Annotated in this window: 42 protein-coding genes and 1 pseudogene; 21 read left to right on the forward strand and 22 right to left on the reverse strand. The window is 31.5% G+C overall.

The window, feature by feature from the left end; all coding sequences use genetic code 11:
- Window positions 1–306 precede the first annotated feature (306 nt).
- The 7 genes from ACIQ66_RS08120 (at window position 307) to ACIQ66_RS08150 (ending at window position 10,137) form a co-directional block, all read left to right on the forward strand.
- Complete coding sequence (locus ACIQ66_RS08120) at window positions 307–2,478, forward strand: S9 family peptidase (RefSeq protein ID WP_396212302.1); 2,172 nt, start codon at window positions 307–309, stop codon at window positions 2,476–2,478.
- Window position 2,479: 1 nt separating this feature from the next.
- Entirely contained in the window at window positions 2,480–3,610 is a 1,131-nt protein-coding gene (locus ACIQ66_RS08125; RefSeq protein ID WP_396212303.1) for a hypothetical protein, read from the forward strand.
- Between the two features lie 162 nt (window positions 3,611–3,772).
- Window positions 3,773–4,585, forward strand: a complete 813-nt coding sequence (locus ACIQ66_RS08130; protein WP_396212304.1) for an alpha/beta hydrolase — start codon at window positions 3,773–3,775, stop codon at window positions 4,583–4,585.
- Window positions 4,586–4,734: 149 nt separating this feature from the next.
- Window positions 4,735–6,249, forward strand: a complete 1,515-nt coding sequence (locus ACIQ66_RS08135) for a peptide MFS transporter (RefSeq protein WP_396212305.1) — start codon at window positions 4,735–4,737, stop codon at window positions 6,247–6,249.
- A gap of 73 nt (window positions 6,250–6,322) precedes the next feature.
- Window positions 6,323–7,981, forward strand: coding sequence for a peptide MFS transporter (locus tag ACIQ66_RS08140; protein ID WP_396212306.1), 1,659 nt, complete (start codon window positions 6,323–6,325; stop codon window positions 7,979–7,981).
- Window positions 7,982–8,035: 54 nt separating this feature from the next.
- Window positions 8,036–9,535, forward strand: coding sequence for a peptide MFS transporter (locus ACIQ66_RS08145; protein ID WP_396212307.1), 1,500 nt, complete (start codon window positions 8,036–8,038; stop codon window positions 9,533–9,535).
- A gap of 50 nt (window positions 9,536–9,585) precedes the next feature.
- Window positions 9,586–10,137, forward strand: a complete 552-nt coding sequence (locus ACIQ66_RS08150; RefSeq protein ID WP_396212308.1) for a thioredoxin family protein — start codon at window positions 9,586–9,588, stop codon at window positions 10,135–10,137.
- 2 nt (window positions 10,138–10,139) lie between these two features.
- On the opposite strand, the gene ACIQ66_RS08155 is transcribed toward ACIQ66_RS08150, so the two are convergent.
- From ACIQ66_RS08155 to surE, 7 genes are all read right to left on the reverse strand, one after another.
- Complete coding sequence (locus ACIQ66_RS08155; RefSeq protein ID WP_396212309.1) at window positions 10,140–12,173, reverse strand: ComEC/Rec2 family competence protein; 2,034 nt, start codon at window positions 12,171–12,173, stop codon at window positions 10,140–10,142.
- 36 nt (window positions 12,174–12,209) lie between these two features.
- The gene (locus tag ACIQ66_RS08160; protein WP_396212310.1) at window positions 12,210–12,845 is read right to left on the reverse strand and encodes a C40 family peptidase; all 636 of its coding nucleotides are present in this window, start codon (window positions 12,843–12,845) and stop codon (window positions 12,210–12,212) included.
- Window positions 12,846–12,892: 47 nt separating this feature from the next.
- Entirely contained in the window at window positions 12,893–14,005 is a 1,113-nt protein-coding gene (gene lpxB, locus ACIQ66_RS08165; protein ID WP_396212311.1) for a lipid-A-disaccharide synthase, read from the reverse strand.
- Window positions 14,006–14,008: 3 nt separating this feature from the next.
- Complete coding sequence (locus ACIQ66_RS08170; protein ID WP_396212312.1) at window positions 14,009–14,281, reverse strand: hypothetical protein; 273 nt, start codon at window positions 14,279–14,281, stop codon at window positions 14,009–14,011.
- 3 nt (window positions 14,282–14,284) lie between these two features.
- Window positions 14,285–14,584, reverse strand: coding sequence for a type II toxin-antitoxin system RelE/ParE family toxin (locus ACIQ66_RS08175; protein ID WP_396212313.1), 300 nt, complete (start codon window positions 14,582–14,584; stop codon window positions 14,285–14,287).
- Window positions 14,581–14,823, reverse strand: a complete 243-nt coding sequence (locus ACIQ66_RS08180) for a hypothetical protein (protein ID WP_396212314.1) — start codon at window positions 14,821–14,823, stop codon at window positions 14,581–14,583. The genes ACIQ66_RS08175 and ACIQ66_RS08180 overlap by 4 nt, the downstream gene beginning before the upstream one ends.
- 118 nt (window positions 14,824–14,941) lie before the next feature.
- Window positions 14,942–15,709 carry a 5'/3'-nucleotidase SurE gene (surE, locus tag ACIQ66_RS08185; protein ID WP_396212316.1) on the reverse strand — a complete coding sequence of 256 codons (768 nt, stop codon included), beginning with the start codon at window positions 15,707–15,709 and terminating at the stop codon, window positions 14,942–14,944.
- Window positions 15,710–15,906: 197 nt separating this feature from the next.
- On the opposite strand from surE, the gene ACIQ66_RS08190 reads away from it, so the two are divergent.
- From ACIQ66_RS08190 to ACIQ66_RS08205, 4 genes are all read left to right on the forward strand, one after another.
- On the forward strand, window positions 15,907–17,883 hold the full coding sequence (locus tag ACIQ66_RS08190) for a tetratricopeptide repeat protein (RefSeq protein ID WP_396212317.1): 1,977 nt from the start codon (window positions 15,907–15,909) through the stop codon (window positions 17,881–17,883).
- A gap of 54 nt (window positions 17,884–17,937) precedes the next feature.
- Window positions 17,938–18,699, forward strand: a complete 762-nt coding sequence (locus ACIQ66_RS08195) for a LytR/AlgR family response regulator transcription factor (RefSeq protein ID WP_396212318.1) — start codon at window positions 17,938–17,940, stop codon at window positions 18,697–18,699.
- A gap of 85 nt (window positions 18,700–18,784) precedes the next feature.
- Complete coding sequence (locus tag ACIQ66_RS08200) at window positions 18,785–21,076, forward strand: leucine-rich repeat domain-containing protein (RefSeq protein WP_396212319.1); 2,292 nt, start codon at window positions 18,785–18,787, stop codon at window positions 21,074–21,076.
- Window positions 21,077–21,259: 183 nt separating this feature from the next.
- On the forward strand, window positions 21,260–23,497 hold the full coding sequence (locus tag ACIQ66_RS08205; RefSeq protein WP_396212320.1) for a carboxy terminal-processing peptidase: 2,238 nt from the start codon (window positions 21,260–21,262) through the stop codon (window positions 23,495–23,497).
- Window positions 23,498–23,834: 337 nt separating this feature from the next.
- Here ACIQ66_RS08205 and accD read toward each other — a convergent pair whose 3' ends face one another.
- From accD to ACIQ66_RS08220, 3 genes are all read right to left on the reverse strand, one after another.
- Complete coding sequence (gene accD, locus ACIQ66_RS08210; RefSeq protein ID WP_396212321.1) at window positions 23,835–24,689, reverse strand: acetyl-CoA carboxylase, carboxyltransferase subunit beta; 855 nt, start codon at window positions 24,687–24,689, stop codon at window positions 23,835–23,837.
- Between the two features lie 81 nt (window positions 24,690–24,770).
- Window positions 24,771–25,838: a class II fructose-bisphosphate aldolase gene (fbaA, locus tag ACIQ66_RS08215; protein WP_396212322.1), complete on the reverse strand. Its 1,068-nt coding sequence runs from the start codon at window positions 25,836–25,838 to the stop codon at window positions 24,771–24,773.
- 48 nt (window positions 25,839–25,886) lie between these two features.
- Entirely contained in the window at window positions 25,887–28,442 is a 2,556-nt protein-coding gene (locus ACIQ66_RS08220) for a BamA/TamA family outer membrane protein (protein WP_396212323.1), read from the reverse strand.
- A 38-nt stretch (window positions 28,443–28,480) separates the two neighbouring features.
- Here ACIQ66_RS08220 and ACIQ66_RS08225 point away from each other — a divergent pair, with 38 nt between their 5' ends.
- Window positions 28,481–29,203, forward strand: a complete 723-nt coding sequence (locus ACIQ66_RS08225; RefSeq protein WP_396212324.1) for an RNA methyltransferase — start codon at window positions 28,481–28,483, stop codon at window positions 29,201–29,203.
- Here ACIQ66_RS08225 and ACIQ66_RS08230 read toward each other — a convergent pair whose 3' ends face one another.
- The 9 genes from ACIQ66_RS08230 to ACIQ66_RS08270 form a co-directional block, all read right to left on the reverse strand.
- The gene (locus tag ACIQ66_RS08230) at window positions 29,204–29,914 is read right to left on the reverse strand and encodes a porin family protein (protein WP_396212325.1); all 711 of its coding nucleotides are present in this window, start codon (window positions 29,912–29,914) and stop codon (window positions 29,204–29,206) included.
- Between the two features lies 1 nt (window position 29,915).
- The gene (gene ubiE / locus ACIQ66_RS08235; RefSeq protein WP_396212326.1) at window positions 29,916–30,647 is read right to left on the reverse strand and encodes a bifunctional demethylmenaquinone methyltransferase/2-methoxy-6-polyprenyl-1,4-benzoquinol methylase UbiE; all 732 of its coding nucleotides are present in this window, start codon (window positions 30,645–30,647) and stop codon (window positions 29,916–29,918) included.
- Window positions 30,648–30,710: 63 nt separating this feature from the next.
- Complete coding sequence (locus tag ACIQ66_RS08240; RefSeq protein WP_396212327.1) at window positions 30,711–31,208, reverse strand: dihydrofolate reductase; 498 nt, start codon at window positions 31,206–31,208, stop codon at window positions 30,711–30,713.
- On the reverse strand, window positions 31,209–31,550 hold the full coding sequence (locus ACIQ66_RS08245; protein ID WP_396212328.1) for a 2TM domain-containing protein: 342 nt from the start codon (window positions 31,548–31,550) through the stop codon (window positions 31,209–31,211). It abuts the gene before it with no gap.
- A 567-nt stretch (window positions 31,551–32,117) separates the two neighbouring features.
- On the reverse strand, window positions 32,118–32,594 hold the full coding sequence (locus ACIQ66_RS08250) for a hypothetical protein (RefSeq protein WP_396212329.1): 477 nt from the start codon (window positions 32,592–32,594) through the stop codon (window positions 32,118–32,120).
- A 51-nt stretch (window positions 32,595–32,645) separates the two neighbouring features.
- Window positions 32,646–33,470: a thymidylate synthase gene (locus ACIQ66_RS08255; protein ID WP_396212330.1), complete on the reverse strand. Its 825-nt coding sequence runs from the start codon at window positions 33,468–33,470 to the stop codon at window positions 32,646–32,648.
- Window positions 33,471–33,540: 70 nt separating this feature from the next.
- The gene (locus ACIQ66_RS08260; RefSeq protein WP_396212331.1) at window positions 33,541–34,170 is read right to left on the reverse strand and encodes a bifunctional nuclease domain-containing protein; all 630 of its coding nucleotides are present in this window, start codon (window positions 34,168–34,170) and stop codon (window positions 33,541–33,543) included.
- A 313-nt stretch (window positions 34,171–34,483) separates the two neighbouring features.
- Window positions 34,484–35,449 carry an electron transfer flavoprotein subunit alpha/FixB family protein gene (locus tag ACIQ66_RS08265; RefSeq protein WP_396212332.1) on the reverse strand — a complete coding sequence of 322 codons (966 nt, stop codon included), beginning with the start codon at window positions 35,447–35,449 and terminating at the stop codon, window positions 34,484–34,486.
- A gap of 69 nt (window positions 35,450–35,518) precedes the next feature.
- On the reverse strand, window positions 35,519–36,265 hold the full coding sequence (locus tag ACIQ66_RS08270) for an electron transfer flavoprotein subunit beta/FixA family protein (RefSeq protein WP_396212333.1): 747 nt from the start codon (window positions 36,263–36,265) through the stop codon (window positions 35,519–35,521).
- Window positions 36,266–36,832: 567 nt separating this feature from the next.
- Between ACIQ66_RS08270 and ACIQ66_RS08275 the strand changes: the two genes are divergently transcribed.
- The 5 genes from ACIQ66_RS08275 (at window position 36,833) to ACIQ66_RS08295 (ending at window position 43,865) form a co-directional block, all read left to right on the forward strand.
- Window positions 36,833–37,810: a pyruvate dehydrogenase complex E1 component subunit beta gene (locus ACIQ66_RS08275; RefSeq protein WP_396212334.1), complete on the forward strand. Its 978-nt coding sequence runs from the start codon at window positions 36,833–36,835 to the stop codon at window positions 37,808–37,810.
- A 65-nt stretch (window positions 37,811–37,875) separates the two neighbouring features.
- Complete coding sequence (locus tag ACIQ66_RS08280; RefSeq protein ID WP_396212335.1) at window positions 37,876–40,362, forward strand: DUF5686 family protein; 2,487 nt, start codon at window positions 37,876–37,878, stop codon at window positions 40,360–40,362.
- A gap of 157 nt (window positions 40,363–40,519) precedes the next feature.
- Entirely contained in the window at window positions 40,520–40,711 is a 192-nt protein-coding gene (locus ACIQ66_RS08285; RefSeq protein WP_396212336.1) for a hypothetical protein, read from the forward strand.
- The gene (locus tag ACIQ66_RS08290) at window positions 40,674–41,114 is read left to right on the forward strand and encodes a DNA-3-methyladenine glycosylase family protein (RefSeq protein ID WP_396212337.1); all 441 of its coding nucleotides are present in this window, start codon (window positions 40,674–40,676) and stop codon (window positions 41,112–41,114) included. Before ACIQ66_RS08285 ends, ACIQ66_RS08290 begins: the two co-directional genes overlap by 38 nt.
- Window positions 41,115–41,327: 213 nt before the next feature.
- Window positions 41,328–43,865, forward strand: coding sequence for a sodium-translocating pyrophosphatase (locus ACIQ66_RS08295; RefSeq protein WP_396212338.1), 2,538 nt, complete (start codon window positions 41,328–41,330; stop codon window positions 43,863–43,865).
- Between the two features lie 307 nt (window positions 43,866–44,172).
- On the opposite strand, the gene ACIQ66_RS08300 is transcribed toward ACIQ66_RS08295, so the two are convergent.
- Window positions 44,173–44,787, reverse strand: coding sequence for a deoxynucleoside kinase (locus ACIQ66_RS08300; protein WP_396212339.1), 615 nt, complete (start codon window positions 44,785–44,787; stop codon window positions 44,173–44,175).
- Complete coding sequence (locus tag ACIQ66_RS08305; protein WP_396212340.1) at window positions 44,787–45,590, reverse strand: hypothetical protein; 804 nt, start codon at window positions 45,588–45,590, stop codon at window positions 44,787–44,789. The genes ACIQ66_RS08300 and ACIQ66_RS08305 overlap by 1 nt, the downstream gene beginning before the upstream one ends.
- 202 nt (window positions 45,591–45,792) lie before the next feature.
- On the opposite strand from ACIQ66_RS08305, the pseudogene ACIQ66_RS08310 reads away from it, so the two are divergent.
- Window positions 45,793–46,096: pseudogene (locus ACIQ66_RS08310) on the forward strand (IS982 family transposase); the annotation flags it as partial.
- A 208-nt stretch (window positions 46,097–46,304) separates the two neighbouring features.
- On the opposite strand, the gene metK reads toward ACIQ66_RS08310, so the two are convergent.
- Window positions 46,305–47,555 carry a methionine adenosyltransferase gene (gene metK, locus ACIQ66_RS08315; protein WP_396212341.1) on the reverse strand — a complete coding sequence of 417 codons (1,251 nt, stop codon included), beginning with the start codon at window positions 47,553–47,555 and terminating at the stop codon, window positions 46,305–46,307.
- A gap of 389 nt (window positions 47,556–47,944) precedes the next feature.
- Here metK and ACIQ66_RS08320 point away from each other — a divergent pair, with 389 nt between their 5' ends.
- The 3 genes from ACIQ66_RS08320 to ACIQ66_RS08330 all read left to right on the forward strand — a co-directional run.
- Entirely contained in the window at window positions 47,945–48,868 is a 924-nt protein-coding gene (locus tag ACIQ66_RS08320) for a choice-of-anchor J domain-containing protein (RefSeq protein WP_396212342.1), read from the forward strand.
- A gap of 152 nt (window positions 48,869–49,020) precedes the next feature.
- Window positions 49,021–49,941, forward strand: coding sequence for a T9SS type A sorting domain-containing protein (locus tag ACIQ66_RS08325; RefSeq protein WP_396212343.1), 921 nt, complete (start codon window positions 49,021–49,023; stop codon window positions 49,939–49,941).
- Between the two features lie 125 nt (window positions 49,942–50,066).
- Window positions 50,067–50,772: choice-of-anchor J domain-containing protein (locus tag ACIQ66_RS08330; protein WP_396212344.1), on the forward strand; the 706-nt coding region annotated here is incomplete at its 3' end.

A 50,772-nucleotide genomic window follows, 5' to 3' on the forward strand; every position in this document is an offset into this window, starting at 1 on the left:
TCAACGAAGCTAGATTAACAGCCAAAGGTTATGGTGAATCTCAATTAGTTAACAATTGTGGTTGTGAACCAACAAACGAATCAACATGCTCAGAAGAGCTTCATCAACAAAACAGAAGATCAGAGTTTATTATTACTAAAATTTAATACTCAAAGAAATCAAAATAGTAAAAGTCACTTAGAAATGAGTGGCTTTTTTTTGATGTTAAAAAATATAAAAACTACTTTAAATAGTATTTAACATAATAACATGTCTTTTTTTGCAAAATTTTCACTAAAATTGAACTCGTTTAAAATTAATCAAGAAATGAAGATTACTAAAATTATTACGCTTTTTCTTTTAACTACATTTTCTGTAGTTGCCCAACAAAAAATTACTGTTGAAGAAATATACACTGGTGCCTTTAGAGCCAAAGGAATGGATGAATTACAATCCATGAAAAACACTAATCAATATACCGTCCTTAACGCTGATAGAGCTACAAAAAGCCAGCAAATCGATCTTTATGATTTTGCTACACTTAAAAAAGTTTCAACATTAATAGATACGAAAAACTTTAAAGAATTATCAGATGAAGGAATTGATAGTTATGTTTTCAGTTCTGACGAAAAGAAAATTTTATTAGCGAATAATACTAATCAAATTTTCCGTCATTCATTTACCGCAGATTACTTTTTGTATGACACAGTTGATAAAAAACTGAGTGGATTTCTTGGGCAAGTTCAAGAGCCAACATTTTCTCCTGACGGAACTAAAATTGCTTATGCAAAAGCAAATGATTTGTATATTTATGACATAACATCAAGAAATACGACTCGTGTTACTAATGATGGTGTGAAAAATGCTGTTATTAACGGAATTACTGATTGGGTTTACGAAGAAGAATTTGCTTTTGTTCGTGCATTCGATTGGAGTACAGATAGTAAAAAGTTAGCTTATATAAAATTCGACGAAAGCGAAGTGCCACAATTTTCGATGGATATGTATAAAAAAGATTTGTATCCAACTTCTGAAACGTTTAAATATCCAAAAGCTGGTGAGAAAAACGCCATAGTTTCATTGCATATTTATAATTTAAGTGGCAATATTTCGCAACCAATTAATTTAGGAAATTACTCTGATTTCTATATTGCAAGAATGAAATGGACAAATGATGCTAATTTAGTTTCAGTTCAAGTTTTAAACCGTCATCAAGACAATTTAGATTTGATTTTTGTTGATGCAACAACAGCTAGTCCAAAAGTAGTTTTGAATGAAAAAGATAAAGCTTACGTTGATGTAACAGACAATTTAACGTTCTTGAAAGACAACAGTTTTATTTGGACATCAGAAAAAGACGGTTACAATCACATTTATTTATACGATAAAAACGGAAAACTAAAAAACCAAGTTACTAAAGGAAATTGGGAAGTAACTTCTTTTTATGGTTTTGACGAAAAAACTAAAACTGTTTTCTATCAATCTGTAGAGAAAGGTTCTATTTTGAGAGACGTTTATAAAATTTCACTTGATGGTAAAAAGAAAGTAAAATTGTCTTCACAAGTTGGAACAAATGCGGCAACTTTCAGTCCAGATTTCACTTATTTTATTAATACTTATTCTAGCGCTACTGTTCCGCCAACTTATACTTTGAACAGTTCTAAAGACGGAAAAAAAGCTCAAGAAATTGTAAATAACACAGCTTTGGTTGATAAATTAAAAAAATATGATTTGCCAACAAAAGAGTTTTTCGAACTTACAACTGAAAAAGGTCATAAACTAAATGCTTGGATGATCAAACCAAAAGATTTTGATGCTACTAAAAAATATCCAGTTTTTATGTATCAATATTCTGGACCAGGTTCGCAAGAAGTGGCTAATAACTGGTTAGATACAAACGATATGTGGTTCATGATGTTGTCACAACAAGGTTATATTATTGCTTGTGTTGATGGTCGTGGAACAGGTTACAAAGGTGCGGCTTTCAAAAAGTGTACTCAAAAAGAGTTAGGTAAATTTGAAGTTGAAGACCAAATTGACGCTGCAAAAGTTATAGGAAACTATGCTTATGTTGACAAAGCCAGAATCGGTATTTTCGGATGGTCTTATGGTGGATTTATGTCAAGCAACTGTTTATTCAAAGGTGCTGATGTTTTCAAAATGGCAATTGCCGTTGCTCCAGTTACTAATTGGAGATTTTATGATAGTATTTACACCGAAAGATACATGACAACACCACAAGAAAATGCTAGTGGCTATGATGATAATTCGCCAATTAATCATGTGAGTAAACTTAAAGGAAACTTTTTACTAATTCACGGAACGGCCGATGATAATGTTCATGTTCAAAATTCAATGCAAATGATTGAAGCACTAGTTCAAGCTAATAAACAATTTGATTGGGCAATTTATCCAGACAAAAACCACGGAATATATGGTGGAAAAACTAGAATTCAGTTGTTTAACAAAATGACGAATTACATTAAAGAGAAGTTGTAAAATGAACCAACATCAATTTTATTTAATAACAGAATTATTAATTTCTTTAATTGGTGGATTTTTATTGCTTTCTATTTGGTTAGTGGTTCAGAATAAATTTAAACAAAAATTAACTTCCGAGATTGCTATAAAACGATTTGACAAAGGATTGCTATTTATTGGTTATTCAGTATTTGTTTGGTCGTTTTCATCTTTGTTGATTCTTGTTTTTAATAATTTCAATACCAATAATTGGATTATTCTTATCAGTCAAAACATGTTTTCTATTCTGAATTCAATGTTTTTGATATTGGCATTGTACTATTTTGATAATTCACCTGAATATCTTTATAACAACAAAAAAAGCACCAAAAGAATACTATTTTTCTTTGTTGGACTTTCCATAATTTCATTGCTGATTGCGTTATTCTTTGGAGAAACAATAAATACTTACGGCATTCGATTCAATACCATTCCAGATTTATTATTATCGGCAATTTTGACTTGGTTTTTAATTCTGTCACTTTATCGAACTTTCTATAATCGAAAGATGAAAAGTGTTGCAATCATTGCGGTTTCAAGCATCATTATTTTGTTTATCACGCAAGTTCCGTATGTTTTCAATTTCGAAAATTATTCGTTTGCTATTGATCTAGCTAAGTTGATTGCCAAAACAACTCTCATATTTATATTCCTAGTTCTAGGAACTAGTTGGGTTTTGGAATTATCACAATTACCCGAAGCTACAACCATGAAAATTAATTTTGTAAATTGGAATGTTATTGAACTATCTATTCCATCAAAAAACATTGTAAACCAAACCATCAATTTCGGAAGTAAAACTACGCAATTCAATAACTTGTTGAAGTTTGGCATAAGAAGAAAATTTGCATCCGAAGAAAACATGTGTATTGAGGTTTTTAATGGTGGAGAAATTCTAAGTCAAACCTATTTGAGCCGAATTATTGACAACATAAATGCCATTTTAGAGCTTGAAGATGATAGGAGAATTACCCGAAACGACTTTTTTACCTTTATCGGTCAAGCCAAATACAGACTTCGATTTTTACCCGAATATATTGAGATAAATAATGCGCTATTACTTGAATTTACTCATAATATTGACAATGGGCAGTATAAGGAATTTGTTTAAACTGCCTACTTCATTCCAATCACAATTACTCACAAACGCTTATTTTTAGTAAATTCATACTTTTCGATTATTATTTATTTATACTTTGCACAAGAAATAGTAAGCAGTTCATAAATAAAAAAACTATTTTATTTGTGAACAGTATTAAATAAAATTAGAATTATGAAGTTTTTATTTTACAGTTTAAGTATTTGTGTTTTATTATTTGGTTGCAAAAATACTCCACAAATTGTCGATCCAATTCCAGTTCACACAAGTTTTACAATTGAATCAAGTGAAGTTGGTGAAACTAGAATAATAAATGTTTGGACACCAATTGGATATGAAACTACAAAAGATTCATTGCCCGTTATGTATATGGCAGATGGAGGAATAAAAGAAGATTTTCCACATATTGCAAATACATTGGATAAATTAATAAAATCAAAAAGGATTGCTCCAATAATACTTGTTGGAATAGAAAACACTGAAAGAAGAAGAGATTTAACAGGTCCAACAGAAGTAGAAACAGATAAAGAAATTGCACCAGTGGTTGGTGGTTCAGAAAAATTTAGAAATTTTATTAGCATTGAGCTTTTTCAAGAAATAAACAAACGTTACAGAACTTCTAATAAAAAAGGAATTCTTGGTGAATCATTATCTGGACTTTTTGTTGTTGAAACTTTTTTTCTAAAGCCTGAAATGTTTGATTATTACATTGCTTTTGACCCATCATTATGGTGGAATAATCAATTTTTAGTGAGAAATTCAAATAAAAATTTAAACGATTCATTATATATTGAAAAAACCTTTTGGTTTGCTGGTTCTGGCGTAGAAGATATTTCAGTTAGCACTAATCAATTTAATAAAATATTATTGGATAAAAACCTAAAGAATTTAAAATGGAAATATTCTGATGAACCAAAAGAGAAACATTCAACAATTTTTAGAGCAACTAAAGAAAAAGCATTAATTTGGACTTTAAATATGAAGTGATTACTCTTTTTTTAATAAAATTAAATAAAATAAAAGTGCGAATGATAATTTAATTAAATTCTAATGAAGAGCTTTTTTTGTTACAAATTGTTTTGTACTTTGCACCAACAATAAAACTAAAATTAAACTAAATAACTAAAACAATAATTATGAGTGAACAAGTAAAAACAGGACATCCAAAAGGACTTTACTTCCTATTTTTCACAGAAATGTGGGAACGATTCAGTTATTATGGAATGAGAGCAATCTTCATTCTATTTATGACTAAAGTATTATTAATGAAAGATGCTGATGCGTCAGAAATTTATGGAAGTTATACGGGTTTGGTATATCTAACTCCGCTTTTAGGGGGTTATTTATGCGATAAATTTTTAGGAAACAGGAGAAGTATTGTAATTGGTGGTTTGCTTATGGCAATTGGTCAATTTTTTATGTTTTTTAGTGCCTCTGCTGGCGCAAATGGCGGTGTTTCATTAATGTGGATGGGATTAACAGCAATTATTATTGGAAACGGTTTCTTTAAACCAAATATTTCTACAATGGTTGGACAATTATATCCAGCAAATGATAGAAGAATTGATAGCGCATTTACCATTTTCTATATGGGAATCAACCTTGGAGCTTTCTTTTCACCATTAGTTTGTGGTTCTATGGATTTCAAATGGGGATTTCTTGCAGCCGGAATCGGAATGTTAATTGGTCTTGTTGCTTTTATTCTGGGTCAAAAAAAATACCTTATTTCTGAAGATGGAAAACATATTGGTTTGCCTGTTAAAAAATTAGATGCAAAAAGCATCGGAATGATAATTGGTTCAATCGCAATTATTTTCTTTATGTTGAACTTCAAACAAATGTTCAAAAGCGATTTAGATATTATTAGTTATTTCATTTATGGAGCAATGGTAGCAATGCCGGTATTAATTTTTAGTGATAAAAGTTTGTCTAAAATTGAGATACAAAGAATAACAGTGATTTTTATTCTTGCATTTTTCGTGATTTTCTTTTGGGGTGCATTTGAACAAGCTGGAGCTTCTTTAACATTATTTGCCGATAGACAAACAGAAAGAACATTATTTGGTTGGGAAATGCCAGCTTCCTATTTTCAATCTGTAAATCCATTGGCAGTTATTGCGCTTGCACCAATTATGACAATGGTTTGGGGATTTTTATATGCAAGAAAATTAGAGCCATCTTCGCCAAAGAAAATGGCAATTGGGTTAGGATTAGTTGCAATGGGTTACGTTATTATTGCAATTGCAGTTAAAGGATTAGGATTGGGAGAAAAAGTTTCAATGTGGTGGTTAATTGGTTTATATGTAATTCACACTATTGGAGAATTATGTTTATCACCAATTGGTTTATCAATGGTTTCTAAATTAGCACCGTTAAGATTATCATCTTTAATGATGGGAACTTGGTTTTTAGCAAATGCTGCAGCTAACAAATTTGCAGGAACATTAAGCGCATTAATTCCAGGTGGAGAAGATGGAACTGGTGGTGCAACTTCATTTTTAGGATTTCAAATAACAAACTTGTATGAGTTTTTTGTTTTATTCATAATTATGTCTGGAGTTGCAGCTGCAATTTTATTTGTGTTGAGTTCTTGGTTAGAAAAAAGAATGCACAACGACCATGTTGAAGCACAACCTGAATTAGATAGATAATTTTAAAAATATTTTTATATCTTTCAAACCTACAAGAAATCCTTGTAGGTTTGTTTTTTTAAATTGAATTATTATGTGGAAAAGTCATCCTAAAGCATTGCCTTACTTGTTTTTATCTGAAATGTGGGAACGTTTTGGTTATTATTTAATGATTGGAATTTTTACTTTGTATCTTAAAGATGTCGAAGCAGGATTTGCCATGACAGAAAAAGAAGCTTCTGATTTATACGGAACTTTCATTGCGTTAGTATTTTTAACACCTTTCATTGGCGGTTTAGTTGCCGACAGATATCTTGGTTATAAAAAGTCAATTGTTATTGGTGGAATTATGATGGGCGCAGGTTATTTTTTGATGGGAATTCATAGTTTGCCAATGCTCTACGTAGCCATGACTTTAGTAATTGTAGGAAATGGTTTTTTCAAACCCAATATTTCAACGTTATTAGGAAATTTCTACAACGAAGACCAATACAAAGAGAAGAAAGACGAAGGCTACAATATTTTCTACATGGGAATAAATGTTGGTGCTTTCATTTGTAACTTTTTTGGTGCTGCTTTGCAAATTTTATTAGGCTGGCAGTATGCCTTTATGGCTGCTGGTTTAGGAATGTTTATTGGTGTAATCGTATTTCTTTTAGGAACAAAACACTACGGAGACAAAACGGATAAAAAAGGAATTCAAGAAGGCGACATGCCATTTTCTAAAATTGTATTGTACATTTTAGTTCCGTCAGTGGTTTTTGGAGTTATTGGTTGGTTGATTAAAGGAGTGCAATCAGATGTAAATCTTGATAGTGCCATTTTTGGTTCTGATAGTACTGATGCCTTTATTTTTGCATGTCTTCCAGTAGTTTACTTTTATGGAAGTTTATATTTCAAAGCAAAACCAGAAGAAAAACGATCAATAGGAGCGTTGCTTTCAATTTTTGCAGTAGTAATTTTATTTTGGGCAGTTTTCAAATTAAACGGTTCGGCATTAACAACATGGGCAGATAGATATACCGATAGAGAAATTAATGGAACAACGCAAGCTGTTTTTAGTAATTTAAAATTAGCAAAAGATATCGAATACAAAAAAGATTCAACTGAGTTATACGATGCAAGTTTCCGACTTCAAAAAGAAAATGGAAAAGTAGTTAAGGAAGTAAACTATCCTGTTTATTTTAGAAATGTTGAAAAAAATAAGTTACCTCAAGAAGGTTCCAAAGTTTCTATTTGGGCAACCAATTTAAGTCAGTCTATAAATCCAGGTTGGGTTATTATATTAACGCCGCTTGTTGTTGCCTTTTTTACCTTTTTAAGAAGCAGAAAAAAAGAGCCGTCAACTCCAACAAAAATCGCTTTCGGATTATTAATTTCTGCATTATCTGTTCTAGTAATGGTCGCTGCAGTTCATATTGGAAACAACGGAATGGAAAAAGTTTCCGTTTGGTGGTTGGTTGCTAATTACGGAATTATAACTATTGGTGAGTTATTCCTAAGTCCAATGGGATTATCGATTGTTTCTAAATTATCTCCAAAAAATATTACGGCATTAATGATGGGCGGATGGTTTTTATCAACCTCCATCGGAAACAAATTATCTGGAGTTTTAGCTAGTATGTGGGATACTTACGACGATAAAGCCAATTTCTTTTGGGTAAATTTTGGTTTATTAATGTTTGCAACTGTATTGATGTTTGCTTTAGTGAAAAACTTAAATAAAGTAATGAAAGACCACGGAATTAATTAATACAGAACAAAACCTATAAGGTTTTTAAACCTTATAGGATATAATTTCAAAAACATGACAATAGAACAAATACAAGACTTTAAAGGAAAATACCCAAAACAATTGTGGTATTTGTTTTTCTCAGAAATGTGGGAACGCTTTAGTTTCTATGGAATGAGAGGAATGTTAGCGGTATTTATGGTTAGTCAACTAAATATGGACGAAACCACTGCTAATCTTCAGTATGGAGCAACTCAAGCATGGGTTTATGCTTTTACTTTTATTGGTGGATTGTTTGCCGATAAAATTCTTGGATTGAGAAAATCGCTTTTTTGGGGTGGAATTTTGATGATTGTTGGAAGCGTAATATTAGCATTTAGCCCAAAAGATTTATTTTTTACTGGAATTGGTTTTACAATTGTTGGAACAGGTTTTTTTAAACCAAATATTTCTTCAATGGTTGGTCAACTATATAAAGATAATGATATAAGACGTGATGCAGGTTTTTCTCTTTTCTATGCCGGAATTAATCTAGGAGCATTACTTGGCGGATATGTTTGCATCGCTGTTGCTAACGGTACGCTTTGGCAAGGGTTTGTGCCCGAAAATCTGCGTTGGAATTATGCTTTTGGTTTTGCTGCTGTAGTCATGGTTATTAGTTTGCTAACTTTTACACAAACACAAAAAAGTCTAGGCGAAATAGGATTGTCTCCAATTAAAAATATTGAGAATTCTAAAAGAAAAATATATGAAATTGCAACTTATATTGGGTCGTTAATTTTAATCCCAATTATTATATTAATGGTTGCCAATACCGTTTACACCGATTATTTCATGATGATAATTGGACCGGTTTCTATTCTGTATTTATTTTATGAAATGCGAAATTTTTCGGTAGCTGAAAACAAAAAACTTATTGCAGCCTTAGTATTTATTATTTTTTCCATTTTCTTTTGGGCGTTTTACGAGCAAAGTGGAGGTTCTTTAAGTTTATTTGCCGCAAATAATTTGAATACTAATTTGATGGGAGTAGAGCTCGATCCAAACGGTGTTAACAATTCATCGGGAGCATTTTTTGTAATAGTTTTTGCTGCTTTACTAGGTTTTTTATGGATTTGGATGGCAAAAAGAAAAATTGAACCCAACACTGTTGTTAAGTTTGGATTAGGGTTTTTATTCCTAGCAGGTGGTTTTTGGGTATTTTATTACACAAAGTTTTTTGCTGGTGCTGATGGAAAAACATCTCTAAATTTGTTCACTTTTGGTTGGTTTGTCATCACTTTTGGCGAATTATGTTTATCACCAATCGGAATGAGTGCTATGACTAAATTATCACCACAAAAACTCCAAGCAGTAATTATGGGCATGTGGTTTTTAGCAAGTGCTTATGGACAATATTTCGCAGGTTTACTCGGAGCAAATATTGCTGAAGCTTCTAAAGATGCAACCAATTTAGAAAAGTTAAATACCTATGCCGATGGCTATCAACAATTAGCCATTTACGCTTTAATCGCAGGAATACTTTTAATAGCCATTTCACCATTAATTAAAAAACTAATGCAAGAAGTAAAATAAATTTCTTATTTTCGGCATTATTTTTGAATCAATATTAAAAAAAAATAAACATGAGAAAAATATTTATCACATTACTTTTAGTTGTAGCATCTACAACTATCCAAGCGCAAGATGATTTGACTTGGCATACCGATATGAACAAAGCATCGGCAATTTCTATTAAAGAGCAAAAGCCATTATTCTTATTTTTTACAGGTAGCGATTGGTGTGGTTGGTGTATTCGTTTGCAAAAAGAAGTTTTCAAAACGCCAGAATTTGCTACTTGGGCAAAGGATAATGTTGTTTTGGTAGAACTAGATTTTCCAAGAAGAACTCCAATGGCAGATGAATTAAAAAAACAAAATAACGAATTACAACAAGTTTTTGGAGTTAGAGGCTATCCAACAGTTTGGTTTGCAAAACCAACAGTAAAAGATGGTAAAACCAATCTAGAACAATTGGGGAACACAGGTTACGTTGCTGGCGGACCAAGTGCATGGTTAGTTGGCGCAAATCAAATTATTGCTAAATATGTAAAATATGTTCCAGTAAACGCTGAAAAAGAACCTGTAAAAAAGTCAACTAAAAAAGCTGCAAAAAAATCAATAACAAATAAAGCATAAGCTTATCTTACTCTATAAAATCCCTTTTCTACTGTATTGTGAAAAGGGATTTTTTCTTTTTCACAAGTTGCTTTCCAAGCTACAGAATAAGTTTTATAATTAGAAGCATCTACCACAACTTCTTTAGGTTTCCATGTTTTAAAAACTCGTTCCAAATTTATTTTTGGAGAATGGGTTAATACCAAAATATCTGCATTGCAATCTGGAACAATTCCTAAACTATCTACAATCAATATTTTTTTGTTTTCAAAATAAAGCACATTTGGGAGTTTATTTGAATTCTTAATTTCACTAAAATTCGCTACCAAATACGGCTTGATTGTTTTATTGTTTTTCAAATCTTTTAAAGTAGAAATATCACTATAAATTGTTAATTGACTATTTTTTTTCTCTGAAATCAAAGTGCTTCTTTTGTTGTTAAAAACAAGTAATTCATTTGTTTTCTGATGTTTCCAAAAAGATAAAAAGTAGCTTAATTGAAAACATAGTATTCCAATTAAAACTATTGTTAGTTTTGAAAAAGTTGGTTTTTTGAACCAAATAATCACTCCAAATATGAGTAGAAAAGAACTAAACAACATATAACTATTGAATGAAATATCTTGAATTATAAATTGCTCAACCGACGCAACCCATTTTATAATTTGATTCATAAAATAAATTAAGTATTCCAATGCTTTAGTGAAAAATTGCGGAATGTCAGTAAACGAAGCAATGATTAATACAAAAATTCCCCAATACATAATAATTGAAACTAATGGAAGAACTGCCAAATTGGTTACAAAAAATAATCCTGGAAATTGATGAAAATAATAAATACTCAACGGAAAAGCACCAATTTGTGCCGCAAATGAAACGGTTAAAATTTCCCAAACATAATTTCCAACTTTTGTTTTAGGTTTCCATAAACTTGCCAGCAAAGGTTGTAACCAAAGTATAAAAAACAAAGCCAAATAACTCAGTTGAAAGCCGATATCAACAATAAAAGCTGGTTGGAATAAAAGAATCAAGAAAATCGAAACGAGTAACGTATGAAAAATGTTTGTTTTTCTATTCAAATGCATTCCGATGGCTACAAATGTGAACATGGTTACCGAACGAACTACCGATGGTGAAAGTCCGGCAATAAAGGCAAAAAACCAAAGAGTTGAGATAATTACTGCTAATTTCAAGTAAGAATTAAATCGATTTTTGCGTAACGGTTTCAATAAAAAATTAATAAAAAGCATCAATAAACCAACATGCAATCCCGAAACCGAAAGAATATGAACAGCACCAGATAATTGATAATCTTGAATAATTTCACTTGAAATTTCTTGTTGTTGCCCCAATAATAAAGCCATCGCAACCGCCAATTCTTCTTTGCCAAAATGATTTTTTTCTAACCGATTCTTAATCTTATTTCTAAGCAAATCTGAATAATACCAAATGTCTTTCTGAACGATTGTTCCAATTTTTAATTCATTTGGAGCAACATAAACTTGTGCTAAAATTGACTTACTTGTCAAATACTTTCCATAATCAAATTGATTTGGGTTGTTTGGTTTTTTATGTGATATTACTTTAGTTGAAAATTGTAATTGTTGGCCTATTCCATATTCATGATTTAGGCTGTCTTTATATAGGTTTACCAGAATTTTACCCGAACTTTCTTTAGTATCAACTTGTTTAACCAAGGCAATAAATCGCTCACTATAAGCAGAACTTTTTAAACGTTCTCTCAATACAATTTCAATTATATGCTTTTGATCGAAATCTGTAATTTGATTATTGTAATTAGCAGGATTAAATTTCTGATTGTGAATTGAGACAGTTGAGATTCCAATAAAAAAAGAAAGTATAAAAACTGCAATTCCAAAATAGTTTTTCGGAATTTTATCTTTATTAGAAAGAAAATAAACAGTTAAAAAAACAAGAAATGAAGCAGTCAGAAGGAGCCATGATAATATTGGTTTTATTTCTACAAATTGAGAAAATAAAACACCAAAAACAAATGAAAATGTTATCCGTGAAAGTGGGAATTCAAGTATTTTCATGCATCTAAAATACTCAAATATTTTATAAATTGAAAATTATTCTAAAATTCTATTTACATGAGAAAAAGCTTTTCCATAATAATCTTCTTTGGTAGAAGAAATAATAACACCTTTTTTTATAGAAGCATGAACAAATTTAATCTCGTCATCATTAATCTCGACGACCATTCCAACGTGGTTGATGACTTTACTGCCAAGGGTTCGAAAGAAAATTAAATCCCCTTTTTGTATTTCCTCTGGTTCCAATGTTCTGCCATAACGTGACATTTCGTTGGAAGTTCTAGGTAAAGTAATGTCAAATCGTTTGAAAGTGCTACACATTAATCCGGAACAGTCAAAACCCAATTTATTTTCGCCGCCAGATCTATACGCACATCCAATGTTATCTGTCGCGGTTTCCACCAATTGTTTTGATAATTCTTCAAAAGTCAATCCGTTATAACTGCCGTCTTCTCTTCTTTTGACAACTTTAAATTCGTCGGAATTTTTCTTTTCTACAACTTTAGCATCAATTTTTTTATCTAAAACCGATTTTTGTGTACCAATTTTGGCTCCAGGTTTTTTGTATAGCCCTTTTTTTTCAGCTTCAGCTTTAGAAGTCACAATTACAGAAGTTGGTTTACAACTCACAAAAAATAACGAAATGAATAGTATGTATAGTAATTTTTTCAAATGATTTTGGTTTTTGTAAAAGTACTTAAAATGTACCAAAACCAAAATTATCTTAGATTTTTTATAATAAATTTAGCAGTTTTTTCGCTTGCACCAATTCCGCCAAGTTTAGATTCGAGTAAATCATAATTTTCTAAAATAGCTTTTCTAGTTAATGGATTTAACAGTTTTTGTAATTCTATTTTAATGCTTTTAGTAGTGCAATTTTCTTGAATCAATTCGGTTACTACCATTTTATCCATAATCAAATTCACTAGCGAAATATATTTCAAAGTAATAATGCGTTTTGCAATTTGATACGAAGCCCAACTTCCTTTGTAACAAACTACTTCTGGAACTTTAAATAAAGCCGTTTCTAATGTTGCAGTTCCTGAAGTTACCAATGCAGCGTGAGAATGACTCAATAAATCATAGGTTTTATTGGCAACAAAATGAATATTTTTATTTTTCAAAAACTGCTCATAAAATGAAAATTCTTGACTTGGTGCACCAGCAATAACAAATTGATAATCAGTAAAATCATCAACAACGCTCAACATAACCGAAAGCATTTTTGTAATTTCTTGCTTGCGACTTCCTGGTAAAATTGCAATAATTGGTTTTTCGTCAAGATCATTCTCTTTTTTAAAAGTGCTTTCGTCGGTAACTTTTCGTGTTTGAATGGCGTCAATCAATGGATGACCAACAAATTCAACAGGAAAGTGATGCTTCTTTTCATAAAAATCTTTCTCAAAAGGTAGAATCACATACAACTTGTCAAAATCTCTTTTGATTGCCTTAATTCTACTTTCTTTCCAAGCCCAAATTTGTGGCGAAATATAATAATGCGTTTGAATTCCTTTTTCCTTCGCCCATTTGGCAATTCGCATATTAAAACCCGGATAATCAATAAAAATAATAGCATCTGGATTGAAATTTTCTATGTCTTTTTTGCAAAAATTGATATTATTCAAAATCGTTTTTAAGTTAAAAACAACTTCAATAAATCCCATAAAAGCCAATTCGCGGTAATGCTTTACCAAAGTTCCGCCAACATTTTGCATCAAATCGCCACCCCAAAATCTGATTTCGGCATTTGCATCTTCTTTGTACAAAGCCTTCATCAAATTGGAACCGTGCAAGTCACCCGAAGCTTCACCAGCGATAATATAATATTTCATAAGTTATACAAAAACAGTGATTATTGCTAGTATGATTGTGGCAAGAATTACACCACGAGCCATTAATTCTTTCTTTTTTTGTAGCAAAATATAAAAAGAGGCGATATTTAAAACAGCACCAAGAGCCATTACTTTTCCTAAAATGCCACTCTCATTTATAATTTTCAAATCGCTCAACGAACTAAATTCGGTGAACATAAATAAAAACAAAAATGTACCAGCGATTATACAACAAACGCCAATTAAAAAACCAATTGCTAAATCTTTCTTTTCCATAATTTATTTTTTTGAATAATCTCTAGGATTTCTGTAGGCATGAATTACTGCAAGTACAATAATTTGCTTTGAATCATCATCTATAAAGTAATGTATTTGATAAGGAAATTGTTCTAAAAGAACCATTCTAACATTTTTATATTTAATTTGAAATGCTAGTGGAAAGTCTGAAATATATTTTTTTGCAATTTCAATTTTATCTAAAAAATCAATTGCTAATTCAGGATTACTATTTTTGTAATAGGTAACAATATCTAAAATATCGTCTGTTACAGAAGGATTAATTACAAAACCATATATCATAAACCTTTTCTAATTTTTGCAATTGTCGTATCAAAATCTAGAACATCTTTGGGGTTTTTATAATAATTTTCTAAACGCTCATCAATGATTTCTTTTTGCCAAGAATTCAGTTCAACACTAGTGTTTATTTCTTCATTTTGCAAATCTGAATATTTAGTTTTTAAACTTTGCCATTCTTCAATTGGAATAAAAACACCAGTTGTATTGCCTTTAATATCTTTAATAAATTGTAAATTCATGATTTGAAAATTTAGAATTAAAATCATTTTTTATACTACAAATGTAAAAAACTAATCACCAATTAATTTAATTTTTAAATTATTTATAATACTGTTTTCTAAAATCTGTCAACGCTATTTATAAACTCCAAGAATTTAATGTTTGAATAGCATAATGTGCAGTCAAGTCAAACTGAACTGGAACAACTGAAACATATCCGTTTTGCAAAGCCCATTCATCAGTATCTTCACCTTTATCTTGATTTACAAATTCACCTGTTAACCAATAATATTCTCTTCCAAAAGGTGTTTTTCTTTTATCAAATTTTTCCATCCACAAGGCTTTTGCTTGTCGGCAAATTTTTATTCCTTTAATTTCGTTTGCAACCAATTTTGGAAAATTCACATTTAGGACAACACCTTCAGGTAGTTTTTTCTCTACTACTTCTAACGCAATTTTCTTGATAAAAGTCTTTGTAGGTTCAAAATCTGCATTCCATTCATAATCCAATAATGAGAAGCCAATAGCCGGAATTCCTTCAATGCCAGCTTCAACAGCAGCACTCATAGTGCCAGAATAAATAACATTTATCGAAGAATTCGAACCATGATTAATTCCTGAAACACACAAATCAGGTTTTCTATCTAGCAGCTCATTTACAGCCAGTTTCACACAATCTACAGGTGTTCCCGAACAAGTATATTCGGTAATTTTAGCATTTTCTTTTGAAATTTTATTCAAATACAAAACATTGTTTATTGTAATAGCGTGACCCATGGCACTTTGTGGTTTGTCTGGAGCAACCACAACAACTTCGCCAATTTCAGACATAACTTCTATTAATGAGCGTATTCCTGGAGCCGATATTCCATCGTCGTTTGTTACTAGAATAAGTGGTTTTTTCATGGAGTTGAATTATTTTTACAAAAATAAGCAATTTTACTTGGATAGGTTTAATTATCATTTTTCAATTTAAAAAACAGTTTCCTAAAAAATATTCTTAACTGAATTACCATTTTTCTCATTCAATCTTTCACTTTACTCATCTGCTGGTATTTTAGAACAACTAACTAGTATATTTGCTTAACTAATTTCTATTAAAAATGAAAAAGCTAGTTTTGATATATCTCTTTTTGCTTTGCAGTACAATTTTGTTCGGGCAGACTAAAAATAGTGAAAGCCTGAAAGTTGAGCTAAAAAATGCAAAAAACGATATTGAAAAAGCTGAAATTCTAAATGAATTAGCCGATTCTTATAAAGCTAGTAATCCAGATTTGCTTCTTGATTATGCTACAAAAGCATTACAATTATCTCAAAAAATTGGATACAAAATTGAAGAAGGCTATGCTTATTTGAATCTTGGAAATAGCAATATTATTTTAGGAAATTATTCTGAAGCCTTAAAGAATTTAACATCTGCACAAACTATTTTCGAAAATGAAACGCAAATAGATTTTGAAAAGAATTTGAAAATAAAAAAAGGATTGGCAAAAGCTTATGGCAGCATTGGAATTGTTTTCTCAGAACAAAGTAATTATTCCAAAGCATTGCAATTTCATCTGAAAGCTGTCAAAATTTATGAATTAATAAAAGATGATAAAAAATGTGCGCAAGTTTACAACAACATTGGCGTAGAATACAAATCGCAAAATAATGATTTTAAAGCTTTAGAATATTTTTTTAAAGCGCAAAATATTCAAAAGAAACTAAATGATCCAACTATCGGAATTACGCTTACCAATATCGCAAATTGTTATTTGAAACAAAAAAACAACGAAAAAGCAATTGAGTATTATTCCAAAGCGAAAAATAGAATTGATAAAAACCCTGATTCTCGAGCTTTAAGCGAATGGTATAACAATATGGGTTTGTATTATCAAGCCATTAAAAACCCAACAAAAGCTATTGAAAATTGGAATTTAGCAATTCAAACTTCTAAAACTATTAATGACAAATTTAGTGTTGCCAATACCTATTTGTTTTTAGGTCAATTATATTCAGATCAAAAAAATATGCCTTTAGCTTTTACAAATACAAACCAAGCATTGAATTTGGCAAAAGAAACAGGTTCTTTGGAACAAATTGTATTTACCGAAAAATTGTTAAGCAGTATTTACAAAGCACAAAATAATCCAAGTTTAGCTTTGCAACATTTTGAATTATACAGCCGTGCTAAAGATAGTTTGAATAACGAAGAAAATATTCGAAAAGGAGTAGAGGTAGCCATGAATTTTGAATTTGACAAACGAGAAGTCATTCAAAAAGAAGAAATTGAAAAAAAGAATTTATTGCTCAAAGAACAATTAAAACAAAATAAATTGCAATTACTTTTTGCTGGATTATTCACTTTGATGTTAGGCGGAATTGGGTTTTTGGTTTACAATCGCATTCAACTCAAAAAAACACTAACACTTCAAAAAGAATTAGCAGAATATGAACAAAAAGCATTGCATTTGCAAATGAATCCACATTTTGTTTTTAATTGTTTGGGTTCAATTTCTAGTTTTATTGTTCAAAATGGAGCACATTCAGCCGTTCGATATTTGGCTAAGTTTTCAAAATTAATGCGATTGACACTCGAATATTCTAAGCAATCTCTAATTCCGATTGACAAAGAAATTCAAGGACTTCAAAACTATTTGGAGTTGGAACAATTACGATTTAATCACAAATTTGATTTTTCGATAACCAAAGACGAAGCAATTGAAGACGACTTGGCTTTGCCACCACTTTTGTTGCAGCCTTTTGTAGAAAATGCCATTATTCACGGTATAATTCCAGGAAAAGAACATGGAACAATTGGAATAGATTTTAAATTAGATACGCAAAATTTAATTTGTACCATAACCGATAACGGAATTGGATTTGAAAAATCGAAAGAAATAAAAAGCGACACTGTTGTGGTTCACAAATCGATGGCATTGGATATTACCAAAAAAAGATTGGAAATGATTGCCGCATCCACATCAAAGAAAGCGGAAGTAGAAATTTCAGAGTTATATCCCGAAAGTAAAGGATTGAAAGGAACAAAAGTAGTTTTGTATTTACCAATACAATTTATAGAAAAAGAAAAGAAGTAAAACTTTAGGTAGAAGTTTTATAACTAAAACCTACTACCAAATACCCATAACCTAATGATAACAGCAGTATTAATAGACGACGATAGCAACTTACGTAATGGTTTGCGAGAATTATTAGCCCATTATGCACCAGATTTTACCATTGTTGGTGAAGCCGAAGATGTGGCAACTGGAGTAGAAGTAATGGATAAACTAAAGCCGCAAGTGGTTTTTTTAGATATTCAATTGAATGACGGAACAGGTTTTGACGTTTTGGAAAAAAGTGCTGCCAAAAACGGAAAAACAACGTCGCATATTGTTTTTATTACGGCTCATGAAGAATATGCTATCAAAGCATTTCGATTTTCGGCACTTGATTTTTTATTGAAACCTGTTGATATTGATGAATTGGAAATTGTAATAGCCAAAATAAGAGAAACTGTTGACAAAAAAGACAATTATGCTCATATCGATTTGCTACTAGAAAACATTCGTAAAAAAGTGGATACTTATAAAAGAATTGCATTAACCACAGCCGAAGGAATTCATTTGTTTGAAGTTAGCGACATCATTCGTTGCGAATCGGAAGATAATTACACTACTTTTTATATCAAAAACAACAAACCAGTAGTGATTTCCAAAACGCTCAAAGAATATGAAGAAATGCTGGCAGAATATGGTTTTGAGCGAATACATCAGAAACATTTAATCAACTTGGCTTATCTCAAATCGTATGTCAAACGCGATGGTGGCTTTGTAGTAATGACCGACAATACCGAATTACCCATTTCGCCAAGAAAGAAAGAACGTTTGCAAGAATTAATTAAGGCTTTTTAGTTAACCGACTTTGTCATTCCGAAGGACACGAGAGCCTGCTCGAACTGGCGAAGCAATCTCTAAAATATTAAAAAAAAACAATATTATGAAAACACACATAAAACACACACAAATGAGAAAACTAATACTACTATTATTGTTATTTACTGGAATAGCTAATGCCCAAATTGTGAATATTCCTGATGCGAATTTTAAGGCGAAGTTGTTGGCTGCTGATGTGACGAATCAGATTGCTTATGGGAACGGAGGATATATTAAAATTGATTCAAATAATAATGGAGATATTGAAGTTTCTGAAGCAGTAGTTTTGGACTCATTGAATGTAGATAGTTCCAATATTAATAATTTGACAGGAGTTTCAAGTTTTGTTAATTTAAAAAAAATAGATTGCAGTTTCAATATTTTGACATCATTGGATGTGTCAAATTTATCAAATTTAAAAATCCTTTATTGCAATACTAATAATTTATCTTCCTTAAACGTAACAAGTTTAACAAATCTGGATTTTCTTTCTTGTTCATTTAATTTGTTGACTTCTTTGAATTTAGATGGTTTAGTAAATATTGACTATTTGGATTGTTACAATAATCAATTAACAAATTTGAATTTAAATGATTTAGTAAATATTATTTATTTGAATTGCTCAGACAACCAACTGACAAGTTTAGATTTTACAGGATTAACAAACCTTCAAAATCTTAATATTTCAAATAATCAAATAACAAGTTTTAATTTTCCAACACCATTAGCTTTAAATTATTTTAATTGTTCCTATAATAATCTTTCTCAAATAGATGTTAGTAATGTTATTTGCGATAGTTATAATTTTAGCTACAATCCAAATTTAACCTATATAAATATGAAAAACGGACATCAAGATGGATGTGCAGTTTTATTGAGCATTGATTTAGATTACATTTGTGCTCACTTTTTGGGTTTACCCAGTTTACAATTTATATGTATTGATGAAGGTGAAGCAGATTCTTGGACAATCCCTAGTAATATTATAATGAACAGTTATTGCTCTTTCACACCAGGTGGCAATTACAATACTATAACAGGAAATATTAAATTGGATGCCAACAACAACGGTTGCGATGCCAGCGATTTAGCACAAGCAAATATTAAAGTAAATATTAACGACGGCACCAATACTGGTACAAGTTTTACAAGCAATACAGGAAATTATACTTTCTTCACCCAAGCAGGAAGTTTCGAAATTTCACCAGAAGTTGAAAACCCAACTTGGTTTACTTTTTCACCAACATCAGCAACGATTCCTTTTGCTGACAACAATAATAATACCGCAACTCAAGATTTTTGTATTGCAGCCAATGGTGTTCATCCAGATGTAGAAGTTGTTTTGGCACCAATTGCACCAGCAAGACCAGGATTTGATGCGACATATGAATTAGTTTATAAAAACAAAGGAAACCAAACGCTATCTGGTTCAGTAAATCTAGTTTTTGATGATGCTAAAACCGACTTTATTTCAGCAAATCCTGCAGTTGATAATTTAGCAGTTAATTCATTAACATGGAATTACAATAATCTTTTGCCATTTGAAAATCGTTCTATTGATGTTGTTTTAAATGTAAATTCACCACTAGAAACGCCAGCAGTAAATATTGGTGATATACTGAATTTCACCGCAACCATAAACCCAATTTCGGGCGATGAATTGCCAGATGATAATACTTTTGATTACAATCAAATCGTTGTAGGCTCATACGATCCAAACGATATAACTTGTCTTGAAGGTAACAATGTTGCGCCATCAGAAATTGGAGAATATTTGCATTATGTAATCAATTTTGAAAATACAGGAAATTATCCTGCCGAAAATGTAGTGGTAAAAACTATTGTTGATAATGCAAAATTTGATGTCAACTCGTTGCAATTACTCAACACATCCAATCCAGTTGATGCCAGAATTACAGGAAATGTTGTCGAATTTATTTTCGAAAATATCCAATTGGGCGGACCAGGCGGACACGGACATGTTTTACTAAAAATAAAATCAAAAAATACCTTAGTTACAGGAGATGAAGTAGCAAAAAGCGCTGGAATATATTTCGATTACAACGCACCAGTAGATACAGGAATGGCAACAACCGTTTTCCAAAGTTTGTCAAATGCTATTTTTGAAAAAGATGATTCAATTAATGTTTCACCAAATCCAACCAATTCAAAAATCAATATCAATTGCAATAACAATGTTAAAAAAATTGAACTGTACGATGTGCAAGGAAGGGTTTTAGAAACGCATATTGGAGAAACAAAAACACTTGATATTTCAGAAAAAACAAACGGCATTTATTTCCTAAAAATCACCACCGAAAAAGGAAGTAAAGTCGAGAAAGTAATTAAAGAGTAGCATTTTTTAGTTTAAAATTTCAGGTTTAAAGTTTCAATTTTTGGAATTTGAAACCTGTTTTTTTTAGTTGGAATTTGGAGTTTACCTTTTGGAATTTATTATATTTAGTATCTTTAACAAAAATTTGTGTGTGTCAACTCTTTTGTGGCACACTTTTTTATGTAATTTAGTTGAAAAATTTTAATGAACACAATAATTCAATTTATGAAAAGACATTATAAAATACTATTGGCAGTTGTAGCCTTGTCAATAGGACTTTGGAGTTTTATGCCTAAAGAAACAGCTGATCCAGAAAAAGACAAGACACTTTTAGAGCTGTTACAGTTTGTAATTGAGCGTGGACATTACCATCCTGCCAAAATTGACGATGCTTTTTCTAAAGGAGTTTACAAAGATTATATAAATGCTTTAGATCCGTCAAAACGTTTCTTTTTGCAATCAGATATTGATGATTTCGCTAAATATGAAACCTCAATTGATGATGAAATTAAAAGTCAGAAACTAACTTTCTTCGATTTAACTTACAATAGATTGATGAAAAGAATGTCTGAAAGTAAAGATTTCTATAAAGAAATTCTAGATAAACCATTTGACTATAACGTTGATGAATCATTCAATACCGACTACGAAAAATTGCCTTTTGCCAAAAACACTACTGAGCTAAAAGACAAGTGGCGCAAACAAATCAAACTTTCAACGCTTTCATCTTTAACCGATAAGTTAAAAATGCAAGAAGATTTTAAGAATGGTGTTACTGATGAAAAGGATAACGATAAAGCTAAAAAAAGTGAGAAAGATTTGCAAAGTGAAGCCAAATTAAAAGCTGAACTTTTAGGAAAATCATTTGATGATTTAGAAAAAGAAACAAGAGAAACATCATTAAAATCGCTCAATGAATATTTTGGATTTATAGAAGAGCTAGAAAGAAGTAACTGGTTTTCAGTATATATCAATGCAATTACAGCACGTTTTGATCCGCATACCAACTATTTTGCTCCCGAAGAAAAAGAGCGTTTTGATGTTAGCATGAGTGGTAAATTGGAAGGAATTGGTGCGCGTTTACAAAAGAAAAACGATTATACTGAAATCACCGAATTAATTTCGGGAGGTCCAGCTTGGCGAGGAAAAGAATTAGAAGCAGGCGATGTTGTTATGAAAGTAGCGCAAGGAAATCAAGAACCTGTTGACGTAGTAGGAATGCGCCTTGATGATGTAGTTAAAAAAATAAAAGGGCCAAAAGGAACCGAAGTAAGATTGACAGTTAAAAAAGTGGATGGAACAATCAAAGTTATTTCGCTTATAAGAGACATAGTTGAAACCGAAGAAACTTTCGCTAAGTCAAGTGTTATCGAAAAAGACGGAATGAAATATGGTATTATTTATTTGCCAAAATTCTACATCGATTTTGAAAATAAAGAAAGCCGTGATGCAGGGAAAGATATCGCAATTGAAGTAGAGCGTTTGAAAAAAGAAAACGTGCAAGGAATCATAATGGACGTTAGAGATAATGGTGGAGGTTCTTTGCAAACCGTTGTTGATATCGCAGGACTATTTATAGATGAAGGGCCAATTGTTCAAATAAAATCGGCTGCAGGTAAAAAAGAAGTTTTGTATGATAGAGACGATAGGATACAATGGGATGGACCACTTGTTATTATGCAAAATAGCTTTTCGGCTTCGGCTTCTGAAATTTTAGCCGCTGCCATGCAAGACTATAAAAGAGCCATAATTATTGGTAGTAAACAAAGCTATGGAAAAGGAACCGTTCAAAATGTAATTGACCTAAATCAGTTTGTTAGAGGAAGCAATATGGGTGATATGGGAGCATTAAAAACTACAACACAAAAGTTCTACAGAATCAATGGTGGTTCAACACAGTTAGAAGGTGTAAGTAGTGATGTTGCAATGCCAGATAGATATGCTTACCTAAAAATGGGCGAAAGAGACATTGAAAACGCTATGCCTTGGGATAAAATTGAAGCAGCAATTTATTCCACTTGGGATAAAATTGATAATTATGATGTTGCCATTGCAAACAGTAAAATAAGAATTGCTGCCAACGACAAATTCAAATTGGTTGAAGAAAATGCAAAATGGATTGACCAACGCGATAAAGAAAATGTATATTCTTTAAATATAGATAAGTTCAAACAAGAACAAGCCAAAATTGAAGAAAATGCCAAAAAGTTTAAAGCAATTTCTAATTATAAAAACAATTTGCTACTCTCATCTTTGCCATACGAGCAAGAAGCAATGGCGAAAGATTTGTCGCTGAAGGAAAAAAGAGAAAGATGGCACGAAAGTCTAGCAAAAGATATTTATGTAGAAGAAGCAGTAAATATCTTAAATGATTTGCAACCAGCAGGAGCAAAAAAAGTAGCAAACAAAAAGATGCTAAAGGAAAAAGTGATTAAATCATAATTTAGTAGTAATTCTGAACTTGTTTCAGAATCTATAATAATTAACAAAATAATTTTAGAAAGCATCCTGTTTAGGGTGCTTTTTTTGTTTTAAATCTAATTTTCAATTTTTTACAACAAACAATAATTTTCAGCATTAAATTTCACTATTCATTAGCAAGGGTTGTTCTAATGGAAAACAAAATAAACATGCCGTCATAACAGGAATCACTTTTTTTTACGGCAACTATGGCTTTATAGAAAAGCAAAAAAAATTAATTTAAGATAGCAAGTTAAACAAAACAAAAAAAAGCACAAAACAATTGACGTTTTGTGCTTTTTGTATATATAAATAAATGTTATCTAACTTCTTGATTCAGAATCAAATCTAAATACAAGTTTATTTTGTCTTTTAATTCTTTTCTAGGAGTTATAAAGTCTAAGAAACCATGTTCTAGTAAAAATTCTGAAGTTTGGAAACCTTCTGGCAAATCTTTTCCAGTTGTGTCTCTTACAACACGTGGTCCGGCAAAACCGATTAATGCGCCAGGTTCAGAAATGTTGATGTCGCCTAACATGGCATAAGAAGCAGTAGTTCCGCCAGTTGTTGGGTCAGTACATAATGAAATGTAAGGAATCTTTGCTTCTGCTAGTTGTGCTAATTTTGCTGAGGTTTTGGCTAATTGCATCAAAGAATAGGCTGCTTCCATCATACGAGCACCGCCTGATTTTGAAATCATTAAAAACGGGATATTGTGTTTGATAGAATAATCAATTCCACGAGCGATTTTTTCTCCCACAACAGCACCCATAGAACCACCAATAAATGCAAAATCCATACAGCAAACTACTAAATCTTTTTCTTTAGACTTTCCAACAGCAGTTCGAACAGCATCCTTTAGTTTGGTTTTGTCCATCACATCTTTTAGACGATCAGAATATTTTTTTGTATCTACAAAGATCAAAGGATCTTTAGATGTCATTTTGGCATCTAATTCTTTAAATTCGTTATTGTCAAATAAAATTTCGAAATATTCTTTACTTCCAATTCTAACATGAAAATCATCTTCTGGACTTACCCAAAGATTTCTTGCTAATTCGTCAGTATCTATGATTTTCCCTGTTGGTGATTTGTACCACAAACCTTTAGGAACATCTTTTTTGTCTTCTGTTGCGGTTGTTATACCTTTTTCTTTTCTTTTAAACCAAGCCATAATTCTTGAAGTTAGAAGTCAGAAGTTAGAAGTTAGAAGTTAGAAGCGATTGTTCTAAATTCTAAATTCTAAATTCTAAATTTATAATGTATTAATGTTGTTTAAATCAGCAAATGCTTGTTCCAATCTTGTGTTGAAAGTAACTTCGCCTTCACGAACCCATTTTCTTGGGTCGTAGTGTTTTTTGTTTGGTGAATCTGCACCTTCTGGACTTCCGATTTGTGTTCTTAAATAATCAATTTTAGAAACCATATAATCACGAATTCCTTCTGTAAAGGCAAATTGTAAATCGGTATCAATGTTCATTTTGATAACGCCATAAGAGATAGCTTCTCTAATTTCTTCAAGAGTAGATCCAGAACCACCGTGGAAAACAAAATCTACAGGGTTTGTAACTGTGTTAAATTTATTTTGAACGTATTCTTGAGAATTTCTTAAAATTTTTGGGGTTAATTTTACGTTTCCTGGTTTGTAAACTCCGTGAACATTTCCAAAAGACGCTGCGATAGTAAATCTTGGACTTACTTTCATCAATTCTTCATAAGCATAAGATACTTCTTCAGGTTGTGTATATAATTTTGAACTATCAACGTCAGAATTATCAACACCATCTTCTTCGCCACCAGTTATTCCAAGTTCTATTTCTAATGTCATTCCCATTTTGCTCATTCTTTCTAAATAAACTTTGCAAATTTCGATATTTTCTTCAATCGGTTCTTCAGATAAATCTATCATGTGAGAAGAGAACAATGGTTTACCCGTTTCAGCGAAATGTTTTTCAGAAGCATCTAACAAACCATCTATCCAAGGTAATAATTTTTTGGCACAATGATCGGTATGCAAGATAACAGTTGCTCCGTATGCTTCGGCAAGTGTGTGTATATGTTTTGCGCCCGCAATACCACCAGCAATAGCCGATTTTTCACCGGTATTAGAAAGACCTTTTCCAGCATTAAACTGAGCGCCACCATTAGAAAATTGAATGATAACCGGTGCGTTTAATTTGGCAGCTGTTTCTAAAACACCATTAATGGTGCTTGAACCTGTTACATTTACGGCTGGTAAAGCAAATCCTTTTTCTTTTGCATAAGCAAAAATTGCTTGAACTTCATCTCCAGTTGCAACTCCAGGTTTGATATTATGTGACATTATATTGTTTTTTTTAAGTTAAGCCCACAAAAATAATAATTTCTAAAATTAGAATGGGTAATTTATTCCAATATTTAATACTGATTTTGAAAAATTCAATTCTCTAAACCATTTTTCACTTTCCAGTTTTGCCGGATTATAAGTTTTAAACCCTAAATCTACCCTGAAAACAAAATAATTGAAATCATATCTAAGCCCCAAGCCGGTTCCTAATGCAAAATCTTGCATCGATTTTATCCCATTAAAAGTATAAATTTCATCTTTTACATTATCAAACACATTCCAAATATTTCCTGCATCGGCAAATAAAGCAGCATTCAGTTGACTAAAAATGTTAAAACGAAATTCTGCACTAAATGTCATTTTTAAATTAGCTTCGTTAAAATCAAAAAAACCACCACTTTTTCCAGGTCCAAGACTATAGGGTTGCCAAGCTCTAATATCATTGGCGCCACCAGCAAAATAACTTCGAGAAAAAGGAACACTATTTGAATTTCCATAAGGGACGGCAATTCCAATAAAACTCCTAAATGCAAATACCTTTTTTAAACTTAAATCCCAATGTTTAATATATTCCAATTCTGTTTTGAAATATTGCGAATATTCAACGTCTAAAAACGTGTTACTTCCATCTTGACTTTCTAATTTTTTGGATGCATTTGCAAGTAGGGATAAAAAATTTCCTGCTGATTCAAATTTGGTTTTAAAGACATGAAAGGTTTCATCTTTTAAATCTTTTTTTGTGGTTTGCGAAAATTGATAGCTAGTAGCAAAAATCAAATTGTTTTCAGTAAGTCTATTTGCTCTTTCTAAAACACTTACAACAGATTTAAAATCTTCAGAAGTTATTTGAGATGGGAGGTTATTGGTTTTTACATCATTTAAAAATCCTGTAATTCCATCTTCAATAATTAATTGTCCATTTGGGTTAAAATAACTAGTATTTGCTTGGTATTTTGTGGCTAAGTTATTAAGTGTGTTATAGGATGATTGATATATATTAAAATAATTTTCAACATTCAAATTATTAACAAACTGAATGTTAAATAGTTCAAATTGGGCTGTTGTATTTGCTCTTGGAGTCCAATTGAAAGCAAATGTCGAAGAAAAACTTTCTTTATCTAGACCAATGTTTTCCTGTTTTGATAAACCAACCGAAAAAGTTGTGGATGGAATCATTCGTTTAGGAATAATTTTCTCAGTATTGAAAAACATTAGAATTCTTGGAAAATGTAATTTGGTATCAAGTCCATATTCCAAAACATTGAAAAAAACATTATTTGGATTGGCAGATTCTTTTGAAGAACCAATGTTATAGCGTAAAGAAGCTTCAAATGTTTCGGCACCATTAAAGACATTTCTAATCAATAATGATGGTGAAAAAGTAATACCTGGTCTTTGAATATTTGAAACAGATGCATCTAGATTGGTTGCAAAATTATATTTCTTTTTTGGGGTTAAATAAATAGTAGCAATTAGCGACCTGCCTAAAGAATCTCTTGGGTCAATTTGATAGTTTATTGTTGGATAATTAAATATTTTAAGATTATTCAGATAGCGAGAAGTTAAGTTAGTTCGAGTATCAGAAAAATAACCTTCTTTGTTTATGAAAATGGCGTCTGTTATAGCTTTTGGGCGGTATCTTAATTTTTTGAAACTATATAAATTGAATTTTTTATAAGTTATACTATCTGTAAATTTTGAGTTTTTATTAGCTGAAGAATAATCGGTTACAATGTTTACATCACTAATTTTGTATATTTTGAAAGGTTCGGTTTTGGTTGAGTCATTTACTCTATAAGAATAATCGCCAATTTTCATTTCCACATTTGCTTTCTTGCTTGAAACCAATGTGTCTATATCAAAATTTATATAGTTTTGTTGAAAAAGATAAGCGCCATTATTTCTATAATAAGTGGTCAATCTTCCTCTTTCATTTTCAAAATCTTCGGTAAGATATTGTTTATTGGTTTTTAAGTTGGACTGGTTTTTAGTGACTTGATACAATGAATCTAAAACCGGTGATTTTATTGTAGTTTTAATACTATCAACCATGAAAGCCTGACCAGTTGTAATAGTATAATTTATTTTCCCTTTTTTTAAACGAATACTATCAATAGAAAAAATTGTTTTAGTATTAAAAAAACCTTTGTTGTAATAATATGCATTTAATCTTTTGGTTGATTTGCTTGCACTCAAACTGTCAATAATAACTGGTGGTTCACCTGTTTTTTTAAGAAACTCATGAATGCCTGCATACCAAAAAGATTTACCTAATCTGTGAACTTGTTTTTCAGATAACCACTTTGATAATCTTCTGTATTTATCTGGATTATCTATATGTTTTGTTCTAAATGTTGAATCGTGATGAATGTTGGCAAGGTTGTATAAATTTAATCGAAGACGATAACCAAGAATAGATGTATTAGGTTTTTGAACCAATAAATTTGTCAATTCTTCACTGCTTTCTTTCTTCCCGTTTATTAAAATTTCGTTTTTAGCAAGGAACCTTTTACCAACAGGAACTTTCCTAGTCGAATTACAAGCGACAAATACTACTACAATTAGAATAAATAATGATATTTTTGTAAAATGATTTTTCAAGGGTATTCTTTAATTTAATTCAAAAGTACATTATTTCTATGGTTAGTAAAAACCAAATAAAGTTAATATCGAGTTTACAGCAAAAAAAACAACGACAAGTTCACAAATTGTTTTTTGCTGAAGGTATAAAAGTAGTTCAAGAACTCCTATTTTCCAATTTTGAATTAGAACATTTATTTACTACAGAAATTATTTTTGCTGAAATCCCTTCTTCAAAACAAACTTTAATTACAGATATTGAATTGAAAAAAATTAGTGCCTTGAGTACGCCCAATACTTGTTTAGCACTTTTTAAAATTCCTGAAACCAAAAAAGTGCAAGAAAAAGGATTGCTGCTAGCTCTTGATGATATTAGAGATCCGGGAAATTTAGGGACAATTTTGAGATTATGTGATTGGTTTGGTATTGAACAATTAGTTTGCTCTAAAGAAACAGTTGACTTGTATAATCCTAAAGTTGTTATGGCAACGATGGGTTCAATAGCAAGAGTTGATGTGACTTATTTAGATTTGAATGAATTAATTAAAAACACAAAATTACCGGTTTTTGGAACTTTTATGGATGGTAAAAATATTTACAAAGAGCAACTTCCAAAAGAAGGAATTATTGTGATGGGAAATGAGGCCAATGGTATTTCAAAAGATATAGAAAACAGTATCAAAAACAGACTTGCAATACCAAGATTTGGAGATTTGCAACAAACTGAAAGTCTAAATGTTGCAACTGCAACCGCAATAATACTAAGCGAATTTAAGCGTTGATTATTGAAAAGTAAAGTTGATAAAAACAGCTCTTGATCTCATTGCTTCAACATTTCCTGTCCACGGACTTTCGGGATTATTATCTCTAATTAATTCGTCTTTAAGTCCAAAAACACCTCTTATTGATGGAGAAAATTTAAAGTAAGGGGTGTAAAAATCTATACCAAATCCCAATTCATAATTGTTGGTCCATTTTAACATTCTAAAACGTTTCTCTTCATTGTCATCTTTTGATTGTGAATTACTCGCAAGATTCAAATCGGTTGAAACGCCACCTACTAAATAGGGTTTTATATTTCCTGTTCGTTTGGATGAAATTTTCAGCAACAATGGAAGATGGATATATGTTGAATTTACTTCTCTTCTTTTGTCAAGCGGTTTTGTTAATTCAGGATTGGCATAATTCAAAAGGCGTTGTGTATAATACAAACCGGGTTCAAAACGCAAATTGAAATGTTCATGAAGACGAAGATCACCAACTAGCCCAACATTAAAACCAGTAGTTTTATCAACCAAAATATCTGGCGTATCTTCTTTGTAATCAAACTTAAAATCATACGAATTAAAACCAAGGAAATAACCCCAAGTTAAACGCGATTTATCCCAATTCTCTAGATTGATAATTGGGTCTTTAGCAAACATTCTGTTTTTGAATTGTGCCTGAATATGCAATACAGAAGTTAGTAATATAAGTGCAAAAATATTTTTCATTTTATTTTTTTGTAGCTGAATAAATAGTGGCAACACCAAATGTTTGTGGTATTGCTACTACATCTATAAACCCAATTTTTTTCAAAATATTGTTTAAAGCTTCTCCAAAAGGAAAAACAGACGCCGATTCTGATAAATAACCATAAGCAACATTGTCTTTCGAGAAAAGTTTGCCAATAATAGGTAAAATATTTTTGGTATAAAAGGTATAACCTTGTTTATAAGGTGTTTTGGTTGGATTTGAAGTTTCCAGAATCACAAAAATGCCATTTGGTTTTAAAACACGGTAGATTTCTGCCAAACCTTTATCAAGTGTTTCAAAGTTTCTAATGCCAAAAGCAACCGTAATAGCATCAAAAGAATTGTCATTAAAAGGAAGATTTTCAGAATCTCCAACAACCATTTCTATTTTGTTAGATAATTTTTTTGCCGCTATTTTCGTTTTTCCAACTTCTAACATTCCAACAGATAAGTCTAAGCCAACAATTTTTTCGGCATTGGTTTCCGACATCAAAATGGCTAAATCGCCCGTTCCAGTGGCAATATCAAGAATAGTTTTTGGGTTTTTTGCAGTAACTAATTTTAAAACCTTTTTTCTCCATTTAATATCTATTCCAAAAGAAATTATACGGTTCAGTCCGTCATAATTTCCAGAAATGGTGTCAAACATTTGAGTAACTTGTTCTTTTTTTCCAAGTTCAGAATTTTTATAAGGCTTTACCGTTTGTGACATTTCAAAAAAATTTATGCAAATGTAATTTAGATTTTTTGATAAATCGATTTTTGACTACAGTTTTTAGCTTTTTCTAACAAAAGTTTGAAAAGTAAAATCATATAAATGTTTTTCATCTTTTGCATGAAATTCTTCAAAATTCAATTCCCATTTATTCAAATCGATTTCAGGAAAAAAAGTATCAGCTTCAAAAGAGTTGTGAACACGAGTAAGTTCAATAACATCGGCTAATTCGATTGATTGTTTGTAAATTTCGGCGCCGCCAATAATATAAGTAGCTTCGTCTTTTGGTACAATTTTTAAAGCATCCAGAATTGAATTTACAACAATACAATTGTCATACGGACTATTTTTTAAATAATCTTTTTGACGCGTTATAATGACATGCGTTCTGTTGAGTAACGGTTTTGGAAAACTTTCAAATGTTTTTCTGCCCAAAATAATATGATGTCCAGTCGTAAGTTGTTTGAATCTTTTGAAATCATCTGGTAAATGCCATATCAACCGATTCTCTTTGCCAAGTTCATCATTTTTGCCCACAGCAGCTATTAATAGTATCATTTAGGATTTTTTATGGTCAAGATCAGAGTCAATATTTTTATGAAGTTGCTCTATTCTTCTTTTTTGTTGTTCAATTAGTTTGTCAATTTGTGTTCGTTCCCAATTTTTATTCATAAAACTATCGGTTATAAATACTTTTATAAAATGAAGTACAAAAAAGAAAACCCATAATGTTATAACCCAAAGATACCATTCCTTAGGTTCGCCAAAATGCAAAAGTTTATTAAAAATAAATAGTAAAAGACTACCTAAACTGAGAAGCACAAAGTGAAAATACAATCTCTTTTTTTGACGTATTCTTCTTCTTGCATATTCATATTGTTCATGTTGCGAAGTTTCCATTAGCTGTTTATTTGACCATAAAGATATGATTTATTTTAATATTTTCATAATTCATATTTTGGTTTTTTAAAGTAATTAAACGTTTTTACGAATTTTGAATGCTCAATTTTCTCTTTTAACACCAATTATTTAAAAATCAATAAAGCAATTTTTTGTAGTTCTTCTAGTTCGTACTTGCGATTTTTTTGTGTGTTGCTATTTGTTTATTTTTTCGTATAATTTTTAAAATGAAACAGTTATGCAAATTAAAAAGCAATTAATAAGAAAAAATAAAACCAGTTTGTAAAGTAACTTTTCCTGTTGTAGGTAAGAAGCAAAAGTGACATCAGTAGTAGGAGATTTTAATAATTGGAATCCAAAAGAAGGCGAGTTTTGACAACTAAAAAATGGAACTTTTAAAGGTGTTTTTGAATTAACAAAAGATACTTCTTATGAAATTATATGACTTAGTTGATAGGAATTTTGCAAACGACCTAAAAGGTGATTAATATAGATGGTATGATTTTTTAAAGTAAGAAAATTCTGTTTTAATTTTGTAAAAAAAATAATCATTTTATTAAAAGTAAATTATTTTTTTTTGATAAAAGTTATTAAATAAGCGTCAATTGTATTTCCATTTGTTGCAGGAAGCTGTTTGTGCAAAATTTTCACTAAAATATTTTTGGTGTAAAACCATTCTTTGGTATCACTACCTTCTTTAACTAAAGGTTTAGATTTGTAGTTTTTGATAAGTAATGCTTTTTTCCAATTTATGAATTCTTTTAGGTTAGTGGTGAAATAAGTTATAGTTTCTGCTTTATCATCGTCATTTCTCCAAATATAACAAAACTTGTTTCCTATGTCAGAATTATCTTTAGGTATATATTGATAAGTCAATTTTTTAGATGCATTATCAATAGAAAGCAACTCAAATTGGTTAATGAGCAAAGAGGCTTGAATATCAGTATAATATTTACCAGAAACTTTCTCTAATGTTTCAAAAGTAAGTACTTGACTATGTATATAGTTACTAGAAAATAATAATAGTAGTAATAGTTTTTTCATTAATTTGGGAAATAGATTCAAAACAATTTTTATCAAATATAAGCATTTTTTCTAAACTGCAACTATTCCTTTTATATGTGGATGAGGTTCATAGCCTTCTAGGGTAAAATCTTCAAATGTAAAATCAAAAATATTTTTTACGTTTGGATTCAATGTCATTTTTGGAAGTGGCTTCAGATCGCGCGATAGCTGTAACTCTAGTTGTTCAAAATGATTATTATATATGTGAGCATCGCCAAAAGTATGAATGAATTCGCCTGCTTGCAAACCACAAACTTGAGCAATCATCATAGTAAATAGAGCATACGAAGCAATGTTGAAAGGAACTCCCAAAAATATATCGGCACTTCTTTGATACAATTGACAAGACAATTTTCCGTCGGCTACATAAAATTGGAAGAAGGCATGACACGGTGGCAAAGCAGCTTTTCCGTTGGCAACATTTTCTGAAAATGATATAGAAGTATCTGGTAAAACAGAAGGATTCCAGGCAGAAACCAACATTCTTCTGCTGTTTGGATTGGTTTTTAGAGTATCGATTAATTCAGTTATTTGATCAATTTCTTCACTGTTCCAATTACGCCATTGGTGACCGTAAACGGGTCCTAAGTCGCCTTTTTCATCAGCCCATTCGTTCCAAATATTAACGCCATTTTCTTTTAGATAACCAATATTACTATCACCTTTTAAGAACCAAAGCAATTCGTAAATTATTGATTTTAGATGTAGTTTCTTAGTAGTAACCATTGGAAAGCCTTCAGCTAAGTCAAAACGCATTTGGTAGCCAAAAACACTTTTGGTTCCTGTTCCTGTGCGATCACCTTTTTGAGTTCCATTTTCTAAAACGTGCTTTACTAAATCGTGGTATTGTTTCATTGAAAAAGATTTAAGAGTTTAAATGTTTAAGAGTTTAAAGGTTAGGAGTAACTGGATACTATAAATTTAACTAAGATTCTCTTTTGGAAATCTCGTCTCTTATTTTGGCTGCTTTTTCATAATCTTCATCCTGAACTGCGCCTTCTAATAAATCGTGTAATTCTGTTAGGCTAAATTTTAAATATCCAGCATTCGTTTTGCCTTCATCGGTATCTAGTCCAAACGTTTCTGGTGTTGATAAAACACCTTCAGTTTCTATATTTTGTCCTTCTAACTCTGAAGGATTGGCATTTAAATAAATTCCTGCTTTATCTAAAATGTTTTTATAGGTAAAAATTGGTGCAGAGAAACGTAATGCTAATGCAATGGCATCGGATGTTCTAGCGTCAATAATTTCTTCAATTTTATCTCTTTCGCAAATAATACTTGAGTAGAAAACGCCGTCAACTAGTTTGTGAATGATAACTTGTTTTACCATAATATCAAAACGGTCTGCAAAGCTTTTGAACAAATCATGTGTTAGCGGACGTGGTGGTTTGATTTCTTTTTCTAATGCTATTGCGATAGATTGAGCCTCGAAAGCGCCAATTACTATTGGTAGTTTTCGTTCGCCGTCAACTTCGTTCAAAATTAAGGCATAAGCACCATTTTGTGTTTGACTATAAGAAATTCCTTTTATTGTTAGTTTTACTAAACTCATAATTAATTTTGTTTCTCGCAAAGACGCAAAGTCGCAAAGTTTTTGTTGATATATTTTCTTTTGAAAACTGATTTCTATTCAATGCAGTTTGTCGTTTAGCCCTGATAGTAGAGGAAATCCTTTCTTTTTTTATTTAAAAAAGAAAGATTGCAACGAATAGCAGGAATAAGGATTGCAAAGTAACAAAAAACTTTCGCTTCTTAAAATAAAAAAAGTAAGCTACCCAAAAATTAATTCGGATAGCTTATGGGAATTTTGTTTCGTTTTATTTTTATTCCAATTTTGTAAATTACTTTTTTTAGAACTTTACTTTCTAGTTGTTTGCTTTAAATTCTTTAAGTTTTGCTGTCAATCTTGGTAAAATTTCCAGAGCATCACCAACAATTCCGTAGTCAGCTACTTTGAAAAATGGCGCTTCAGCATCTGTATTGATAACCACTTTTACTTTAGAAGAGTTGATTCCAGCAATGTGTTGAATGGCACCCGAAATTCCAACAGCAATGTATAAATTACTTGCCACTGGTTTTCCTGTTTGACCAACGTGTTCACTGTGAGGACGCCATCCAATATCAGAAACTGGTTTAGAACAAGCAGTCGCAGCACCAAGAACGGATGCTAATTCTTCTAGCATTCCCCAGTTTTCAGGACCTTTCAATCCACGTCCGCCAGATACTACAATATCAGCATCGGCGATGGTTACTTTTCCAGTTGTTTTTTCTACCGATTCTACTTTTATAGAAAAATCGGCATCGTTTAATGTAGGAGCAAAATCTTCTTCAGACAATGATGAAGATGTTTCAACTAAACCAAAAGAGTTTTTGCTGATAGATAACACTTTTACATCTGTTGAAATTTCTGTAACGTTGAATGCTTTGTTAGAAAAAGCAGTTCTTTTTACTTGAAATGGTGAAGTTGATATTGGTAATCCAACAACATTTGATGCAAAACCTGCTTCTAATCCAACAGATAGAAGAGGAGCAAGGTATAGACTATCTGTTGTTGATGAAAGTACTATTACTTTTGCGCCTTCTTTTTGCGCAGCTTGTTTTACAGCGTCGGCATAAGTTTTTGCATTAAAGTTACCTAACTTGTCGTTAGAAACTTTTAAAACTTTATCTACACCATATTTAGATAATTCGGAAACATTTCCTGCATTTATAGTTACTGCTGTTACAGTTGTGCCAAGAGATTCGGCAACTTTTTTTGCATAAGACGCTAATTCAAAAGCAACCTTTTTGAATTTACCATCTTGTGATTCTGCATATAGTAATATTGACATTTTTTTTAGTTTAAGAGTTTAAAAAAGTTTAAAAGTTTAGTTCTGATAATGAACACTGTAAACTGAACACTAAATTACTTTTGCTTCGTTATGTAATGCGCTAACTAATCCGTCTAAATCATCTGATGCAAATAATTTTACTGCCGATTTTGGAGCGGGTTTTTCAAATTTCACAGCTTTAGTGTTGGTGTTTGCGGTAACTGGTTCAAGTACAGTTAAAACTTTAGTTCTTGCTGTCATAATTCCTCTCATATTTGGAATACGTAGGTCTTTTTCTTCAACCAATCCTTTTTGTCCACCTACAATTAATGGTAACGATGCCAAAACAATTTCTTTTCCACCATCAATTTCTCTTCCTACTTTAGCAGAACTTCCATCAACAGTCATTTCAACAGCTGAATTTACAAAGTTATACCCCAATAAACCTGCCAACATACCTGGAACCATTCCGCCATTATAATCTAATGATTCTTTTCCGCAGATTACTAAATCATAACCGCCAGATTTTACAACTTCTGCTAATTGTTTTGCAACGAAGAATCCATCGGTTGGAGTTGCGTTTACACGAATGGCTTCGTTCGCGCCAATAGCTAATGCTTTTCTTAAAGTTGGTTCTGTATCTGGTCCACCAACATTAACAACAGTTACATTAGCGGCTTGTTGTTCTTGAAACCAAATGGCTCTCGTTAATCCAAATTCATCATTTGGATTGATAACATACTGAACTCCATTAGTATCGAATTCAGAATCGCCATTAATGAAGTTAATTTTTGAAGTAGTATCAGGTACATGACTGATGCAAACTAATATTTTCATTATATTTTATAATTTAATTTTTCTGAGTGTAAAAGTATAAAATATATTTCTATTATTTGTATGCGCGCATAATATTTATTTTGCTAATATATCGATTTCGAACTAATTTTGATTATACATGATTAATCTCTTTTGCTAAAAAGTATTTATGTTTACACTTTAACAAAAAAATATGAGTTCACTAAATTATTTATTTGTTTTTTCTTTGATGATAATAAACCGCAAAATAATCAGTTCTTTAACCAATTTAAAATGTCAATAGATCCAAATAATAGTAGGTATTCTGATTCTCACATTCAGGCTTTGTTGCGCACTATTTGCTTCATCAGGCTTATAACCTAATAATACTTTGCATTATAATATTCAACTTTCAAATGGACAAATATTTGATTTTGTTTATTCAGAAGGTTTTGAATACTTTATAAATAACTATTGATAAAATAGGTAAACTGATAAAGGTTACAACGTTTTCGTTAAAAACAAAACATAAAATCTGAGGAATAAAATACATTTATCATTTTTAATTTTTACTTTTGCTCTCCAAAATAGATACAAAGTAATTTATATATGAGAACTATACAATTTAGAGAAGCGATTGCCGAAGCAATGAGTGAAGAAATGCGTCGCGACGAATCGGTATATTTAATGGGTGAAGAAGTAGCCGAGTACAACGGCGCTTACAAAGCATCAAAAGGAATGTTAGATGAGTTCGGGCCAAAAAGAGTTATTGATACCCCTATTGCTGAATTAGGTTTTGCAGGAATAGCAGTTGGTTCAGCTATGAATGGTTGCCGTCCTATTGTAGAATATATGACATTTAACTTTTCTTTAGTTGGAATTGACCAAATTATTAATAACGCTGCCAAAATGCGTCAAATGTCTGCTGGACAATTTCCAATGCCAATGGTTTTTCGTGGACCAACAGCTTCAGCTGGGCAATTAGGAGCAACACACTCGCAAGCATTCGAAAACTGGTTTGCTAATACACCAGGATTAAAAGTAGTAGTTCCGTCAACCGTTTATGATGCTAAAGGTTTGTTAAAAGCAGCAATTCGAGATAATGATCCAGTTATTTTCATGGAATCAGAACAAATGTATGGTGATAAAGGCGAAGTGCCAGATGGAGAATACATAATCCCATTAGGCGTTGCCGATATAAAAAGAGAAGGTACAGATGTAACAATTGTTTCTTTTGGAAAAATAATTAAAGAGGCTTTTATAGCTGCTGATGAATTAGCTAAAGACGGTATTTCTTGCGAAATTATAGATTTAAGAACCGTTCGCCCATTAGATTATGATGCGATTATCAATTCTGTAAAGAAAACAAATCGTTTGGTGGTTCTTGAAGAAGCTTGGCCTTTTGCAAGTGTAGCTTCTGAAATTACTTATATGGTTCAAGATAAAGCATTTGATTTTCTTGATGCTCCTGTTCAAAGAATTACAACAGCCGACACACCAGCACCTTATTCACCAACTTTATTGAAAGAATGGTTGCCAAATGCTACTGATGTTGTTAAAGCTGTAAAAAAAGTAATGTACAAATAATATAAACTAGTATATTTGAGGCTTCATCAGAGAAAATTTGATGAAGCCTTTTTTTATAAATAATTATGACAAAAAAAATACTTCTTAGCCTTGTATTATTAAGTTTATTTTTAAATGTTGCTTTTGCTCAAACCAAAGTTAGTGGTTATGTTATAGATAATACAAACCAACCTGTTCCGTATGCGAATGTTATTTTTAAAAATTCTAAAATTGGAGTAGTTACAGATGAAAACGGAAAATTTTATATAGAATCTGACCAAACGTTTACTGCAATTATTGTTTCCTTTATAGGTTACCAAAACAAAGAAGTACCATTGCCTAAGGCGGTAAATTATAATTTTAAAGTGACTTTAAGTGATGGTGAGGCCTTAAAAGAAGTGGTTATTTTTGCTGGAAAAACTTCTAAAAAGAACAATCCTGCTTTAGATATTTTGCGCAAAATTTGGGAGCGAAAAAGAAAAAACGGACTCAGAATGTTCAATCAATATCAGTATGATAAATACGAAAAAATTGAATTTGACATGAACAGAATCGATAGTGCTTTTATGAAAAATAAACTTTTTAAAGGTGTTGAATTTATTTTTAATAAAGTTGATACCTCTAGAGTTACTGGTAAAACGTATTTACCGATTTTCATAAATGAATCTTTATACGAAGTAAATGGTGATAATTTATTAGGTAAAACCAAAGAAATCATAAAAGCAAATAAAAACTCTGGATTGAGCAATGGCGATGGAGTGAACACATTTATAAGTGATTTATATTCTCAATATGATATTTATAATAATCACCTAAATTTTTTCGATAAAAGTTTTACAAGTCCATTATCTAAAACAGGAATTGATGTTTATAATTATATTTTAAGAGACAGTGCGTTTATAGATAAAAAGTGGTGTTATAACATTGTTTTTTATCCAAGAAGAAAAAATGAGTTGACTTTTAAAGGAGATTTCTGGGTAAATGACACCACTTTTGCTATCAAGACTATCAATATGGAAGTTTCTAAAAGCGCCAACATTAACTGGGTTAAAGAAATTTATATTGAGCAAGAATTTGATGTTCTAAACGATTCTGTTTTCTTGCTTAAACGTGATTATATGATGTCTGATTTTGCTTTGAATAAAAAAGAAAAGTCAAAAGGTATTTATGGTAAACGCACAACCTTATTTGATAATCACAAATTCAATATCGAAAAACCTGAAAAGTTCTATAAAGAAGAAGTCAATTTTATAGACAATGAAGTATTTACTAAATCTGATGAATTTTGGGAAGAAAATCGTTTTGAAAAATTAAACAAAGATGAAATTGGTATATACAAAATGCTTGACACGCTCAAAACCGTCAAAAAGTTTAAGCAGATGTATAATCTAGTTTCTATTTTAGGAAGTGGTTATATTCAGAAAGGAAATTTTGATTTTGGCCCTATTTTTTCAATATTTGGATACAACGATGTAGAGCAAATTCGACTAAGAGTTGGCGGAAGGACTTATTTTGGACCTAATGATAAATGGCGTTTGCAAGGTTACACCGCCTATGGTTTTGGCGATAACAAGGTCAAATACGGAATGTCGGGTAAATGGATGATAGACAAGAAAAAACGTGTCATTATTTCTGGAGGAAACCGTAGAGATGTAGAGCAAATAGGAGCAAGTTTAACTACTACAAATGATGTTTTAGGAAGAAGTTTTGCTTCGTCAAGTCTTTTTGCATCCGGAAATAACGGCAAACTTACCAACATCAATTTGACCAATATAGCTATCGAAATGGAACCCTCTAAAAACTTTGTTATTGGGACAGGTTTCTCATACAGAACGCTCGAGTCTGCCTCTAATGTTTTTAGTCTAAATTACTTTACCGATGCCGCCAAAACGGCAACAAAATCACAAGTGAAACAATCAGAAGTTAACCTGCAAGTAGAATATACACCTAAGAAAAAAAATGTAGGATACGGAGTCGAAAGGCTCGCTGTTGACAGTCCGTATAGTCAACTTTTTCTTAATTTTAGCCAAGGAGTAAAAGGGGTATTCAATAGCGATTTCGATTATACTAAAGTGCAATTATTTTTAAAGCAACCAATAATTATTGGACCATTGGGAAGAACAAATATTACGCTAGAAGCAGGAAAAACATTTGGTACAATTCCACTCGGATTAATGAGTATTATTCCAGGTAACCAATCGTATTTTCAAATCGAAAACACCTTTGCCAATCTAAATTTTTACGAGTTCATTTCCGACGAATACACGACCTTACAATGGGAACACAATTTTCAAGGAAGATTATTTTCTAGAATTCCATTTATGAAAAAACTTAATTGGAGAGAAATTGTTGGCGTTCGAGGCGCATACGGAAACATATCACAAGCAAATAGAGATATCAATGCTACGGGGCAAGTTTACCTAGCACCAACAACACCCTACTGGGAATACAGCGCTGGAATAGGAAATATTTTCAAAGTTTTCCGAATCGATTGTTCATGGCGAGGCAATTACAAAGACGTTCCCGAAGCTAATAATTTCACAGTAAAAGGTTCTTTCGGGTTTTATTTCTAGAAGCTGTTTCCTGCTGTACATTACAAGTCCTCACTACAAAAAGTGTTTTTCTAAACCTTAAAAAGAGCTTCCGTTGGTCGCTTTTTTAAGCCAAGAAAAACTACTTTTTCTAGCTCCGGGCTTTTCATTGCCATCAGGGCTATAACACGACTTTGCTATGCAACAAGCAATCGATTTTCTATCACAAAAAGATGCGACTATTCAGTTTGTCTTCGATAATTTTGGACATTCAATCATCCAAAAACGCGAAGAAGGATTCGCTTCCATGTGTCATATTATTTTAGAACAACAAGTTTCTATTGCATCAGCTTTTGCCTGTTACAAAAAAAATAAAAGATTATTTTGGTGAAATCACGCCAACAATACTTTACAATTGCAAAGACGAAGAATTAAGAAATTGCGGCGTTTCACGTCAAAAAACTGTTTACCTAAAAGATTTAGCGACCAAAGTAATAGCTAAAGAAATTCAATTTGAAACTTTTTCATCCAAATCCGAACAACAAATCCGCTCTGAGCTAATTACTATAAAAGGATTAGGCAATTGGTCAATAGAAGTTTACCTAATGTTTTGTTTGCAATCACCAGATATTGTTCCACTTGGCGATATTGCCATCAAAAACACCTTAAAAGAATTATACAACTGCCAAACCCAAGAAGAAATGGAAAAACTTTCAAACAATTGGAAACCATATAGAAGATTTGCTTCATTTACTATTTGGCATTATTATCTCAAAAAAAGGAATAAAATTTAAAAATTAAAATTTGGAAAACATAGTGAAGAAAGTTAAAAAAAGCAAGTAGATAAGAGCGTTTTCTAACTTCCAACTTCTAACTTCCAACTTCTAGCTTTAAGTAAACTATATAAATTTAGCACAATTGTTTTTTATTAAATCGGGTAAGTTGCAATAGTTCTTAAAATTTTGTTATTTTTGCACCCGATAAAATTTATAACAAAAATTATATTTATGGAATCAATGATGATTTATGTGCCAATAGTAATGGCATTAATAGGATTAGCTTTTATGGCAATCAAAAGATCTTGGGTATTAAAACAAGATGCTGGTGATGGAAAGATGAAAGAAATTTCAGATTACATCTACGAAGGTGCATTAGCTTTCCTTAAAGCAGAATACCGTTTATTAGCTGTATTCGTTCTTATTGCGAGTGTGGTTTTAGCAGGTATTACTTTCTTGCCTGGAGTTAAAACGCACTTATTAATTGTTATCGCGTTTATTTTCGGAGCTTTCTTTTCGGCTTTAGCTGGAAACATGGGTATGAAAATAGCAACTAAAACTAACGTAAGAACAACGCAAGCTGCTCGTACTAGTTTGCCACAAGCATTAAAAGTTTCTTTTGGTGGTGGTACTGTAATGGGACTTGGAGTTGCCGGTTTAGCAGTTTTAGGTTTAACAGGATTCTTTATTATATTGTTTAGATATTTCATGCCTGGTGGTGTTTGGACAAATACCGAAGACATGACAGTAGTTCTTGAAACGCTTGCTGGTTTCTCTCTTGGAGCTGAATCTATCGCATTGTTTGCTCGTGTTGGTGGTGGTATTTATACTAAAGCTGCTGACGTTGGTGCTGACTTAGTAGGTAAAGTTGAAGCGGGTATTCCAGAAGATGATCCAAGAAACCCTGCTACAATTGCAGATAACGTTGGAGATAACGTTGGTGACGTTGCTGGTATGGGTGCCGATTTATTTGGTTCTTATGTAGCTACAGTTCTTGCTGCAATGGTTTTAGGTAACTATGTAATTAAAGATATGGGTGGTAAAATTGAAGACGCTTTTGGTGGAATCGGTCCAATTTTATTACCAATGGCAATCGCTGGTTTCGGAATTTTATTCTCAATCATCGGTACAATGTTAGTAAAAATCTCTAGCGATGACGCTAAAGAAGCTCAAGTTCAAAAAGCATTAAACATCGGAAACTGGGTTTCTATTGCATTAACAGCTGTAGCTTGTTATTTTTTAATTGACATGATGTTGCCAGATACTATGAAAATGACATTCTTTGGTGAAGGATTACAAGATATTTCTTCAATGAGAGTTTTCTATGCTTCATTAATCGGATTATTTGTTGGTGGTGCTATTTCATCAGTAACAGAATATTATACAGGTTTAGGTACAAAACCAGTTTTGGCAATTGTACAAAAATCTTCAACTGGTGCTGGAACTAACGTAATCGCTGGTTTAGCTACTGGTATGATTTCTACTTTCCCAACAGTATTATTGTTTGCTGGAGCAATCTGGTCAACTTATGCTTTAGCTGGTTTCTACGGTGTGGCTCTTGCTGCTTCTGCAATGATGGCTACAACTGCAATGCAATTAGCAATCGATGCTTTCGGGCCAATTTCTGATAACGCTGGTGGTATCGCTGAAATGAGCGAATTACCAAAAGAAGTTCGTACAAGAACAGATATTTTAGATTCAGTTGGTAACACAACTGCTGCAACTGGAAAAGGTTTCGCAATCGCTTCTGCTGCTTTAACATCGTTAGCTTTATTTGCTGCTTATGTAACTTTTACAGGAATTGATGGTATCAATATCTTCAAAGCTCCGGTATTAGCAATGTTATTTGTTGGAGGTATGATTCCTGTAGTTTTCTCTGCTTTGGCAATGAATTCTGTTGGAAAAGCTGCAATGGATATGGTGTATGAAGTGCGTCGTCAGTTCAAAGAAATTCCAGGAATTATGGAAGGAACTGGTAAACCAGAATATGGTAAATGTGTTGAAATTTCTACAAAAGCTGCTTTACGTGAAATGATGTTGCCAGGAGTTATGACTATTGGTTTCCCAATTGCAATTGTGTTATTAGGTAAATTAGTTTACGGAGATAACAACCAATTAATCGCTGAAATGTTAGGTGGATATATGGCTGGAGTTACTGTTTCAGGTGTGCTTTGGGCTGTATTCCAAAACAATGCTGGTGGTGCTTGGGATAATGCTAAAAAATCATTCGAAGCTGGTGTTGAAATCAACGGAGAAATGACTTTTAAAGGTTCTGATGCTCACAAAGCTGCTGTAACTGGTGATACTGTTGGAGATCCATTCAAAGATACTTCTGGTCCATCTATGAATATTTTAATTAAATTAACTTGTTTAATTGGTTTGGTAATCGCTCCAATTTTAGGAAGTGGACATTCAGATGATGCAAAAGCTTCTTGTTGTGAAGGTGAAAAAACTGAAATGACTTGTGATTCTGAAATGGGCAAATGCGATATGAGCAAATGTGCTACAATGACCAAAGATGAATGTGCAGCAATGTGCGACAAAAATGGTTGTTCACCAGAGCAAAAAGAAAAATGTATGGCTTTGTACGATGAAAACGGAAAATTCAAAGAAGAAGTTAAACAAGAAGTTTCTACAAAAGTAGTGATGGAAAATAATGACGGGAAAGTTAAAGCTACCGTTACTAAATCAGTAAATGGCGTTTCAACTTCTGAAGTTATTGAAGGTACAGAAGCTGAAGTAAAAGCTAAAGTTGATGCTTTGAAATAATAGCAGTTACTACTTAATAGTAAAAAAGGATGTTTGATTTTTCAAACATCCTTTTTTTATTTTTATATAGTAAATCAAGCTTACTATTTGTTACGATAAAAGTATTTTTTTACAAAACGAATGGATTAGCTCTGAAGTATAAAAATTAAATTGATTTGTTATGAATCATTATTTTCACAAAAATGATAACCTAACTAGCCCTGATGCAAGGGAAAAACCTCGTCTCGTTCTTAAAAACGAGACTAGCTTTGGAAAGGCAGCAGCAATTACCATCACTGAAAAAGCCCGAGCCTTTCGCTACTAATTTCTAAAACAACCCGTTTAATTCGGCATCTATTCTATTAATAATGTTTCCTAAATGTTCAGGATTATTTACAAAATCAATATTATCTACATCAATAATCAACAATTTTCCTTTGTCGTATGTTTGAATCCAAGCTTCGTAACGTTCATTTAATCTGCTTAAATAATCTATAGAAATCGAATTTTCATACTCACGACCACGATTGTGTATTTGTTTTACCAAGTTAGGTATGGAACTGCGAAGATAAATCAGCAAATCGGGAGCTTCTACCAAACTTTCCATCAACTCAAAAAGTGATTTGTAGTTTTCAAAATCACGATTGGTCATTAATCCCATTGCGTGCAAGTTGGGTGCAAAAATGTGGGCATCTTCATAAATCGTTCTGTCTTGAATGATTTTTTTTCCGCTTTCACGAATTTGCAACACCTGACGAAAACGACTGTTTAAGAAATAAATCTGAAGATTAAAACTCCAACGTTCCATTTGATGGTAAAAATCGTCAAGATATGGGTTGTCAACTACGTCTTCAAAATGGGGCTCCCATTTGAAATGTTTTGCTAAAAATCGAGTTAAGGTTGTTTTTCCAGCGCCAATGTTTCCTGCTACAGCTATATGCATTATGGTAATGTAATTTTATAATTGGTAATTCCTTTGTTGGTAAAAATAGTTAAAATTTGTTCGTTGTAATAAAACTTTTTAAATGATTTCTCAACAATTTCTATTTTATAAAGTTGATTGGTCTTTTTGTTTTTAAAAAAAATTGAATTTTCTTTAGAGTAAAGTAAGTTAGAACTGTCTAAAATTTGAATTTCATCAAATGAATCTATTTTTTCTTTGAATGAAATTTCTCCAAAAATGTTGCATGAATACCAGTTGTTTTGACTGTCAATCCATTGAAATGAGTTAAAATCGGTATGGTAATAAGTAAAGTTTTGACTTACTGGAATCCCAATATTTTTTAATTTTTGAATTCTAAAATCATACAAACAAATCTGTTGGTCATTGGCATTATAAACCCAAATTTTATTTTGCCCAGAAAGTCCGATGGCTTTCGCTAAAACTGATTTTCCATCGGCAATTGCTGTATTTGAAAAATCAACTTTTTGAATTTCATTTAGTTGGTTGTCAAGAAGTACGATTGTGTTGAAATTTTCATAAAAAACAACAACCTTCAACGAATTTATAATATCTACTTTTTTAATTTTTCCTAACGAAATATTTTGATATTGTATAGTCAAAGTTGGCGTTTTCTTATAAAGTACATTTTCATTTTCATAAAAATAATTACCATAGCTATCAGTACCAATAAAATTTTGAGTTACAAATTCTATTGAATTAATTTTAGTGGCAATTATTTTTTGATTTTGTCCAAAAAAAAGTGTGTTCCAACACAATATCAATAAGAAAAATAAGTTTTTCATGAGAGCTAATGTACAAAAAATTTGTTAAAAAAAACGTTGGTTAATTTTAAGATAACGTTTAGTGTTTTTTACAATCAAGTTATATTTGATAAACAATACTATTTTTAACCCGTTGGTTATAATTATTTAAAGCAAAATAAACAGATTAGATAGTATGCCATAAGAGGCGTTCAAATTTGCTATGAAGAGTTCGAAACTGCTACGTCTAAAGGATTTTGTGCTTGAAGGAGATAGGGGTTGTTTAGCTGAATTAATTCAGTTGGATTTATTTCAAACGGTAAATATCAAATTGGAATCTCCAAAAAGAGCTAATCAAAAAGATTATTGGCCAAAATCTTACTATCTTTTGAAAATCAAGAAAAAGAATTGAAATATTATTTTTACAACTATGCTAAAACTTTAATGCAAGAATAGTAGCAAAAATCATAGCATTAACTATGGTTCAATATAGTAATAAATTTACCTGTAATAGATCGATAAATACTGTTAAAAACCAATTAATTTAATAATAACCAGTGGGTTACATTACCATACAGCTTTATTATAAAAATAGAGAAAAAGTATTAGAGTTAAATAAAAATTCAGAATACGGTGAAGAATATAAAATTACTCTTTATAAAATGAAATGGGAGTTGATGTTTGGTTGGAGTTTAGATAAAAAAATAGCCTATTAATTTATAGATTAACAGGCTATTCATTTATTATAAAGTTTTGTTACAAACTAAAAGCAGCTTTAACTTTATCTACAAAATCTAATTTTTCCCATGTAAATAGTTCAACCGTAACTGTTTTTTCATTTCCGCCTGGAGCAGAAAAAGTTTTGGTAACGGTTTCTGGAGTTCTTCCCATGTGTCCGTATGCAGCTGTTTCACTATAAATTGGGTTTCTCAATTTTAAACGTTGCTCAATAAAGTAAGGCCTCATATCAAAAATTGACTCGACAACTTTACTAATTTCTCCGTCAGTCATACTCACTTTTGAAGTTCCGTAAGTGTTAACATTAATAGAAGTTGGTTTAGCAACACCAATCGCATAAGAAACCTGAACTAAAACTTCATCACATAATCCAGCAGCAACCAAGTTTTTAGCAATATGACGTGTCGCATAAGCAGCACTTCTGTCAACTTTACTTGGGTCTTTTCCAGAAAATGCGCCACCACCGTGAGCTCCTTTTCCGCCGTAAGTGTCAACAATAATTTTTCTTCCAGTTAATCCAGTATCTCCGTGAGGTCCACCAATTACAAATTTCCCAGTTGGGTTAATATGATACGTGATTTGGTCGTTAAAAAAGTGAGCATATTGAGGATATTTAGCTTTGATTCTTGGAATCAAAATTGTAATTAAATCACTTTTAATTTTAGCCAACATTTCAGCTTCTGCAGCAAAATCATCATGTTGAGTTGAAATTACAATAGCATCAATTCTAACAGGTTTGTTATCGTCAGAATATTCTAAAGTTACTTGCGATTTAGCATCTGGACGAAGGTATTTTATTTCGTTATTTTCTCTTCTTAAATTGGCTAATTCAATTAACAAAGCGTGCGATAAATCCAATGCTAATGGCATGTAGTTATCAGTTTCGTTTGTTGCATAGCCAAACATCATTCCTTGGTCTCCAGCACCTTGCTCTTCTTTACTTGCTCTATCAACACCTTGATTGATGTCGGCAGATTGTTCGTGAATGGCAGAAAGAACACCACATGAGTTCGCTTCAAACATGTATTCGCTTTTAGTATAACCAATTTTTCTGATAACATCTCTTGCAATTTGTTGAACATCAAGATACGTGTTAGATTTAACTTCTCCAGCCAAAATTACTTGACCTGTAGTAACCAATGTTTCACAAGCTACTTTTGAATCGGCATCAAAAGCCAAAAAATTATCAATTAATGCATCACTAATTTGATCAGCTACTTTGTCTGGATGTCCTTCACTTACTGACTCCGACGTAAATAAATAAGCCATAATATAATTTTATTAAAATTAATTTTTAGGAGAAAAAAATCGCAAGAAAAATACTAAAGGAGAGTTTCTGCTTTAGCATTTTTTTACGAGGTTGCAATCAGTTCAAATTTTTCCTCTTTTTTCAGGTGCAAATGTATGAAATCAGTTTTAATTTAAAAAAAATAATTTTTTTTTGTTTTTTTGTTGCATTTAGAAAACTGAAATAAATATTCAAGATTTGTCAAAAGGGATTTTTATCGTTTCTATTGAATTTTTAAATGGAGAAATTGAAACACAAAGGTTCGTAAAAAATTAAAAAAAACACAATAAAATTAAACTGTGAACCAAAATTAATTTTGGTTCACAGTTTTTTTGTAAGTTTGAAAACTAAAAATATAAAATATTCGTTTATGAAAAAACTATTACCATCTTTGATGTTACTAATGCTTATAAGTAATTTAAATGCGCAAAATATTTACAACTATGGTTTTGATGGAACCACATCAACTATGATGGGTGCTGGATGGACTGTTATAAATCAAAGCGCTCCAACTTACGCAACTGCCAACAAATGGAATATTCCAACAAGTGTGCCAGTAAATTATTTTAGTGATGGTGGACAGGCTGGAGGAACATTTTCTTTTGCTACTGTAAATTTTCAAAGTACAGGAACATCTTCATCAGCCGGATCAGGAACTATTAGTAATTGGTTAATCTCGCCTTCAGTTAATGTTCAAAATGGTAATGTTGTTTCTTTTTACACTATAACAGGAAGAACTGCACCAATTAAAGCAGATAGATTACAATTAAGAATGAGTACAAACGGAGATTTTAGCACTGACCCAAGTCTAGGAGCAAATGATGTTGGTGATTATATTGATTTGTTAATAGACGTTAATCCAGATCAATCTGTTGTTGGTTATCCTAGCGTATGGACAAAATACAGTTATACAATAACAGGTTTGAGTGGAATTACTGAATGTAAATTTGCTTTTAGATATTTTGTAACTAGTGGTGGTCCAAGTGGGGCAAATTCTGATCAAATTGGTATTGATACTTTCTCAGTAGATACTGTTTTGTCGGTTGATGATTTTTTTCAATCTAATTTTATAGTTGGACCAAACCCAGCTACAGATGTTGTAAATATTAGCGCTAAAAATAGTAATACTATTAACACAGTAGAAATTACTGATATTAACGGTAGAATTGTTAAAAATGAAACTGTAAATGCAACAACTTCTCAAATTAATGTAGCAGATTTAAATTCAGGTGTTTATTTCTTGAAAGCTTCTTCTGAAAATGGAGTAGGAACTACAAAAATGGTAAAAAAATAAATTACATAATCTATTAAAATATTTTAATCCTGTTTACAATAGTAAGCAGGTTTTTTTTATGCCATAATAATGATTAAATTTTTAATTGTTAAAATATAATTTGTTTTAAAAAAAATTCTACATTTGTATTTAGAAACTATAAAAAAAAAATTATGAAAAAACTATTACTTTCAATTATCGCATTTGCAGGAATTAGTGCAAGTGCTCAAACTATTTTATTTGAAGACTCTTTCGAGTTTTATGATGATTTTGCAATAACAGATATAGGCGATTGGACAATGACAGACGTTGACCAACAAAATACTGGTAGTGTTGCTAATACTGTTTTTGCTAACAGCACTGAGAAAAGATCTTTTATGGTTTTTAATGCTACTACTACTGCGCCACCAATTACAACTGTAAATACTTCACAAGATTGGACAGCGAGAACTGGAGAAAAACATATGGTAGCCTTTTATACTTTTGCGAGTGTAGCGCCAGACGTACCTGCTCCACCATTGAACAACGATTGGATGATTTCGCCTCAAATTACTCTAGGAACTTCAAATGTTTTGAAATTTTGGGCAAAAGCATGTAATACAACATACATGGCTGAAAGATTTAGTGTTTGGATATCTACAACTGATACTAATATTGCAAGTTTTACTAAAATATCTCCGGGAGCTTTTACAACAACCACAAGTATAAACTGGGTTGAGCGTACCTATAATTTAGCAGCTACGTACAATAATTTACCAGTTTATATTGCAATTAGATGTCAATCCGCAGACCAATTTGGATTTGCTGTTGATGATTTTTCTGTAACTGGAACTGTTCTTGGTACCGATTCATTTTTCGCTTCTAATTATGCAGTTGGACCAAACCCAGCTTCAGATGTTGTAAATATTAGTGCAAAAAACAACAACACAATTAACACAGTTGAAATTACTGACATTAACGGTAGAGTTGTTAAAAATGTAACAGTAAATGCTGCAACTTCTCAAATCAATGTAGCTGACTTAAATTCAGGAGTTTATTTCTTGAAAGCTTCTTCTGAAAATGGAGTTGGAACTTCTAAAATTGTAAAAAAATAAACTATTTATTTTTTAATATAGTTAAACCTGTTTGCTTTTGTAAACAGGTTTTTTTTGTAAAAAAAAGCTATACTTTAAAAAATAGTAGTATTTTTGACATTATTTATAAATTTTAAAAAAAAAATATGAAAAAACTATTACTTCTTTCTATGGTTGCTTTAGGTTTTACATCTAATGCACAAGTTATTTATTCTAATGATTTTACCGTTGGAACCGGACTAACAATTATTGATGCAGACGGGGATACTAGCAACTGGGGTTTGTTTACAGGAGACGTTACAACCGCTTCATGGGGTTTGACAGGTAATTTTGCAGGTTCTCGCTCTTGGAATCCAGCAACAGCTACGCCTGCAGGTGCTTTAACGCCAAATAATTTCTTGCAAACTCCTCAAATACAGCTTCCACTAACATTTGATACTTTATCGCTTTCGTTTAAAGTAGGGTCTTCATGTCCAGCAACTGCAACTTACTATGCTGAACAAATTTCAATTTACCTTGCTCCAGCAAGCGCAACAACTGCAGCTGCAATTTCAGCATTAACTCCAGTTTTTAATTTAACATTAAACGAAGATTATCGTCGTATAGCAGTTCAAGAAACTGTTGATATATCTTCATACAATGGTCAAAATGTTAGAATAGTAATGAGACACCATAATTGTACGGATCAAGAATTAATGTTCTTTGACGATCTTAAAATTGAACAAACAGCTCTTGGTACCGATTCATTTTTCGCTTCTAATTATGCAGTTGGACCAAACCCAGCTTCAGATGTTGTAAATATTAGTGCAAAAAACAACAACACAATTAACACAGTTGAAATTACTGACATTA

Origin of the sequence: Flavobacterium sp., assembly GCF_044377315.1 — a bacterium.
Lineage (GTDB): Bacteria > Bacteroidota > Bacteroidia > Flavobacteriales > Flavobacteriaceae > Flavobacterium.

Coding starts and splice junctions, on each gene's coding strand:
- ACIQ66_RS08135 (WP_396212305.1), top strand. CDS start 4,735: ATGAGTGAACAAGTAAAAACAGGACATCCAAAAGGACTTTACTTCCTA.
- ACIQ66_RS08255 (WP_396212330.1), bottom strand. CDS start 33,470: ATGAAACAATACCACGATTTAGTAAAGCACGTTTTAGAAAATGGAACT.
- ACIQ66_RS08225 (WP_396212324.1), top strand. CDS start 28,481: ATGGTTAGTAAAAACCAAATAAAGTTAATATCGAGTTTACAGCAAAAA.
- ACIQ66_RS08180 (WP_396212314.1), bottom strand. CDS start 14,823: ATGAATTTACAATTTATTAAAGATATTAAAGGCAATACAACTGGTGTT.
- ACIQ66_RS08265 (WP_396212332.1), bottom strand. CDS start 35,449: ATGTCAATATTACTATATGCAGAATCACAAGATGGTAAATTCAAAAAG.
- ACIQ66_RS08270 (WP_396212333.1), bottom strand. CDS start 36,265: ATGAAAATATTAGTTTGCATCAGTCATGTACCTGATACTACTTCAAAA.
- ACIQ66_RS08275 (WP_396212334.1), top strand. CDS start 36,833: ATGAGAACTATACAATTTAGAGAAGCGATTGCCGAAGCAATGAGTGAA.
- ACIQ66_RS08325 (WP_396212343.1), top strand. CDS start 49,021: ATGAAAAAACTATTACTTTCAATTATCGCATTTGCAGGAATTAGTGCA.
- ACIQ66_RS08320 (WP_396212342.1), top strand. CDS start 47,945: ATGAAAAAACTATTACCATCTTTGATGTTACTAATGCTTATAAGTAAT.
- ACIQ66_RS08305 (WP_396212340.1), bottom strand. CDS start 45,590: ATGAAAAACTTATTTTTCTTATTGATATTGTGTTGGAACACACTTTTT.
- ACIQ66_RS08200 (WP_396212319.1), top strand. CDS start 18,785: ATGAAAACACACATAAAACACACACAAATGAGAAAACTAATACTACTA.
- ACIQ66_RS08150 (WP_396212308.1), top strand. CDS start 9,586: ATGAGAAAAATATTTATCACATTACTTTTAGTTGTAGCATCTACAACT.
- ACIQ66_RS08285 (WP_396212336.1), top strand. CDS start 40,520: ATGCAACAAGCAATCGATTTTCTATCACAAAAAGATGCGACTATTCAG.
- fbaA (WP_396212322.1), bottom strand. CDS start 25,838: ATGTCACATAATATCAAACCTGGAGTTGCAACTGGAGATGAAGTTCAA.
- ACIQ66_RS08245 (WP_396212328.1), bottom strand. CDS start 31,550: ATGGAAACTTCGCAACATGAACAATATGAATATGCAAGAAGAAGAATA.
- ACIQ66_RS08260 (WP_396212331.1), bottom strand. CDS start 34,170: ATGAGTTTAGTAAAACTAACAATAAAAGGAATTTCTTATAGTCAAACA.
- ACIQ66_RS08175 (WP_396212313.1), bottom strand. CDS start 14,584: ATGATATATGGTTTTGTAATTAATCCTTCTGTAACAGACGATATTTTA.
- ACIQ66_RS08240 (WP_396212327.1), bottom strand. CDS start 31,208: ATGATACTATTAATAGCTGCTGTGGGCAAAAATGATGAACTTGGCAAA.
- lpxB (WP_396212311.1), bottom strand. CDS start 14,005: ATGAAATATTATATTATCGCTGGTGAAGCTTCGGGTGACTTGCACGGT.
- ACIQ66_RS08145 (WP_396212307.1), top strand. CDS start 8,036: ATGACAATAGAACAAATACAAGACTTTAAAGGAAAATACCCAAAACAA.
- ACIQ66_RS08295 (WP_396212338.1), top strand. CDS start 41,328: ATGGAATCAATGATGATTTATGTGCCAATAGTAATGGCATTAATAGGA.
- ACIQ66_RS08170 (WP_396212312.1), bottom strand. CDS start 14,281: ATGGAAAAGAAAGATTTAGCAATTGGTTTTTTAATTGGCGTTTGTTGT.
- ACIQ66_RS08140 (WP_396212306.1), top strand. CDS start 6,323: ATGTGGAAAAGTCATCCTAAAGCATTGCCTTACTTGTTTTTATCTGAA.
- accD (WP_396212321.1), bottom strand. CDS start 24,689: ATGGCTTGGTTTAAAAGAAAAGAAAAAGGTATAACAACCGCAACAGAA.
- metK (WP_396212341.1), bottom strand. CDS start 47,555: ATGGCTTATTTATTTACGTCGGAGTCAGTAAGTGAAGGACATCCAGAC.
- ACIQ66_RS08190 (WP_396212317.1), top strand. CDS start 15,907: ATGAAAAAGCTAGTTTTGATATATCTCTTTTTGCTTTGCAGTACAATT.
- ACIQ66_RS08195 (WP_396212318.1), top strand. CDS start 17,938: ATGATAACAGCAGTATTAATAGACGACGATAGCAACTTACGTAATGGT.
- ACIQ66_RS08205 (WP_396212320.1), top strand. CDS start 21,260: ATGAACACAATAATTCAATTTATGAAAAGACATTATAAAATACTATTG.
- ACIQ66_RS08130 (WP_396212304.1), top strand. CDS start 3,773: ATGAAGTTTTTATTTTACAGTTTAAGTATTTGTGTTTTATTATTTGGT.
- ACIQ66_RS08155 (WP_396212309.1), bottom strand. CDS start 12,173: ATGAAAATACTTGAATTCCCACTTTCACGGATAACATTTTCATTTGTT.
- ACIQ66_RS08125 (WP_396212303.1), top strand. CDS start 2,480: ATGAACCAACATCAATTTTATTTAATAACAGAATTATTAATTTCTTTA.
- ACIQ66_RS08250 (WP_396212329.1), bottom strand. CDS start 32,594: ATGAAAAAACTATTACTACTATTATTATTTTCTAGTAACTATATACAT.
- ubiE (WP_396212326.1), bottom strand. CDS start 30,647: ATGTCACAAACGGTAAAGCCTTATAAAAATTCTGAACTTGGAAAAAAA.
- ACIQ66_RS08300 (WP_396212339.1), bottom strand. CDS start 44,787: ATGCATATAGCTGTAGCAGGAAACATTGGCGCTGGAAAAACAACCTTA.
- ACIQ66_RS08230 (WP_396212325.1), bottom strand. CDS start 29,914: ATGAAAAATATTTTTGCACTTATATTACTAACTTCTGTATTGCATATT.
- ACIQ66_RS08120 (WP_396212302.1), top strand. CDS start 307: ATGAAGATTACTAAAATTATTACGCTTTTTCTTTTAACTACATTTTCT.
- surE (WP_396212316.1), bottom strand. CDS start 15,709: ATGAAAAAACCACTTATTCTAGTAACAAACGACGATGGAATATCGGCT.
- ACIQ66_RS08280 (WP_396212335.1), top strand. CDS start 37,876: ATGACAAAAAAAATACTTCTTAGCCTTGTATTATTAAGTTTATTTTTA.